This window comes from Dactylosporangium sp. NPDC050588 (assembly GCF_040654975.1).
Classification (GTDB): domain Bacteria; phylum Actinomycetota; class Actinomycetes; order Mycobacteriales; family Micromonosporaceae; genus Dactylosporangium; species Dactylosporangium maewongense.
Genome location: NZ_JBFAJA010000036.1, coordinates 56,495 through 113,006 on the forward strand (window position 1 = coordinate 56,495; position 56,512 = coordinate 113,006).

Sequence of the window (56,512 nt, forward strand, 5' to 3'; positions counted from 1 at the left end):
GGCGTGTAATAGGTGCGATCCGGATCGTAGGCCGCGGTCGCTACGACCACATCTGGCTCGGGCCGGTTTCGCTTGTCGAGTTGGATCGTCATCTGCGGCTCGACTTCGACGCCTGCTGGCGCCTGGTCGATGAGGGCGCTCACCAACGCATGGATGAGCCGGGCGTGCCACGCCCGCTGCGGCGACATCATGAAGACGAGCGCTCCATCGATCAGCTCGGTGTGTCGCGGCGCTTCGGGAAGGTGATCGAGGTCGTCGGCGAACCACCCCTCGATGCGGGGTGGACGCATCCAGTCGGGCACCGCAGTCATGCTGTCATCGTAGCGTTCAGTGACGGCGGCCCGGCAATTCAGGCAGCGCCGGCGATGATGGTGCGGTAGAGGTCCTCGATGCGGGCGGCCAAGGTGACCTCGCCGGGGGAGAGGTCCGTCATGCCCGGGACGCGCAGGCGGATCTGGGTGCGGCCGTCGAGGCGGCGCACGTCGGGGCGCACCTGGAGCGCGTCGGCGACGATCTTCATGCGCTCGGTCAGTGCCGCATGCTGGGAATCGTCCAAGTGCAGTGTCCGGCGAATCTCTTCGCCGTCGTGCGTCCAGCCTTGCAATAAACCCAGCGCGTCGCTGAGATAGTCACGGTGCTGTTCGCTTCGCCTTGCCCGCATAACGACCTACCCTCCCGCGGCATCGTTGCCGGCTTGTGGCCGTTTCGAAGCCTGCCCGTCATCAACGGTGTCTGCAAGTCTGCTGGGCGACTGGTGGATCTGTCCACGGCCACATTTCCCTCGTCTGGTGAACAACAGGGCAGAGCCCGCAACCGGAACTTCATTTCGATCTGGCACCCTGGTCACCCGTGCAGACCGAACGGTTGATGCCAAGGATCATCGTCGGCGCCGCGATCATCTCCGATGGTCGCGTCCTGGCCTGTGAGCGCGCCCTGCCGCCCGAAATGGCCGGAAAGTGGGAGTTCCCCGGGGGGAAGGTGGATCCGGGGGAGACCGAGGAGCAGGCGCTCGTCCGGGAATGCCAGGAGGAGCTCGGGGTCGACGTCGAGGTCGGCGCGCGGGTCGGCGCCGACATCACGATGCTCGGCGGCGCCGCGATCCTCAAGGTCTACCTCGCCCGGCTGGTGAACGGGGCGACACCCGTGCCACTGGAACACAGCGACCTGCGCTGGCTCGCCGGCGACGAGCTCGACACGGTCCCGTGGCTGCCCGCCGACGCGCCGATCGTGGTGGCGCTGGCCCCGTTGCTACCTTCGACGGCGTGAACGTCACCTACCCCGAGATCGGCGCTACCCGCGAAGGCCCCCTGCCGCCCGGCTACCACCACGTGAACCGCCGGGTGAGGGTGGGACAAGGCCATGAGGCCTTCGCCGCCGCAGCGGCCGCCCTGGCCCGCTGGCAGCCCCAGCGCGGCGCCGGTCTCCGGCTGCGCAGCGACGAGGACCGGGTCACGCTCGGCGGCCGGTTCTCCACCGGGATCGGGATCGGGGCGCTGCGGCTCTGGGTGCCGTGCCTGATCGTGTGGATCGTCGACGAGCCGGAGCGGTTCGGGTTCGGCTTCGGCACGCTGCCCGGGCACGTCGAGACCGGCGAGGAGTCGTTCCTGCTGAGCGTCGGGCCCGGTGGCGAGGTGTGGTTCGAGATCAAGGCGTTCAGCCGCCCGGCGAAGTGGTGGGTCCGCCTCGGCAACCCCGTGGCGAAGCTGGTCCAGTCGCGGGTCACGGACCGCTATGCGAAGGCCATGCAAAAGGCGCCCCTCTGAGCGAGGGGCGCCTTTGACAAAGCGGATCTAGTGGCCGTCGCCGGAGGGCGGCGACGGGTGCTGGTAGCGCAGCTGCTCCGGCGGCAGCGGGAACACCTGGTCGTCGCCGAACGGCGAGCCGGCCGCCGCCCGGTCCAGGGTGAGCTCCGCGACCACGAGCTTGCCGTCGGCGCCGACCGGCGCCTCCTGGGCCACGGGACCCTCCTGGTGCCAGTTGCTGCTGGTGTCGGACACCGGCAGGTCCCCCTTCGCGGTGGTCGTCGTGGCGCGCGCCGGCACGGGCTCGTCCAGCTGGTCACGACGGAAGATCTTGCGTCCGAGCCAGGTCACCGGGTCGTACCTCCGATCGACAACACGTTCCTTCATCGGGATGATCGCATTGTCAGTGATTTTGATGTGCTCGGGGCAGACTTCGGTGCAGCACTTGGTGATGTTGCAGTAGCCCAGGCCCTGCTCGGCCTGCGCCATCTCCTTGCGGTCGTCGCGGGCGTCGAGCGGGTGCATGTCCAGCTCGGCGGCCCGGATGAAGAAGCGCGGCCCGGAGAACGCGGGCTTGTTCTCCTCGTGGTCACGGATGACGTGACACACGTTCTGGCACAGGAAGCACTCGATGCACTTGCGGAACTCCTGCGAGCGCTCCACGTCGACCTGCTGCATCCGGTACTCGCCGGGCTCGACGCCGGCCGGCGGGGCGAACGCGGGCAGCTCGCGGGCCTTCTGGTAGTTGAAGTTGACGTTGGTGACGAGGTCGCGGATCACCGGGAACGTCCGCAGCGGCGTCACCGTGACCGTCTCGGTCTCGTCGAACGTCGACATCCGCGTCATGCAGCCCAGCCGCGGCTTGCCGTTGATCTCCATCGAGCAGGAGCCGCACTTGCCGGCCTTGCAGTTCCACCGCACGGCCAGGTCGGGCGTCTGGGTGGCCTGCAGCCGGTGGATGACGTCGAGCACGACCTCACCCTCGTTGACCTCGACCTGGAAGTCCTCCAGCGAGCCGCCGGTGTCGTCGCCGCGCCAGACGCGGAAGTGGCGTTTGGTGCCCATCACAGCTCCTCGTCGGTCATGTACTTGGCGAGCTCGCTCCGGTCGAACAGGCCCTGCAGCTCAGGGCGCATGACCGGCAGCGGCTTGTGCTCCAGCCGGACGTCCTCGCCGTCGAGCGAGCAGACCAGGTTCACCTGGCGCCACTTCGGGTCCATCTTCGGGAAGTCCTCGCGGGTGTGCCCGCCGCGCGACTCGGTGCGCTCCAGCGCCGCCTTCGCGGTGCACTCCGACACGATGAGCATGTTGCGGAGGTCCAGCGCCAGGTGCCAGCCCGGGTTGTACCGGCGGCCGCCGCTCACCCCGACCTTCTTGACGCGCTCCTTGAGCTCCGCCAGCCGGGTGATCGACTCCCGCAGCTCGCCGTCGCGCCGGATGATGCCGACGAGGACGCCCATGATCTCCTGCAGGTCGTGGTGCAGGGTGTACGGGTTCTCCCCGGCGTCCGCCCGCGCGAGCGGCGCCAGGGCCGTCTCGACGGCCGCGTCGACCGCGGCGGCGGACGGCTTGCGCCGGCCGATCCGCTCGGCGTGCGCGGCCGCGTGCTCACCGGCCCGCTTGCCGAACACCAGCAGGTCCGACAGCGAGTTGCCGCCGAGCCGGTTGGAGCCGTGCATGCCGCCGGACACCTCGCCGGCCGCGAACAGCCCGGCCACCGCGGCGGCGGTCGTGTCCGCGTCGACCTCGACGCCACCCATCACGTAGTGGCAGGTCGGGCCGACCTCCATCGGCTGCTTCGTGATGTCGACGTCCGCCAGCTCCTTGAACTGGTGGTACATCGACGGCAGCCGCTTGCGGACCTGCTCGGCCGGCAGCCGGCTGGCGATGTCGAGCAGCACGCCGCCCGCCTTCGTGCCGCGGCCCGCCTTGACCTCGCTGTTGATCGCCCGGGCGACCTCGTCACGGGGCAGCAGCTCCGGGGGGCGCCGGTTGTTGTCCGGGTCGGAGTACCAGCGGTCGGCCTCCTCCTCGGTGTCCGCGTACTGCTTGCGGAACACGTCCGGCACGTACTCGAACATGAACCGCTTGCCCTCGGTGTTGCGCAGCACGCCACCGTCGCCCCGCACCGACTCGGTCACCAGGATGCCCTTGACCGACGGCGGCCAGACCATGCCGGTCGGATGGAACTGCAGGAACTCCATGTTGATCAGCGTCGCGCCGGTACGCAGCGCCAGCGCGTGCCCGTCGCCGGTGTACTCCCAGGAGTTGGAGGTCACCTTGTACGACTTGCCGACGCCACCCGTCGCGAGCACGATCGCCGAGCTCTCGAACAGCACGAACTCGCCCGACTCGCGGTAGTAGCCGAACGCGCCGGACACCGCGCCGTCCTCGACGAACAGCTCCGTGATCGTGCACTCCTGGAAGACCCGGATCCGGGCCTCGTAGTCGCCGTGCTCGGCGAAGTCCTCCTGCTGCAGCGACACGATCTTCTGCTGCAGCGTGCGGATCAGCTCCAGGCCCGTCCGGTCACCGACGTGCGCCAGCCGCGGGTACTCGTGGCCGCCGAAGTTCCGCTGGCTGATCTTGCCGTCCTTCGTGCGGTCGAACAGCGCGCCGTAGGTCTCCAGCTCCCAGATCCGGTCCGGGGCCTCCTTGGCGTGCAGCTCCGCCATCCGGAAGTTGTTGAGGAACTTCCCGCCGCGCATCGTGTCGCGGAAGTGGACCTGCCAGTTGTCCCGCGAGTTGACGTTGCCCATCGCCGCGGCCGCGCCGCCCTCGGCCATGACGGTGTGCGCCTTGCCGAACAGCGACTTGGAGATGATGGCGGTCTTCTTGCCGGCGAGCCGAGCCTCGATCGCCGCCCGCAGCCCGGCGCCGCCGGCGCCGATGACCACGACGTCGTACGTGTGTCGCTCGATGTTCGTCATTGGGTCGTGTCCCTAGTTGATGCTCAGTTGAAGAACCGGAAGTCGGTGATCCAGCCGGCCGAGACCGCCATCACGTACGCGTCGGCGATGATCACCGAGAACAGCGATGCCCAGGCGTACTGCTGGTGCTTGGCGTTCAGCTTCGAGACGAGCCCCCAGGCGCGGTACCGCACCGGGTGCTTCGAGAAGTGCTTGAGCCGCCCGCCGATGATGTTCCGGCACGAGTGGCAGCCCAGCGTGTACGCCCAGATCAGCACCGCGTTGACCGCCAGGATCAGCGTGCCGAGCCCCATGCCGACGCCGCCGTCCTTGCCGTGCCAGGCGATGACCGCGTCGTACGTCAGGACCGAGCCGACCAGGATCGCGGCGTAGAAGAAGTACCGGTGGATGTTCTGGAAGATCAGCGGGAAGCGGGTCTCACCGGAGTAGGTCTTGTGACCGTCCGGGACCGCGCACGCCGGCGGCGACAGCCAGAACGAGCGGTAGTACGCCTTGCGGTAGTAGTAGCAGGTCAGCCGGAACCCACCGGGCAGCACCAGAATGATCATCGCCGGCGACATCCACGACGGCAGCTGCGGGATCGGCTGGCCGAGGAAGTGGCTCGACCCCTCCACGCAGCTCTGCGTCAGGCAGGGCGAATAGAACGGCGCGAGGTAGTGCTCGGCATCCGCCCAGTAGTACTTGTTCATGATGGCGCGGACCAGGCCGTAGACCACGAAGGCCCCGAGACCGAGGAACACCAGCAGCGGCTGCAGCCACCACCTGTCCGTCCGCAACGTTTTCTCGCTGATCGCTGCGCGGGGCCCCGCGCCCGAGGCTGACCGAAGCCTGGCCGGCGTGGTCGTCATGGTGGTTGCTCCCTGGACGGGCCGATGTACCGATCTGTGGTCGGTGCACACGTTACGCCGGAACGCATCCGGCCTTGTGATCGCCCTCACCCACGGGCCTAACCACCGATTTTCCAGCCCGCACCCCGCCACTTACGAGCACCCGCCCGCCACCTTCACCCGCCCTTCACCCCTGCGCACCCCAACCCGCCGCAGCAACGCCCCGCCCACCCGCCCCCACCCTTTCGCAACCGCATCGTCCCAGCTCAAGGCCCAATCAAGTGGCCGCCCTCACTGAACCGGCCGATGCTCAGCCGCCCCGCCCACCGCCGCCGCGTTCCTGACCGCCCTCATCCAGACACCCACCGAACCGCTCCCTGTCTTCCACCCCTCCGGGACCGCCGGCACCGCCCACCCGCACCCCGCCGCCAGCAGTGGCATTTTCCACACCGAGCCCACCCGCCCACCAAGATCACCCGGCCGCGCCACCCACCAGCCCGCCCTTCAGTAACGCGCCACTCGAAGGACCGCCCCACTCACGGCACCGACCGGACTCGGCCCGTCAGGCAGGCCGCGTCCACGTCGGAGCCGCGCGAGGCGTTCACCTGCGGACGTGGTCGTCAGCCTCACTCCGCGGCTCGTCTGCAGGCTGCCGGGAGGACCGGGCGGTTCGTGCCGGACCTGCACTGGCGTTCACTGTGGACGTGACTGCCAGCGGTTCGTCGCTGGACTCGCCGGCGCGCGGCCCGTCCTGACGCTGCGGCCCGCCCGCTGGCCACCGGCACGTCAGACAGGCCGCGCCCACGCCGGAGCCGCACGGGGCGTTCATCCCCGGACGTGGTTGCCGGCAGTCCCACGCTGGGCTCGGTGGCGCGAGGAACTTCCCGACTCCGCATGGGTCCGATCGAGGCCGGCCTGCCGAGGCGTCGCGGCTGGTCGAGGGCGTGCAGCGCCCGCCCGGCCCGCCGCCGCTTCGAGAGGCGCCGTTCCCGGGGATGCGCTCTGCGGACGTGGTTGCCGGCTGTCCCACGCTGGGCTCGGTGGCGCGAGGAACTTCCCGACTCCGCATGGGTCCGATCGAGGCCGGCCTGCCGAGGTGTCGCGGCTGGTCGAGGGCGTGCAGCGCCCGCCCGGCCCGCCGCCGCTTCGAGATGCGCCGTTCCCGGGGATGCGCTCTGCGGACGTGGTTGCCGGCAGTCCCACGCTGGGCTCGGTGGCGCGAGGAACCTCCCGACTCCGCACGGGACCGATCGACGCCGGTCTGCCTGACGCTGCGGTGCGTCGAGGGCCTGCAGCGCCCGTCCGGCCCGCCGCCGCTTCGAGGGCATGCCGTCCTCAGCCATACGCCCAACGGCGTTTGCGTCCGGGCGGCGTTGCGTCTGACGGCGGTGCGTCCGGTGGCGTCATTCGGCAGCGTTGTTGCCCTGGTCCGGATGACGGCGAGGGTCTGCGGCAGGACGTCGCTGTCCGGCGGCGGTGCGTCTGGCGGCGGTGCGTCTGACGGCGGTGCGTCCGGGCGGCGGTGCGGAGTCGGGGGTGCGAGGGGGCGAGGTCTGAGGGCGTCAGCCAGAGGCGCCGCCGGTGTAGTTCCACGAAGCGAGGCGCAGCGCCGGGGCGGACGCGCCCGACTCCGACCAGGCGCCCGGCAGCTCGACGGCGCGTGGGCCGACGCCCAGCACGGCGCCGGGGGCCAGGGCCTGCGGGTAGGACTGGGTGAAGCGGAAGTTGCGCACCGGGGTGGTCACCACGCCGTCCTCGATGAGCCAGACGCCATTGCGCGTCAGGCCGGTGACGACCAGGGTGCGCGGGTCCAGGACGCGGGTGTAGTGGTTGTCGGTCACCAGGAGGCCGCGCTCCACGCCGGCGACCAGGCCCGCCACGCCCGAGTCGGCGGCCGGGCCGTCGACCTCGACCGGTGCGGGTCCGTCGTGCGCGAGCAGCCGCAGGCTCGAAGGCACCGCGCCGAAGCTGGCGCCGCCCGGGATCGCGTGGCCCGTCGAGGTCGCGCCCGCGCCCGCCTTCGCGGCCGTGCGCCGGTCGTGCACGAGGGCGGTCGACACGCCCGCGTCGACCAGGACGACCCGCTGCCGCGGGGTGCCCTCCACGTCGAACGGCAGCACCGTCGAGCCGGCCGCCGTCGCGTCCTCGACCAGCGTCACCGCGGGGTCGAACTGGGCCGCGCCCAGCTCCAGGAACGACTGGCGGTCCTGCACCATCTTGGCGTTGAAGCCATACATCGCGAGGAACTGCAGCACGTCGGCGACGGCCGTCGGCTCCAGCACCACCTCATACCGCCCCGGCGGCAGCTCCACGGGATCGACGCCGGCCCTGGCCTTCGCCGCCGCCCTGGCCCCCAGGACCGCGCCGTCGAGGTCGGCGAGGCGCACCGACGCGAGCCGGGCCAGGCCGTCCGACGTCGAGGTCCGCGCGATGCCGTCCATCGCCGCGCCCGTCCTGCCGCCCGTGACGTGCTGGCCGGCGGAGTTGGCGTAGACGACCCGGGTCGACGACGTGCGGCAATACCCCGCCGCCTCCAGCCCGGCCGCCTCGTCGACGAACGCCCGCACCCTCGCCGCCCGGTCGTCCGGCGACGCCGCCGCGGTCGCCTCGTCGACGTTGCCACCGAAGGCGACGGGTGCCGGCGGGGCCAGGCCCGGCCAGGTCGGGTCGGCCGGCGCGAGCCGCATCCCGGCCACCGTGCGCTGGACGAAGTCCTCGATGCCGTCGACGACCGTGCTGGTCGCCGTCGCGGTCCGCCCGTCGGCGTGCAGCCTGAGCCGCACCTCCGTGGTCTCGTCGGCGACGTTCTGATGGATGTACGAATTGGCGAACCTGGTCAGCGCCACCGCCGACCGCCCCACCAGCACCTCGGCGTCGATGCCGTCGCCGACCAACTTCAGGATCCGCTCGGCGAGATCGGTCTCGCTCATGCCGCCACCTCCGCTGCGCTGCGGCGTCGGCCTGAGCCGAACCTGTCACATGATGAGCGGCCCGAGCCGCTCCGCTGGCCGCTCATGCCGCCACCTCCGCTGCGCTGCGGCGTCGGCCTGAGCCGAACCTGTCACATGATGAGCGGCCCGAGCCGCTCCGCTGGCCGCTCATCCCCTGACCCCCACCCGCACGTTTTGGAACCGGGCCGCCGAGGCCGGATGGCCCGTGTGCCCGATCTGGCCCGGCTGGCCCTTGCCACAGTTGGGCGTGCCCCACGCCGTCGTCTCCGAGCCCAGCATGTCCATCGAGCCCCAGAACTTCGGCCCGATGCCCGTGTAGGTCGGGTTGCGCAGCATCCGCCCGAGCTTGCCGTCCTTGATCTCCCAGCCGACCTCGCAGCCGAACTGGAAGTTGAGCCGCTTGTCGTCGATCGACCAGGACCGGTTGAGGTCCATCAGCACGCCGTCGGCGGTCTCGGCGATCATCTCCTCGAGGGTGTGCGGCCCGGGGGTCAGCCCGACATTCGTCATGCGCACCATCGGCAGCCGCGCCCAGCCGTCGGCCCGCACGCTGCCCGCATAGTCCAGGCCCGCGACCGCCGCCGACTCCCGGCCGGCCAGGGTGCCCACCCAGATCCCGTCGCGGACCGCGTGCCGCGGCTGCGCCGGCGTCCCCTCGTCGTCATAGCCGAACGAGCCGAGCGCGCCCGGGATCGTCGGGTCGATCGTGATGTTCATGAGCTCGGAGCCATAGCGCAGCCGGCCGAGCTGCGCCAGGTCGAGCCAGCTCGTCCCCGCGAACGCCGCCTCCCACCCCAGGATCCGGTCCAGCTCGATCGCGTGCCCCACCGACTCGTGGATCTGCAACGCCATCTGCTCGCTGCCCAGGATCAGGGTCGTCTCGCCGGCCGGGCACTGCGGCGCCGACAGCAGCGCCCGCGCCTCGTCGGCGATCCGGGCGGCGTGCGCCGTCAGGTCGAGCTCGTCGACCAGCTCCCAGCCCCTCGTCCCATACTGCCCGCGATACGACGGATAGGACCTGCGCTGCGTCTCCCCGTCGCCGATCACCGTCGCGGAGATGCCCGCCCCCGCTTCGCGGATGTGCTGGTCGATGCGGTGCCCCTGCGACGACACGAACCACTTGCGCGTGTCCCAGATCTGATACAGCCCCTCGGCGATGTCGGCGCCACCCTTGTGCGCCTCCGCCGTCGCGCCCGTCAGCAGGTCGCCCTTCGTCGACAGCGCCACGCCCAGCGGGTCGACCTCGCACGCGCTCGCCCACGAGTCGGTGCGGGCCTCGATCTCCACCAGGTCCACGGGCGGCCCGGGCACCGAGGCCGACGCCCGCGCGATCGCCGTGGCCCGCTCACCCGCCCGCCGCGCGGCGTCGCGCCCCAGGTCGGGCAGGGCGAAGAACCCCCAGCTCGACCCGACCAGCGCCCGCACGCCGACGCCGGCGTCCTCGGACTGGCTCAGGTCCTCGATCGCGCCGTTGCGCGCGCTCATCGACTCGGACCGCCGGTGCATCACCCGCGCGTCGGCATACCGAGCCCCGGCCGCGAGGGCCGCTTCAACCGCCGCACTTGCCACGTCGAAGTGGGTCATGGTTGGACACTACCGACCCGCTACGACATTTTTCGGGCCCGGAACGAAAGCGCCTATCCGATCAGGTCGTTGATCTGGCCGGCGAGGGCGATGTCCCTACTGGTCACGCCGCCTTCGCTGTGGGTGACCAGGCGGAAGGTCACGGTCCGCCAACGGATGTCGATGTCGGGGTGGTGGTCGGCCTGCTCGGCCACGTGGGCCACCTCGGCCACCAGCCGGATGCCGTCGAGGAACGTCCCGGCCTTCACCGAGCGTTCGATGCCGGATGTGTCGCCGGCCCAGCCGTCGAGGTTGGCGAGGGCAGCGGTCACCTCGTCGCTGCCGAGAAGCGCGGTCATGCCGGAAACGCTACGCCTGCCGTAGAAAGAGAGCATGTCGATCGCCGGTGTCACCCGCGAATTGCTCGTGCGCTACCTCGACCTCTGGGTGCCGGGGGCGGTGCACTCGCCGCACGGCGCGACGTTCCTGCACGGCTCCGCGACGGAGCTGGACGGTGACATCGCGGAGGCGGCCCTGAGGGCCTGCGCCGAGTTCGGAGACCGGTTGTCCAGAAAGCGGCTGACACTGCTGTACGTCACGGCGGCGAAGGGACTCGAGCAACGGCTCAGCGCCGTACAACGTGAGCTGCAGACACCGGCTGAGCTGTCGGTGCACGTCATGTCCGGCGACGTGGCGGTGCTGCTGAAGGCGCTCGGCGCGAGGTCCGGCCCGCTGCTGTCCATGATCGAGGGGATCGACCCGGCGGTCGTCGCCGACGCCAGGCCCGCCGAGGTGATCGCCGTCGATGTGCCGCGGGACCGGTTGCGGGACTTCGAGCTCACCACCGCGGTGACGCTGGTCGGACCGCAGGCGGAGCGGACGATCGGCTTCGGCACGCGGTCGGCGAAGAGCCTCGAGGCGTTCAAGAACGAGATGTGGGCCCTCGACGAGTACGCCGGCGTCCGGTACCGCGACCCCAATGACCCAGAAGGTCACCTCATGGACATCACCCTCGACCCGAACCCGGGCGCGCTGCGGCGCGAGCTCCTGACCTACCTGCGCGGCGGCGACAGGTCCGTCACCGAGCTGAAGCGGTTCGCCCTCACGGAGACGGTGTACCGCGCCGCCGACGCCGTCAAGGTGGTCACCGCGCTGCTGCAGAGCGGCGCGGTGACCAGGGAACCGAAGGAGGGCCGCCTCGGCGGCGACGTCAGGATACGGATCGCCGGATGAAGTCCAGCTCGATGCGCAGCAGCTTCTCCGCCAGCCCGCCCGCGGCCATGTGCGTCGCGCCGGTCAGCGGGATCATCGAGTGCGGCCGGCCCGCGGCGAGCAGCGCCGCCGACAGGCGCAGCGTGTGCGCGGCGACCACGTTGTCGTCGACGAGGCCGTGCACGAGCAGCATCGGCCGGGCGTCCTCCGGGCGCACCGGCGGCTCGGCGGCCAGCTCGATCAGCGAGTTGTGGCTGTACACCTCCGGCGCGTCCGCGGGCAGCCCCAGGTAACGCTCCGTGTATGCGGTGTCGTACAGCGCCCAGTCGGTGACCGGCGCGCCGACGACCGCGCAGTGGTAGACGTCCGGGCGGCGCAGCACCGCCAGCGCGGACAGCCAGCCGCCGAACGACCAGCCGCGGATCGCGACCCGGTCCAGGTCCAGGTCGGGGTGCTTCTCCGAGAGCGCCTGCAGGGCGTCGGCCTGGTCGGTGAGGATGACGTCGGAGAAGCGCCGGTGGATCGCCTTCTCGAATGTCGGCGACACGCCGGGGGTGCCCCGGTTGTCGATCGTGACGACCGCGAACCCGGCGTCGGCCCACCACTGCTTCTCCAGCCATCGGGCCCGCGCCGCGACGACCTCCTGGTGGCCCGGCCCGCCGTAGATCGCCACGAGGACCGGCAGCTTCCGCCCGGCGACGTGCCCTCGCGGGTAGAGCACGGCGGTGGGCAGCCTCCGGTCGGTGACCCGCTCCAGCACCGGCCTCGGGGCGAAGGGCGGTGTCGCGGCGAGCGACGCGATGGTGCCGATCTCTGCGTCGTCATGGCGGATGGTGTACTGCCAACCGGCGTGCTCCAGCGTCTGCGACCCGATCACCACCGTGCGGGCGGCCGCGTGCGCGACGTGCCAGCCCGGCTCGGAGGTGAGCCGCTGCGCCTGCGCGCCGGCGTGCGAGACGGGGACGCGGAACACGTGCTGCTCGCTCGGCTCGCCCTCGCTGGCCTCGACGACGAGGTCGCCGGCGAGACGGCCGGCGACGCGCCGCACGTACAGGTCGGGCGGCGTCAGCAGGCTGCCGTCGGCGAACAGGCAGCGCGCGTCGTAGCCGTCGTGCGCGAGCTCGCCGCCGACGAGGACCCGGCCGTCGGCCAGGTGCTGCGGGGTGCCGGGGACCGGCTCGACCCAGCGCGGGTCGGCGAGCTCGGCGTGCACCTGCGTCTCACCGGTCCGCGGGTCGACCGCGATCACCAGGCCGTGCTGCTGCAGGCGGCGCAGCACCGTGAGCAGCGGGCCGCCCTGCTCGGTCCACGAGGCCTCCACCAGGTACGGGTACGTCTCCCGGTCCCAGTGCACGTCCACCCAGCCGCCGTCCAGGTCCAGCACGTGCAGGGTGACCTTCGCGTTGGTCGCGCCGGCGTGCGGGTACGCCACCGTCGTCGGCGGCTGGTCCGGCTGCGACGGGTCATGCAGGTGCCAGCGCGGCACCCGCGACTCGTCGACCCGGGCGGTCAGGATGCTGCGGCCGTCCGGCGACCACCAGTAGCCCCGGAAGCGATGGAACTCCTCCGCGCCGATGAACTCCGCGAGGCCCCAGGTCACGCCCTCCTCGCCGGCCAGCACCGCGTCGGTCCCGTCGGGCTCGATCACACGGAGTGCGCCGCCCGTCACGTACGCCACCCGCTGCCCCGCCGGATCCGGTCGCGGATCGACGGCGGGCCCGGCCGTGCGCAGCTCCGTGAGGTCCCCGGTCAGCAGGTCCACCCGGAAGAGGCGCCCCCCGAGCGGGAAGACGGCCATCACGCCGGCGCTGTCCATGGCGTACGAGCCGATGCCGCCCGCCGACAGCCGCAGCCGCTCGCGCAGGGCCCGCTCCGCGGGCGGAAGGTCGGCTTCGACGCTCAGGAGGACGGCGGGGTCGGCGAGGAGCCGCTCCGCCCTGTCAGCCACGTCGAACACCCACAGGGCGTCGCGGCTGTCCTCGGGGCCTGACGAGCGCAGGAACACCACCCGCGCCCCGTCCGAGGTCACCGTCACGGCGCGCGGAGCGCCATAGGAGAAGCGTCGGGTGCGCGCGGCCAACTCCGGATAGTCCACCCCGGAATGTTTACCCGAAGCGGCCCGATTGTCATGCTCCACCGGCGCCGCGCCGCGGGGGAAGTGTCATACGCACGTCGTAGAGTTGGCGCTGTGAGTGCTCGGAGCATCCTTTTCGTCCATGCGCACCCCGACGACGAGTCGATGGGGACCGGCGCGACGATGGCCCACTATGCGGCCGCCGGCGCGCACGTCACCCTGATCACCTGCACGCTTGGTGAGGAGGGCGAGATCCACCGGCCCGAGCTCGCCGGGCTCGCCGCGGGTGCGGCCGACCAGCTCGGCGGCTATCGCATCGCGGAGCTGGAGGAGGCGTGCCGCCGGCTCGGGGTCACCGACCACCGGTTCCTCGGCGGCGCGGGGCGCTATCGCGACTCCGGGATGATGGGCACCCCGCAGAATGAGCACCCCCGCGCGTTCTGGGGCGCCGACCTCGACGCGGCCGCGACCGAGCTGCTGGAGGTGATCCGCGAGGTCCGCCCGCAGGTCGCCGTCACCTATGACCCCAATGGCTTCTATGGCCACCCCGACCACATCCAGGCGCACCGGGTGCTGATGCGGGCCGTCGAGCTGGCCGACGCCGAGGGCATCGCGCCCGCGAAGGTCTACTGGACCGCGGTCCCGCGCAGCGTCCTGGAGGCCGGCATGCGGGAGTTCCGCGACTCGTCGGACAACCCGTTCGCCGACGTGGAGAAGCCCGAGGACCTGCCCTTCGGCACCGCCGACCACGAGATCGCGGCCCGCCTCGACGGGCACGAGTTCGCCGAGGAGAAGACCGCCGCGCTGCGCGCCCACGCGACGCAGATCCCGCCGACGTCGTGGCTGTTCGCGATCGCCGGCAATTTCGGCGCCGAGTTCATGGGCGTGGAGTATTACCAGCTCGCCCGTGGCGTGAAGGGCCCCGGCGTGGGGCCGCACGGCTGGGAAGAGGACCTGTTCGCGGGCCTGGACATCGAGGCGCCCGCCCCGCAGCTGGAGACCGCGGCGTCGTGACGAAGCGGAAGGCGGTGACCGCACCGCGCGCCGGCCAGTCCGGCGCCGCGCGGGCAGACCTGTCCAAGCCGGCGAGCGCCGACGCCATCGCGGCGGGCGCCAGCGCTGTCGCGGCCGGGAGCGGCCCGGCGGGAGACGGTGCTCCGGCGAATGGGAGCGGCTCGGCGGAGGGCGGCCCGGTGGTCGGGGACGGTCCGGCGGTCGGTGGCGGACCCGTGCTCGGCAAGAGTCCAGCGGCGGGCGGCGCCAGTCCTGCCGGGGGCGGTCCAGCCGGCGCCACCGCGGGCGGTCCGGCGGGTGCCACCCCGGGCGGGAGCGACCCTGCGGTCGGTGGCGGACCCGTGCTCAGGAAGGGGCCGGCGGCGGGCGATGTCAGCGCTCCCGCGGGCGGGGACGACCCCGCGGTTCGTGGGGACGGTCCGGGCGGCAGGGTGGAGCCCTATGCGCCCGACAGTGGGTTCGACGTGCCCGGTGGCGAAGAGGCGCCGAAGCCCGAGGTGGCCGGCGGGTCGCTCGACATCGTGATCACGATCGGCGGGCTGGTCGTCGCGGTGCTGCTGGCGGTGGCGCTGGCGGTGTTCGAGGCGTTCCTGGCGCCGTTGCGGCTGTCCGACCTCGGGCTGTCCGGCCCCGGGAAGAGCAACATGCGGATCCCGCTCGCGTTGGTGCTGGCGCTGGTGACGAATCCGATGCTCGGGTGGTTCGCGTTCACGACGACGGGCCGGCGGTTCGCGGCGCTGCTGCCGGCGGGTGCCTGGTGCGTTGTGTGGATCTTAGCGGCGGGCCGCACCACCGAGGGTGACCTGCTCATCACCAACGACAACTGGGTGGGGCTGCTGACGCTGTTCGCGGGGCCGCTGGCGTTCGCGATCGGCATCTACGTCACGGCGCTGCGGCAGCGGGTCGCGGGCTCAGCGAACTCGAAGGCAACGCCCCTTGCGCCACAGAGCGTGGGAAAGGTAGACACGTTCCCGCACCGTCCGTGACCCTCGGCGGCGCACGGGGAGCGAACATCAGCGGAGGCTTGTGATGAAGGAGCGTTGGCTGCCTGTCGGCCTCATCGCCGGGGGACTCTTCCTCGTCAACGTCGTCGCGCGGCTGGTCGTGCGGTTCGCCGCCGGCACCGACGACGACAAGCAGGTCACGATCGGCCTGTGGGCGCTGTTCGCCGTCGGTGCCGTGATGATTCCTGTCGCGTTCTGGTACGGGCGCCGCCACCCCATGCTCCGCCTCGTGGCCGACCTGGGCATCGCCGTGGTGTCCGCGTGCGTGCTCGCGGTGCTGGTGGGGCCGTTCGTGTCGGGCGCCACGCCGTTCGGCGACGGCGTCGGGCTCGTCTTCCGCCAGTTCTTCTACTTCGTCGGCCTCTCCGCCATCGGCGCGGTCCTGGGCGTGCTCGCGCTGATGACGCTCGGCTGGGACTACCGGTCGCAGTCGTGGAAGCGGTACATCGACCGCGCCGGCACCAAGCCCCGCCGCATCGTCCGCCGCTAGCCGGCCCGCCCTCGCCCTGCCCGGCGACGTGGCCGGCGGGTTGCGGCCCGCAAAAGCCGGCGCGGGTTACGGCCCGCAAAGCCGGCGTGGGTTTGCGGCCTGCAATGCCGGCGCGGGTCGCGGACCGCAAAAGCCGACGTGGGTTGCGGACCGCAAAGCCGGCGCGGGTCGCGGCCTGCAATGCCGGCGCGGGTCGCGGACCGCAGAAGCCGGCGGCTCCGGTGCCCGTCGCCGACCGTCTGTGAGGCCGTCGTGGGACGGCGCGGTGGCGGGCCCGGTAGCTCGCGTAGCTCGCCCGCACGCCGTCCGGCTCCGCTGCCTGGATCAAGATCGAAGGACGACGGCTTCGATCAGGGACGTCGTGACCAGTCAGCCGGTGGGCAGGACCCGTGTCTGGTAGACGTGGTGCGTGGTGAAGCCGAGCTTCTCGTACAGGGCGACCGCTCCCGTGTTGCGCTGCTCCACCTGCAGGTAGGCGTCGGTGGCGCCGGCTTCCACGGCCCACGCGGTCAGGGTGCCGAGGACGCGCCGGGCGAGGCCCTGGCGCCGGGCGCGTTCGTCGGTGCCGATCAGGGACAGGCCCAGCCAGCGGCCGTCGGGGTCGGCGACGCAGCCCCGGCCGGTGGCCAGCAGGACCCCGGCGGGGTCGCGCAGCGAGGCGAACCGGACGGCCGCCACGCCGGTGAGGACGCCGCGGGCGGAGGGGGGCAGCGGGCCCTTCCGGCCGGCGACGGCGGTCAGCCACTCGTCCGACGGCGAGGCGTCGAGCGTCACCTGCGGATCGGCGGTGGCCGGAAGGTCTGCGAGGCGGGCGGTCATGAGCAGCGTCAGCGGCATCGGGGTCCAGCCCCGGCGGTCGAGCTCGTCGTCGATGCGCTGGAAGAGCGGCAGCGGGACGCTCATCGCCGGCGGGAGGGCGCGCTGCTCGTACCAGCGCGAAACCGCGTCGACGGCATCGGGCAGCGGCAGGTCGGGGTCGCCGACCGGGAGGGCCGAGTTGCCGCGCATGGTCCAGCCGTCGGTGGCGCGCAGGAGCCAGTCGCCGAGCTGGTCGCGCTCGCCCGCGGGCCAGCCGGCCGCGGCGGCGACCTCCAGGGACTCGGTGGGCGTGAGGCGGCGCCGGTCGGGCACGGGCTTGGCCCTGTGGATCTCAGCGATTGGAACGCGGACGGCGCCGGTCCGCCCACGCACTGTGAGATGCGTCTCGGTGATCTCGACGAGTCGGCCCAGAATGTCCGAGTAGAGGGGTCGATCGCCGCGCTGTCCCACGATGCGGCGCACGACGACCCGACTTCCCACATGCTGTGGACCGAGCACGCTGCACCTCCAGAACGGCGGGATACTAGGCTCGTACCGCCGCGGTAGGGATGCGGCGGGGTTCGCCAACCACGTTGGCAGCCTCAGGTGCGAAAGAGGGCGACCCGTGACATACATCATCGCCGAACCTTGCGTGGACCTGCTCGACAAGGCGTGCATCGAGGAGTGCCCTGTCGACTGCATCTACGAGGGCAACCGCATGCTCTACATCCACCCGGATGAGTGCGTCGACTGTGGTGCCTGCGAGCCGGTGTGCCCGGTCGAGGCGATCTTCTACGAGGACGACGTCCCGGAGAAGTGGAAGGACTTCGTCGGCGCGAACTACTCGTTCTTCGACGAGCTGGGCTCGCCCGGCGGCGCGTCGAAGGTCGGGAAGGTCGAGAAGGACGCGACGTTCGTCGCCGGCCTGCCGCCGCAGGAGCACGACCACTGACCGGCAACGTCTCGCACACGGGAAGTCCCGCCGCCCGGCGCTCGCTCGCCGCCGGGCTTCCGGACTTCCCGTGGGACCGCCTGGAGCCGGCGAAGGCCAGAGCCGCAGAGCACCCCGGGGGGCTGATCGACCTGTCGATCGGCACGCCCGTCGATCCGGTGCCCGCGGCGATCCGTGCTGCCCTGGCGGCGGCGTCGGACTCGCCCGGCTATCCGCTGACCGCCGGCACCCCGCAGCTGCGGGCCGCGATCCGCGCCTGGGTGACCCAGTGGTGTGCGCCGGCCGGCGACGGCTTCGGCGTGCTGCCGACGATCGGCTCGAAGGAGCTGGTCGCGTGGCTGCCGACGCTGCTCGGGCTCGGTCCCGGCGACACCGTGGTCATCCCATCGGTCTGCTACCCGACGTATGAGGCCGGAGTGCAGCTCACCGGCGCGACCGTGGTGCGGTCCGACTCGCTGACGGCGCTCGGCCCGGCGCGGGTCCGCCTCGTGTGGGTCAACTCGCCGTCCAACCCGACCGGTCGCGTGCTGCCAGCCGCCCACCTGCGCAAGGTCGTCGACTGGGCCCGCGAGCGCGGCGCCGTCGTGGCCAGCGACGAGTGTTACCTGCCGCTGCCGTGGGACGCCGAGCCGGTCTCGATCCTGTCGGTCTGCGACGGCCGCTTCGACAACGTCCTCGCGGTGCACTCGCTGTCGAAGCGCTCCAACCTGGCCGGGTATCGCGCGGGCTTCGTCGCCGGCGACCCCGCCCTGGTCGGCGAGCTGCTCGCCGTCCGCAAGCACGCCGGCATGATCGTCCCGGCCCCGGTCCAGGCGGCGATGGTGGCGGCCCTCGGCGACGAGGCGCACGTCCAGGAGCAACGCGACCGCTATGCCGGCCGCCGTGCGGCCCTGCGCGAGGCGTTCACCGCGGCGGGGTTCACCGTCGAGCACTCCGAGGCCGGCCTGTACCTGTGGCTGACCCGCGACGAGGACTCCTGGGACACGGTGGCCTGGCTGGCGGAGCGCGGCATCCTGACCGCGCCCGGCGCGTTCTACGGCCCGGAGGGCAGCCGGCACGTCCGGGCCGCCCTGACCGCGACCGACGAGCGCATCACCGAAGCGGCGAAGCGCCTGCGGTAAGGCCGAATCCCATGATCCGGTAGAGATGTTGTCGCCAGAGCGGCGATTTCTCTACCGGATCATGGGGAAGCCGGCGTCAGTTGGCGTGCAGCGCGGCGTTCAGCTCGATGCCGCGGCCCGCCCGCTCGCGGACCTCGAGACGGCCCGAGACCGAGTTGCGGATGAACAGCAGGTTGGACATGCCGGACAGCTCGCGCGCCTTCACCACCCGGTCGTCGGGCAGGGTGAGCTTCGAGCCGGCGGTGATGTAGCAGCCCGCCTCGACGACGCAGTCGTCGCCGAGCGAGATGCCGATGCCCGCGTTGGCGCCCAGCAGGCAGCGCTCGCCCAGCCGGATCACCTCTTTGCCGCCACCGGAGAGCGTGCCCATGATCGAGGAGCCGCCGCCGACGTCGGTGCCGTCGCCGACCACGACGCCCGCGGAGATGCGGCCCTCCACCATCGAGGTGCCCAGGGTGCCCGCGTTGAAGTTGACGAAGCCCTCGTGCATGACGGTCGTGCCGGGGGCCAGGTGGGCGCCCAGGCGCACCCGGTCCGCGTCGGCGATGCGGACGCCGGACGGCGTGACGTAGTCGACCATGCGCGGGAACTTGTCGATGCCGAAGACGTTGAGCCGGCGCCCCGCGAGACGCTCGGCCAGCCGCAGCTCGTCGACCTGGTCGGGCAGGCACGGGCCGGCGGAGGTCCACGCGACGTTGGCGAGCAGCCCGAACTGCCCGTCGAGGTTGGCCTGGTGCGGCTGGATGAGCCGGTGCGAGAGCAGGTGCAGCCGCAGGTAGGCGTCGGCGGTGGAGGCCGGTGCGTCGCCCAGGGAGCCGATCTCGACCCGGACCACCTCGACGGACAGCGACGGCAGCGGCGCCGCGCCGGCCGGGGCGAGCGCCGGCACCTCGGCCGGAAGCGCGCCGAGGCCGAGGTGACCGGTGGGGAACCAGGCGTCCAGGACCTGACCCGAGGAGGCCACGGTGGCCAGGCCAAGTCCCCAGGCGGGGGAGTCGATGTAGGCGGTCGTCACGTGACCGAACGCTACCGCATCTAGGGTATGGGCATGCTGACGCGTGACGTGCTCGAAGACCCGGTGGCCCTGACCCGAGCCCTCGTCGACATCGAGTCGGTGTCCGGCGACGAGGCGGAGATCGCCGACCAGGTCCAGCACGCACTCGGCGGCACGGGGCTGAAGGTGGAGCGCTTCGGGCACACGATCGTCGCGCGCACCGAGCTGGGCCGGCCGGAGCGCGTCGTGCTCGCCGGGCACCTCGACACGGTCCCGCTCAACGACAACTGGCCGTCACGCACCGAGGGCGGCCTCATGCACGGCTGCGGCACGTCGGACATGAAGTCGGGCACGGCGATCGCGCTGCACCTCGCGGTCACCGAGCAGGCGCCTCGCCACGACGTCACCTACGTCTTCTACGAGTGCGAGGAGGTCGACTCGGCGCGCAACGGGCTGAAGATCCTCACCGACAAGCGGCCGGAGCTGCTGACCGACGCGTCGTTCGCGCTGCTGCTGGAGCCGACGCACGGCCTCGTCGAGGCGGGCTGCCAGGGCACGCTGCGGGTCCTCGCCCGCACCACCGGCCGGCGCGCGCACTCGGCCCGTTCCTGGCTCGGCGACAACGCGATCCACAAGGCCGCGCCGATTCTGCGGAGCCTTCAGGTGTACGAGCCGCGCACGGTCGTCATCGACGGCTGCGAGTTCCGCGAGGGACTGAACGCGGTCCGGATCGGCGGCGGCGTCGCGGGCAACGTGATCCCCGACGAGTGCGTGGTCGAGGTCAACTTCCGGTTCGCGCCCGACCGCTCCGAGGAGCAGGCCGCCGCTCATGTACAGGAGGTGCTCGCCGGCTTCGAGCTGGAGATCGTCGACTCGGCGCCGGGCGCGCTGCCGGGCCTGGACGCGCCGGCGGCCCGGGAGTTCCTCGCCGCGATCGGGCAGCCGCCGCGGGCGAAGCTCGGCTGGACCGACGTGGCCAGATTCGCGACCCTCGGCGTCCCGGCGCTCAACTACGGCCCCGGTGACCCGAACCTCGCCCACAAGCAGGACGAGCACGTCGAGCTCGACAAGATCGTCGAGGGCGCCGATGTGGTGCGGCGCTGGCTGACGGCAGGCGAATAAGGCCGCGCGGGACGCCGTAACCGGCCTCAGCGCTCGTGCGTTGAGGGATCCGGGGGTTCGACCTGCGGGCCCAGGGCGGCCAGCAGGCGGCGCACCGCGAGCACCTCGCGGATCCGCCGGTTCATCTGCCGCCTGCGACGGTCGTGCTCCGCACGTGTCATGCCGGTCACCCCCTACACCTTGCCGTCCGGTATATCGGGAATGACGCGATGAAACCGGCGAACGTTGCCCTCTGCTCCCGATTTCTCACCGATGGCCGACGAACGACCTGATCACCGCGGTGCGGGCGGTCCCGTCACAAACGTCCTGCCGTCCGGGTACGGCCACGGGTTCCGCTCGCATCCCTCGAGACCGAACGTCTGCCGCGCCATCACCGGCGCCGGCGCGCCCTTGCGCGGGCAGACCGCGTGGCCGTTGCCGAGGAAGTGACCGACCTCGTGGTTGACGACCATGTCCCGGTAGTCGCCGAGCACCGGATACCAGGGGACGCCGAGCCGCCACCGTTTCAGGTTGATGATCACGTCGCGCCCGCCGCGGCAGGAGACCTCGCCGCGGGTGCGCACGCCCCGCCTCGCGCACATCGAGTCGGTCGTGGCGGGGGTCGCCAGGTGCACGGTCAGCTCGCTCGGCTGCCCGCCGGGCACCCGCTGGAAGGAGACCCGGCCACCGGCGATCCAGCTTCTCGGATCTCCCAGCGTCGCGTGTACCGCCACCGCGAACTCCTCCGGATCGACCCCTGAACCCTGTTCGGTTGCGACCGTGTACCGCACCAGCCGTCCGGCCCCACCGGTCCGCTCGCCCGCGACGGCGCTGTAGTCGAACTTCCCGGTGCCGCTCGCCGGGACCGCGGTGACCACCGGCGAGGGCGTCGGCGACGGCTCCGGCGACGGCGACGGCGAACGGGACGGCGAAGGGGACGGTGAGTCCGAAGGAGACGGCTGGGCTGCGATCGTGCCGTCCGGCACCGCCGCCGTGCCCAACCCGTACCAGACCGCGCCGACACCGGCGGTGACCGCGACCGCCAGTGCGACGACCAGTCCCCGCCGACGCCCCATGGCTGCATTGCATCACGACATCCACGTACGGTGGGGACCATGACCGAGGGTAGGACCAGTCAGCCGCGCGAGCGGCACCGCGGACCGGTGACGCTGCGCCGCGACTCGATTCCGCCGAGCACCGCCGACCAGCGGCTGCTCGACTCGCACCTGCGCGGCGAGTGGAAGACGAAGGACGCGTGGCGGGCGCTGCGGATCCTCAGCGAGTTCGTCGAGGGCTTCGACACCCTCGCCGACCTGCCACCGTCCGTGAGCGTCTTCGGGTCGGCCCGCAGCAAGCCCGGCAGCCCCGAGTATCAGCTCGGCGAGGAGCTCGGCGCGGCGCTCGCCCGGGTGAACTACGCGGTCATCACCGGCGGCGGCCCCGGCGTCATGGAGGCGGCCAACAAGGGCGCCACGGAGGCCGGCGGGCTGTCGGTGGGCCTGGGCATCGAGCTGCCGTTCGAGCAGGGCCTCAACGAGTGGGTCGACCTCGGCATCGACTTCCGCTACTTCTTCGCCCGCAAGACGATGTTCGTCAAGTACGCGCAGGCGTTCGTCGTGCTGCCCGGCGGCTTCGGCACCCTCGACGAGCTGTTCGAGGCGGTGACGCTCGTGCAGACGAAGAAGGTCACCCGCTTCCCGGTGGTGCTGATGGGCACCAGCTACTGGCAGGGGCTGGTCGACTGGCTCCGCGACACCATGCAGGCCGACGGCAAGATCGGTCCCGAGGACCTGGGCCTGCTGTACCTGACCGACGACGTCGACCAGGCCGTCCAGTACATCGTGGACGCCGGATCCGAGGAGATCGAGGCGGCCTCCGCCCGCCGGACCGCGCGGGAGACGAGCGGCTGATGGCGGCGATCGGTGTGTTCTGCGCCTCGTCGCAGCGGCTCGACCAGCGCTGGCTCGACCTCGCCCACCAGCTCGGCGTCGAGATCGGCCGGCGCGGTCACGAGCTGGTCTCCGGCGGTGGCTGCGTCGGCATGATGGGTGCCGTCGCCGACGGCACCCGCGACGGCGGCGGCCGCACCTACGGTGTCATCCCCCAGTCCCTCGTGGACCTGGAGGTCGCCGACACGAAGTCCGACGAGCTCGTCGTCACCGACGGCATGGCGTCGCGCAAGACGATGATGATCGAGAAGGCGGACGCGTTCGTGGTCCTGCCCGGCGGCCTCGGCACCCTCGACGAGCTGTTCGAGGTGTGGACGACCGCCATGCTCGACCTGCACCGCAAGCCGGTGCTGCTGTTCGACGCCGACGGCTTCTACGCCGGCCTGCTCGAGTGGCTGCGCGGCCTCGCCGCCCAGGAGTTCGTCCGCCCGTCGGCGATGACGATGCTGCTGATCTCCCGGGACGTGCCGGAGTCACTCGACCTGCTGGAGGCGAGCCTCCTCGGAGGAATTGTCGGACGGTCGTGATTGCATAGCGGCGTGACCGCGACCGCTGCCCCCCGCCGTGCCTTCCGTCTGGTGCGGCGCCCCGCCCCGGCGGCGGTCGCGATCGAGGCCGACCCGTGGCAGCGGCTCGTCGTGGAGCACACGGCCGGGCCGCTGCTCGTCGTCGGCGGCCCCGGCACCGGCAAGACGACCACGCTCGTCGAGGCCGTCGCCGCGCGGGTCGCCGAAGGGGTCGAGCCCGACAGGATCCTGGTGCTGACGTTCGGCCGGCGCGGCGCCGTGCGGCTGCGGGACACGATCGAGGCGCGGCTGGGCCGCGCGGCGGGCCTGCGGACCACCGCCGAGCCGATGGTCCGCACGTTCCACGGCTATGCGTTCGGGCTGCTGCGCCGCGCCGCCGTCGAGCGCGGCGAGCCGTCGCCGCGGCTGCTCACCGGCCCCGAGCAGGACCTCGTCATCCGCGAGCTGCTGCAGGACTCGCGGGCGCCGTGGCCCGAGGCGCTGCGCGGCGCGCTCGGCACCCGCGCGTTCGCGACCGAGCTGCGCGACCTGCTGCTGCGCGCCGTCGAGCGTGGCGTCGGCCCGCAGGGGCTGGCCCGGCTCGCGGTCGTGCACCAGCGCCCCGACTGGACCGCCGCGGCCGCGTTCTTCGAGGAGTATCTGCAGGTCCTCGCCCTGCGTGACGCGGCCGGCCGGGGCGCCGTCGCCTATGACTACGCGGAGCTGGTGCGGGCCGCGGCGGGGCTGCTGGCCGACCAGCCCGACCTCCTCGCCGCCGAGCGGCGCAGGATCGAGTGCGTCTACCTCGACGAGCTGCCCGACACCGACCCCGCCCAGATCGAGCTGCTCGACCTGATCGCCGGCTCGGGCGCGCACCTCGTCGCGTTCGCCGACCCCGACTCCTCGACGTTCGCGTTCCGCGGCGCCGACCCGGGGATCGTCGCCGACTTCCCCGACCGGTTCCGCACCGCCGGCGGGCGGCCCGCGCCGCAGGTGATCCTGCCCGGCTCGCGCCGGCTCGGCGACGGGCTGCTCGCGCCGACCCGGCGGGTCGCGTCGCGGCTGCGCGGCCCGTCCCGGCACCGGCAGCTGGAGGCGTCCCGACCCGGCGGCACGGTGGAGACCGCGACGTTCGGCTCGGAGACGACGGAGGCGGCGTTCCTGGCGCACCGGCTCCGCGAGGCGCACCTGCTGCGCGGCGTGCCGTGGTCGCGGATGGCGGTCGTGGTGCGCTCCACCGCCCGGCAGCTCGCGCCGCTGCAGCGGGCCCTGCACTCGGCGGGCGTGCCGACCGTCACCGAGGCCGAGGACCTGCCGCTGCACCTGCAGCCGGCGATCGCGCCGCTGCTGCTGCTCCTGCGCTGCGCCCTGGACGCCGACCGGCTCGACGAGGACGCCGCGATCGCGCTGCTGCACTCGCCGCTCGGCGGCGCCGACCCGCTCGCCGAGCGGCGCCTCCGGCAGGGGCTGCGCGCCCTCGCGCTCGCCGCCGGCGACCGCCGCCCGTCCGGGGTCCTGCTCCTGCGGGCGCTGCGCGACCCGGGCGAGCTCGCCGAGGTCGAGCGGCGGTGGGCGGCACCGGCCCGCACCGTCGGGCAGCTGCTGCGGGCCGTCCGCGACGCCGCGGCCCGGCCCGGCGCCACCGCCGAGGAGGTGCTGTGGACCGCCTGGCAGGGCAGCGGCCTCGCCGACCGGTGGACGGCGCTGAGCTCCCGCGGCGGCCACCGCGGCGCCGCCGCCGACCGTGACCTCGACGCCGTCGTGTCGCTCTTCGACGCCGCGGCCCGCTTCACCGACCGGCTCCCCGGCGCAGGCATCGCCGTCTTCCTCGACCACGTCGAGGGGCAGGACCTGCCCGCCGACTCGCTCGCCCCGTCCGCCGACCGCGGCGACGCCGTCCGGATCCTGACCGCGCACGCCGCGAAGGGCCTCGAGTGGGACGTCGTCGCCGTCGCCGGCGTGCAGGAGGGCGTCTGGCCCGACCTGCGGCTGCGCGGCAGCGTGCTCGGCTCGGAGCTGCTCGTCGAGGTCCTCGCCGGCCGCACCATGGAGACGATCGGCCGGCTGTCGGCGCTGCTCGACGAGGAGCGCCGCCTCTTCTACGTCGCCGTCAGCAGGGCCCGCGAGCAGGTCCTCGTCACCGCGGTCGCCTCCGGCGACGGCGAGGAGCAGCCGAGCCGCTTCCTGCTGGAGCTGGCCGGTCTCGACCCGGATGCCGACGCCGGCGGCGGCGCCGTGTTCGAGCCGCCCCGCGCGCTGACCCTGCCGACGCTCGTCGCCGAGCTGCGGGTGGCCCTGATCGACCCCGACGCCTCCGCCGGCCGCCGCGCCGCGGCCGCCGCGATCCTCGCCCGGCTCGCCGCCGAAGGGGTGCCCGGCGCCGACCCCGACAGCTGGTGGGGCCTGCCGCCGCTGTCCGACGACCGCCCCCTCGTCGACGCCGGCGAGCCGGTGACCGTCACCCCGTCGACCGTGGAGAGCGTCGACCGGTGCAGCCTGCGCTGGCTCCTGGAGCGGCACGGCGGGAAGCTGGCCCCGTCGCCCGAGCAGTCGATCGGCAACCTCGTGCACGCCGCCGCGATGCTCGCCTCCGACGCCACCGCCGACCGGGCCCAGCTCGTCGCCTATGTCGCCGACCGGTTCGACGCGATCGAGCTCTCCGCGCGCTGGCTCGCCGGCCGCGAGCGCGACCGCGCCGAGACCATGCTCGACAAGCTCATCGGCTGGCTCGCCGGCAACCCGCGCCGCCTCGTCGCGATCGAGCAGGACTTCCTCGTCGAGCTCGCCGACCCCGACGGCCCCGTCGAGATCAAGGGCCGCGTCGACCGGCTCGAGCTCGACGAGCAGGGCCGTCTCGTCGTCGTCGACCTCAAGACCGGCAAGTCCATCCCCGCCAACGCCAACCTCGCCGAGCACCCGCAGCTCGCGGCCTACCAGGCGGCGATCGAGCTGGGCGCCTTCGAGGAGTCCACCGTCTCCGGCGGCGCCTCCCTGGTCCAGCTCGGCGGCGAGACCAATGCCGCCCGCGAGCAGGTCCAGGCCCCGCTCGGCGAGTCCGGCGACCCCAACTGGGCGCAGGCGCTGGTCCGCAAGACCGCCCAGACCATGGCGGCCTCCACCTTCAACGCGGTCGTCAACAACAAGTGCCGCGTCTGCCCGGTCAAGACCTCCTGCCCCGTCTCGGGCAAAGGCCGGCACGTCACATGACCCAGACCGAGCACCAGAGCACCGGCGCCGCGCGGGTGAGCTTCCCGCCGGTCGAGCTGGCGAAGCTGCTCCGGCAGCCGGCGCCGACCGCCCAGCAGGCGGCGGTGATCGCGGCGCCGGTGGAGCCGCTGCTCGTCGTGGCGGGCGCCGGGTCGGGCAAGACGGAGACGATGGCGGCGCGGGTGGTGTGGCTCGTCGCCAACGGGCACGTGCGCCCCGAGCAGATCCTGGGGCTCACGTTCACCAGGAAGGCGGCCGGCGAGCTGTCGCACCGGATCCGGCAGCGGCTCGGGCAGCTGGTGCGGCGGCTCGGGCGCGACGACCTGATCGCGGGGGAGCCGACCGTCGCCACCTACCACTCGTATGCGGCGAGGGTGGTCCGCGAGCACGGTGTCCGGGCCGGCTTCGAGCCGAGCACGCGGCTGCTCACCGAGGCCGCGTGCTGGCAGCTCGCCGACGCCGTCGTCCGCGGGTATGACGGCGACATGACGGCGGTCGCGTCGGCGCCGTCGACCGTGGTGGACGCGGTGCTGCACCTGGCCGGGGACCTCGCCGAGCACCTGCGGGAGCCGGAGGACGTCGCCGCGTGGACCGGGCGGTTCTTCGCCGAGGTGAGCGGCAAGACCGGCAAGATGGCCAAGCCGGTCCGTGACGTGCTGTCCCGGCAGCAGGCCCGGCTGCAGCTGTTGCCGCTGATCCGGCAGTACCAGGAGAAGAAGGCGCTGCTGGAGGCGATGGACTTCGGCGACCAGCTGTCCAGGGCGGCCCGGGTCGCGCTCGCGCATCCCGAGGTCGGCGCCGTCGAGCGGGACCGTTTCCGGGTGGTGCTGCTCGACGAATACCAGGACACCAGCCACGCGCAGGTGGTGCTGCTGCGGTCGCTGTTCGGCGGCGGCCACCCGGTGACCGCCGTCGGCGACCCCTGCCAGTCGATCTACGGCTGGCGGGGCGCGTCCGCGGGCACCCTGGAGCGGTTCCCGACCGAGTTCCCGACCGTGGCCGGCGACCCCGCCGGCGAGCTGACGCTGACCACCAGCTGGCGCAACCGGCCCGAGATCCTCGACGTCGCCAACACGATCTCCGCGCCGCTGCGGGCGCACGGGGCCCGCGTCGCCGAGCTCGCCCCGGCCGACGTGCTCGCCGAGCCGGCGTCGACCGCGACCGTCCACTGCGCGCTGCTCGACACGTATGCCGGCGAGGCCGCCTGGGTCGCCGACCGGATCGTCGCGTCGTGGCGGCTCGCGGCGAAGGTCGCGCCCGACACGTTCCCGCTCGACATCCCGGTCGACGACCGGCCGACGACGGCGGTGCTGGTCCGCACCCGCGCGCAGATCCCCGCGCTGGAAAACGCGCTGCGCTCCCGCGGCCTGCCGGTCGAGGTCGTCGGGCTCGGCGGGCTGCTCGACACGCCCGAGGTCCGTGACGTCGTCAGCGTCCTGCGGGTCCTCGCCGACCCTGCCGAGGGCGCGGCGCTGCTGCGCATCCTGACCGGCCCGCGGTGGCGGATCGGGCCGCGTGACCTCGTCGCCCTGTACCGCCGGGCCCGCGCCATCGCCGCCGCCCGCCGGGCCGGGCCGGAGGACGAGGAGCCGGCCCTCGCCGACCGGCTCGACGAGGCGGTCCTGGTGGAGGCCCTCGACGATCTCGGCGACGCGGCCGCGTATTCGGAGCCCGGGTTCGCCCGCTTCGCGGCGCTCGGCGCGGAGCTGCGCCGCCTGCGCCGGCGGCTCGACCAGCCGCTGCCGGACCTCGTCGCCGACATCGAGCGGGCCACCGGCCTCGACGTCGAGGTCGCCGCCCGGCCCGGCGACGCCGGCCTGGCCCGCGGGCACCTCGACGCGTTCAGCAACATCGCGGCCCGCTTCGCCGGCGAGTCGGAGGGCGCGACCCTCGGCGCGTTCCTGGCGTTCCTCGCCGCCGCGGAGAACGAGGAGCGCGGCCTCGCGCCCGGCGAGGTCGAGGTCGTCTCCGGCGCGGTGCAGATCCTGACCGCGCACGCCGCCAAGGGCCTCGAGTGGGACGTGGTGTCGGTCGCCGGCCTCTGCGCCGACGTGTTCCCCGGCCCGAGCAACGCCGGCGACCACTGGCTGCGCGGCCTGGGCGTGCTGCCCTTCCCGCTGCGCGGCGACAGCGGGGGGCTGCCGGTCCTGGACCTGTCGGCGGCCGCCGACATCAAGGGGGTCGTGCGCCGGCTGGAGGCGTTCACCGAGGACTGGCGCCACCACGACGTGCGCGAGGAGCGGCGCCTGGCCTATGTGGCGGTCACCCGCCCCCGCCGGCTGCTGCTGGCCAGCGGCTACTGGTGGGGCGACGGCGTCAAGCGGGCCCGCGGGCCGTCAGTCTTCCTCGACGAGATCCGGGAGCGGTGTGCGTCCGGCGCCGGCATGGTCGACGCCTGGGCCGACGCTCCCGCCCCCGACGCGCAGAACCCGACGGCCGAGCAGGTGCCGAGCGCCAGTTGGCCCGCCGACCCCCTCGGCGCCCGCCGGCCTCTTCTCGAAGCGGCGGCGGCGATGGTACGGGCAGCGACCGCCGCTCTCACCGCGCCACCTTCGCCGCCACCAGCGGAGACGGCCACCGTGCCGGTCGTCGCGGAGGCAGGGGCGTCCACCGGGCCGGTCGGGACGCTCGCCGTGGAGGACGAGTTGGCTTCCGCGGCGGTCGGGACGGTCGCCGCTGAGGACGAGTTGGCTCCCGCGGGGGTCGGGACGCTCGCCGCTGAGGACGAGTTGGCTTCCGCGGCGGTCGGTACGGTCGCCGCTGAGGACGGGGTGGCTTCCGTGCAGGTGCCGGCGGCACCGTCCTTCGCGTCGGACGTGGACGACCCGCGCCCGGTCGGGACGGCCGCTGCGGACGAAGGAGACGTCTCCGCGCCGGGCGGGACGGACGTTGCGGACGGAGAGGGCGTTTCCGCGCCGGTCGGGACGGACGTTGCGGACGAAGGAGACGTTTCCGCGCTGGTCGGGACGGACGTTGCGGACGGAGGGGGCGTTTCCGCGCCAGGCCCGTCGGCTGCGCGGGGTGTCGCGTCGGATGCGGACGATTCGAGCCCGGTCGTGGCCGGTAAGGGCGTCGGGGTGGCGCCAGTCGTACATATGCCGCAAACGTCGAAAGTGGACTGGCCGGACGAGGTCCTGGCGGACGGGTCGGGGCAGCGCTGGGCGGCGGAGGCGGACCTGTTGCTGGCGGAGCGGGCCCGGATCACGCCGCAGCTCAACGCTCCGGTCGAGGTCGTGCTGCCCGGGCACCTGTCGGTGTCGCAGCTGGTGGCGCTGCGCCGCGACCCGCAGCGGCTGGCTCGGACGCTGCGCAGGCCGCTGCCGTCGCGCCCGGACCCGTACGCGCGCCGGGGGACCGCGTTCCACCACTGGCTGGAGCAGCGGTTCAAGGCGGAGCGGCTGCTCGACCTCGACGAGCTGCCCGGCGCCGCCGACGAGGGTGCCGCGCCCGACGAGGCCCTCGCCGAGCTGCAGGCCAGGTTCCTGGCGGGGGAGTGGGCCGACCGGGTGCCGCTGGACGTGGAGGTGCCGTTCGCCTCCGTCGTCGCCGGGGTGGTGGTCCGCGGGCGGATGGACGCGGTCTACGCGTATCCCGACGGCCGCTTCGACGTCGTGGACTGGAAGACGGGCGCCCAGCCCACCGGCGCCGACGCGACCGCCGCGGCGGTGCAGCTCGCCGCGTACCGGCTGGCCTGGTCGGAGCTGCGCGGCGTGCCGCTGGAGCAGGTCGGCGCCGCGTTCTTCTACGTCCGAGACGGGGTGACGGTCCGCCCGGCCGACCTGCTCGACGAGGACGGGCTGCTGGCCTTGATCGCGGCCCTGCCCGCGTCCGGTCTCTAACGAACTGCCGTCAAGCTTCCGACACCTCGCTGTCCAGGGAACCTCGGCGTCCTCGAAGCTGTCCAAGGGGCATGCGGACGGGCATGCGAGGGGAAGTGCGCACGATGCAGGCATCGCACACGCGCGAGGTGGCACTGGTGGTCGGGGTGGCGACCGCTGGGGTGCTGACCGCCGCCCTGATCGTCCTCGGCCCGGTCGCCGCCGCCGACACGCCCAGATACCCGCAGGTCACCGATGTGCGCACGCCGGTGCAGCCGCAGCCGTAGCCGCTTTTGGCAGACTGGCACCGGGCTGCGACACTTGCTGGTGAGATGACCGAGCAGCATTCACCGTGGGCTCAGCCGGACACGCAGGTCGTGCTGGCGCCCGTCGGGCCGGCGCCGACGATTCAGCGCGCGGCCGAGCCGCCGCGCGCGGCGCCGGGTTATCAGTCCGGCCGGGTCTCGGGTCTCGGCGTGCCGCCGATCGTCCCACCGCCGTCGTGGGGCACCGGCGGTGGCGGTGGCGACGACGATGACGACCCGGTCAAGCGCAACAAGCGCATCCTGAAGCTGCTCACCGGCGGCGCGGTCGCGGTCGTCGCGATCGGCCTGGTCGTCGTCCTGGTCTCGCTGATGACCGGCAACGCGACGACCCCCGGCGGCCTCTTCGACCGCCGCGCCGAGGGGCCCAGCGACACCCGCCCCGAGCTGGCCCGCCGCTGCCCGCCGCCGACCATCCCACCCGAGCTCCCACCCGGTGGTGACCCGGCGCCCGCCGGCCCGCGGACCGTCGACGAGGAGTCGGGGATCTCCTACAAGGAGTACGGCGCCCCGTGGGGGCCGTGGGACAACGTCTGGGCCGACCAGGGCGAGCTGAAGGTCACCTACCGGACCGGCCAGCACTTCGTCACCGAGCCCGACTACAACGGCGGCAGCGACTATCACGCCACGATCCTCTCCGGCCACGTCCCGGCCGCGGTCAACGACGGCATGGTCCTGGACCTCAGGTGCGTGGGCGACCAGATCGCCGCCGACGTGCGGATCAGCTTCTACCCCAAGGGCAACCAGCTGGAGCAGATCTCCGCGAAGGACCTCACCCTCGGCGGGCGGCCCGGCCGGCTGATCAAGTTCCGCCTGCACTTCTCCCAGCCGGGCCTGCGCGCGAAGAGTGAGCTGGTCTCGATCGCCCTCGTCGACCTGGGCAAACCCGAGGCCGCCATCCTGTATGTCTCGATCCCCGACACCCACCGCCAGTTCGACTACATCGCCGACGAAGCACCCGAATCGGTACGCCCCACATAGCGACGGACGGCCGACTGGCGCGGGTTGCGTCGATCCGTCACGCTGGCGCGGTGAAAAAGGCCGCAGTGGTTGCAGGGGTCGTGCTCGCGCTCGTTCCGGTGAGCCCGGCGCACGCGGACGGCATCCGTGACGATCAGTGGCACCTGCAATGGCTGCGGGTGAGCGAAGCCAACGAGAAGACCCGCGGCGAGGGCGTCACGGTCGCGATCGTGGACAACGGCGTCGACCGCAACCACATCGACCTGACCGCCAGCGTGCTGCCGGCGATCTACACCAACGGCTCGCCCACCCCGCCCGGTGACCCCGACGGGCACGGCACGGCGCTCGCCGGGCTGATCGCGGGGCAGGGGCACGGCGCCAACCGGCAGAACGGGGTGCTCGGCATCGCGCCCGGCGCCGACATCCTGCCGGTGGTCCTCGGCAGCCCGGCCACCCCCGACCCGACCGGCGCCCGCACCGTCACCCCGGACCAGCTGGCCGAGGGGATCGAGTTGGCCACCGTCCGCGGCGCGAAGGTCATCGTCGTCGGCTACTCCGTCGGTGGGAGCGAGCGCCTGCAGCAGGCGGTCCGCGAGGCGCAGGCCGCCGACGCGATCGTCGTCGCCGCCGACGGCAACCGGGCCGGCGAGGCGTTCGAGCCCTACCCGGCGGCGTACGACGGGGTCCTCGCCGCGGTGCCGCTGTCGCGCGCCGGCGACGTGCTCGTCGCGTCGGACAGCGGCCGGAAGCTCGGGTTCGGCGTGCCCGGCGAGGAGATCATGACCACGAACACCGGCGGCGGCTACCGCGTCGACGCCGGGAACATGGCGGCCGGCGAGCTGGCCGCGGTGGTGGCGCTGGTCCGGGCGGCGTACCCGAAGCTGCCCGCCGACGAGATCGTGCACCGCCTGACGGTCACCGCCGTCGACGCCGGCGACAAGGGCGTCGACCCGCAGTTCGGCGTCGGCCGGGTCGACCTGGTGCCCGCGCTGACCAGGACGATCCCGCTCGCGAAGCCGCCGGCGCCGTCGGTCGCGCCGTCCCCGTCGGCCACCGCGTCGGCGCCCGCCGCCGGGCAGCCGGTCGCGGAGCCGCTCCCCGCCCGGTCCCGGGGGCCGCTGGGGTGGCTGCTCAGCCTGCCGCTGGTCGCCTTCATCGGGGTGCTGCTCTGGTACGCGCTGCGGGCCGAGCTCCGCCTCCGGCGCGCCGCCGCCACGGGTGAGCCGGCACCCGCCCGCGACGACGAGGCGATGGTGTGAACGCGACGGAACGGGACGAGTCGGCGGTCGGCGACGGCGGATCGCGCGGGAGGGGATAGATTCGACGGGTGCCTCGTCGTAGTCCCGCTGTGCGGATTCCCGCGTCCAAGTATCCGGTCGAGCGCCTCACCCTCCCCAACGGCCTGCGGGTGGTGCTCACGCCCGACCGGGCCGCGCCCGTCGTCGGCGTAGCGGTCGTCTACGACGTCGGCATCCGGTCGGAGCCGCAGGGCCGCACCGGCTTCGCGCACCTGTTCGAGCACCTGATGTTCCAAGGCTCCGAGAGCCTGGAGAAGCTGGCCCACTTCCGCTACGTGCAGGGCTCGGGCGGCACCTTCAACGGGTCGACCCACTTCGACTACACCGACTACTTCGAGACGCTGCCGTCCAACGCGTTGGAGCGGGCGCTGTTCCTCGAGGCGGACCGGATGCGCTCGCCCCGCCTGACCGAGGAGAACCTGCGCAACCAGGTCGACGTGGTCAAGGAGGAGATCCGGGTCAACGTGCTCAACCGGCCGTATGGCGGGTTCCCGTGGCTGCGGCTGCCCCCGGTCATGTTCGACACGTTCGCCAACGCGCACGACGGCTACGGGTCGTTCGACGACCTGGAGTCCGCGACCGTCGCGGACGCCGCCGACTTCTTCGACCGCTACTACGCGTGCGGCAATGCGGTGCTCGCGGTGTCCGGTGACTTCGACGTGGCGACCGCGACCGCGCTGATCGAGCGGCACTTCGGTGACGTGCCGGCGCGCCCGGCCCCGGCCCGCCCCGACTTCGCCGAGCCCGACCTGACGAGCGAGCGCCGCGACTCGTACGAGGACCGGCTGGCCCCGCTGCCGGCGGTCGCCGCGGCGTGGCGGGTGCCGGACCCGATCAACGATCTCGAGGGGTACCTGCCGTACGTGGTCCTCGCCGAGGTGCTCACCGACGGTGACGCGTCCCGGCTGGTGGAGCGCCTCGTGCTGCGCGACCGGACGGTGACCAGTGTCGGCGGGTATGTCGGCTTCATGGGCGAGCCGTTCGCGGTGCGCGACCCCACCGCGCTCGTCCTGCAGGCGCACCTGCCCCCGGGCGGCGACGTCGACAAGGTGCTGCGCACGGTCGAGGAGGAGTGCCAGCGCATCGCGACCGACGGCCTCGCGCCCGACGAGCTCAGCCGCACTCAGGCCCGCATGGCCACGCACCTGTTGCGCGACACCGACGCGGTGCTCGGCCGGGCGCTGCAGATGGCGGTGCTGGAGCAGCAGCGCGGCGAGCCCGAGCTGCTCAACCAGCTCCACACGCTGATCGGTGGCGTCACCGAGGAGCAGATCATCGCCGCGGCGGCCGAGCTGGTCCCGTCGCGCCGCGCCGCGGTCGAGGTCATTGCCGGAGGAGCCAAGTGACTGCCGAAACCCTGCTCCGCACCGTGCCGGTGCTCGGGCCCAACCGCCCGCTGAAGCTGCCGAAGACCGTCGAGCGGACCCTCGACAACGGACTGACCGTGATCGCGCTGCGCCGCCCGTCGGTGCCGCTGGTCGAGGTGCGGCTGCGGGTGCCGTTCGCGAAGGCGCACCTGGCCCGCGCCGCGCTGCTGACGCAGACGGTGCTGTCGGGCACGACCGCGATGTCGACCGTCGACATCGCCGCGGAGCTGCAGAAGGTCGGCGGCGGGCTGTCCGCCGGCGCCGACCCCGACCGGCTGCTGATCTCCGGCAACGCCCTCGTCAGCGGGCTGGACCGGCTGCTCGACCTGCTCGCCGAGGTGCTCACCGACGCCAACTACCCGGCGGAGGAGGTCAGCACCGAGCGGGCCCGCCTGGTCGACCGGATTCGGGTCGCGCAGAGCCAGCCGAGCCACCTCGCGCGGGCCGCGCTGCTGAAGCGGATGTATGGCAAGCACCCCTATGCGGTGCAGACCCCGGCGCCGGAGCACGTCGAGGCGGTCACCCCTGGCACGCTGCGCACGCTGCACGCCGAGCGGCTGCACCCGGCCGGCGCGACCCTCGTCATCGTCGGCGACATCGCGCCCGACAAGGCGATCGCCGCCGCCGAGCGGATGCTGGCGAAGTGGGACGGCGCGGGCGCGACCGTGGAGCTGCCGCCGACCCCGGAGCTGAAGCCGGGGCCGCTGACGCTCGTCGACCGGCCCGGGTCCGTGCAGTCGTCGCTGCGCCTGGCGCTGCCCGCGGTGTCCCGCCGGCACCCCGACCACGCGGCGCTCCAGCTGGCGAACCTCGTCTTCGGCGGCTACTTCTCCTCCCGCTGGGTGGAGAACATCCGCGAGGACAAGGGGTACACGTACGGCCCGCACTCCCTCGTCGAGCACGCCGTCGCCGGGTCGGCGCTGGTCGTCGCCGCCGAGGTCGCGACCGAGGTGACCGGCCCTGCGCTGCTGGAGACGCTGTACGAGCTGGGCCGGCTGGCCAGCATCCCGCCGAAGGAGGACGAGCTGGAGCAGGCCCGCCAGTACGCGCTCGGCACCCTCCAGCTGGGCATGTCGACGCAGGCGGGGCTGGCCGGACTGGTCTCCACGTATGCCGGCTTCGGGCTGCGGCTGGACTACCTGGCCGAGCACGCCGCCCGGCTCGCCCGCGTCAGCCGCGAGGACGTGGCGGCCGCGGCCGCGCAGTACCTGGCGCCGTCGCGGATCGCGGCGGTCGTCCTCGGCGACGCGGAGAAGATCGAGCAGCCCCTGGCCGCGCTGACGGCGGTCACCCGAGCCGCATCATGAGCTCACTGCCACGTGCCGCCGGCCCGGGCATGACGGAGGCGGGGGCATGACGGAGCTGGCGACGCCGGCGTCCGAGCTCGGTGCCGGCGGTGGCGTGCCCGAGCCCGTCGCCGCCCGGCCCGGGCCGCCGCTCGCGAGGGGCGTGCTCGACCGGGCGGCGCATCGCCGTTCCGACCCGGAATGGCTGAAAGAGGCCTGGTCGCGGGCCCGTGTGGTGGTCGTCGACGACGGGCACATGCTGGTCCGCGGCGACGACCCGCCCGAGCTCGTGTTCGTGGATCCGGCCGACGCGCCGCCGGGCGAGCGGTTCTTCCTGGGCGAGGACACCGACGGCACCGTGTACTTCGCGGTCGCCGCCGACGTGACGACGCTTCCCGGCACCCGGCGGGTGTCGCTGCGCCAGGTGGGCCACGCGCTGCCGGACCTGCCGGCCGGGCTGTTCATCACCGCCGTCGGGCTGGCCAACTGGCACTCACGGCACCCGTACAGCCCTCTCAGCGGCAAGCTGACGGTCCCGGCGCAGGGTGGATGGGTCCGCACCACCGAGGACGGCGCGGAGACGCTGTGGCCGCGCACCGACCCCGCGGTCATCATGCTGGTCCACGACGGGGTCGACGGCCCTGACGGGCGGTGCCTGCTGGGCTGCAACGCGCAGTGGGCGCAGGCCGGCGGGGTCCGGCGCTACTCGACGCTCGCCGGGTTCGTCGAGCCGGGGGAGTCCGCCGAGATGGCGGTCGCCCGCGAGGTGCTCGAGGAGGTCGGCGTCGTCGTCGGCGGCGTCACCTACGTGGCGAGCCAGCCGTGGCCGTTCCCGGGGTCGCTGATGCTGGGCTTCCACGCCACCGCGCCCGTCGGGGCACCCGTCGTCGTCGACGAGGAGGAGATCCTCGAGGGGCGATGGTTCACCCGTTCCGAGATCGGCGCGGTACTGGACGGCAGCTCGCGAGCCTTCGGCCTGCCGTTCCCCGCGTCGATCGCGCACTACCTGATCACGGAGTGGCTCGGCCTTTCCTGAGCGGTCACGGAGTGGCTCGGCTTCTTCTGAGCGCGTCGCGGTGCCACTGCGCGCACCAGCGGTCGAGGACCCCGGCGGCGTGCGCCGGGGTCACCTCGCGGATGTCATAGTCGATCTTGTGTGAGCCGAACGCCTGCGTCGGGTGCCAGGCCAGGTCGCGCCACAGCGCCTCCTCCGCCACCTGCCCGGCGGGGTCGACGACCCGGCGCAGCAGCGACAGCGGCGCCTCGGGCGTCGTCTCGCCGTCGAGCCGGACGAAGTACGTGATCAGCGGTCGCGGGGCCACCGGCGGGCCGGCCCGCCACGCCCGCAGCGCGTCGTCGGTCAACCGCGGGCCCGGCTCCGGCTCGGGCGCGCGGTAGTCCTGCCGCACCATGTGCCGCAGGAGGTCCGGCTCGGGGGCGAGCCCGTCGTCGAGGACCTCGGCGACGAACCGCTCCGGCCAGACCCACACGCCGTCGGTGTGCAGCACACCCTGCCCACGGCCGATCGTGGCGCCGCCGGACAGGTAACCGGCGATGCGCCGCCGGAGCCCCGGGTCGGCCACCCTCGGCCGCTCGGGCGCCATGACGGCACCCAGTGCGTAGTCGCGAGCAACCCGCATGCCGGCCACCGTAGTGAGCCGGCTGCGCGCCGTGAAGGCCTTGGTGCGGTTTGTCCGTCAGCCGCTGATCGCGTTGGCCAGCTGTGCCTTCACCTGGACGATGGTCGGGTTGGTCAACGCCGTGCCGTCGTCGAACTTCAGCGTCGGCACGGTCTGGTTGCCGCCGTTGACGCTCTCGACGAACTTCGCCGCCGCCGGGTCCCGCTCGATGTCGACGACCTGGTACTGGATGCCCTCGCGATCCATCTGCGACTTCAAGCGGTGGCAGTAGCCACACCACGTGGTCGAGTACATGGTCAGCATCCGGTGGTCTCCTCCGTCGAGTCTCGGTAGGTACTTCGGCGGAAACGTCATACCCGGCTGGAATGATGCCTACCTGTGGCGGACTCCTCAAACCCACTCGCAGGTCTTGACCCGGAGCAGGCTGCCGTGGTCACTGCCCCGGCCGGCCCGCTGTGCGTCCTCGCGGGCGCCGGCACGGGCAAGACCAGGGCGATCACCCACCGCATCGCCCACCGGGTCCGCTCCGGGCACGTCCGTGCCCAGCACGTCCTCGCCGTCACGTTCACCGCCCGGGCCGCCGCCGAGATGCGCGCCCGCCTCGGCCAGCTCGGCGCCGGCGGCGTCCAGGCCCGCACGTTTCACGCCGCCGCGCTGCGCCAGGTCCGCTATTTCGCCCCGCGGCTCTTCTCCGGCCGCGAGATGCCCGAGCTGCTGGACAGCAAGGCCCGCCTGGTCGGCCTCGCCGCCACCCGCGCCGGCGTCAAGATCGACGGCACCGGCGCCCGCGACCTCGCCAGCGAGATCGAGTGGGCCAAGTCGTCGCTGATTGAGCCCGCCGACTATGCCGTCGCCGCGGGCAAGGCGCTGCGCGAGCCGCCGTTCGACGCGGCCAAGGTCGGCGAGGTCTATGCCGCCTATGAGCGGGTCAAGCGCGCCCACGGCGTGATCGACTTCGAGGACATGATCCGGGCCGCGATCTGGGCCATGGAGGAGCACGAGGACGTCGCGGAGCAGATCCGCTCGCAATACCGGCACTTCGTCGTCGACGAATACCAGGACGTCAACCCGATGCAGCAGCGGCTGCTGGAGTCGTGGCTCGGCGACCGTGAGGACCTCACCGTCGTCGGCGACGCCAGCCAGACGATCTACTCGTTCACCGGCGCCAGCGCGTCCTATCTCGTCGACTTCAAGCGCCGCCACCCCGACGCCACCGTCATCCGGCTCGTCCGTGACTACCGGTCCACCCCGCAGGTCGTCGCCCTGGCCAACTCGGTCATCGGCCAGGCCCGCGGCGAGCTCGCCCGGCTGCGCCTGGAGCTGATCGGGCAGCGCCCGCCGGGCGCCGAGCCGGTCCTGCGCTCGTTCACCGACGAGCCGCAGGAGGCCGCCGCCGTCGCCGCCCGCTGCGGCGAGATCATCGCCTCCGGCACGCCGGCCGAGGAGGTCGCCGTGCTGTTCCGGGTCAACGCGCAGTCCGAGGTCTACCAGGAGGCCCTCGCCGAGGCCGGGGTGCCCTATGTGGTGCACGGCGCCGAGCGGTTCTTCGAGCGTGCCGAGGTCCGCCAGGCGATGATCGCGCTGCGCGCCGCGACCCGGTCGCTCGACCCCGACGCGCCCCTGACCGAGTCGGTCACCAAAGCTCTGGAGGGCGTCGGCTGGCGCGCCGGCCAGATCCCCGCCGGCGGGGCCTCCCGCGAGCGGTGGGAGGCGGTGTCGGCGCTTGTCACGCTCGCCGAGAGCATGCCGGCGCTCGGCCTCGAGGCGTTCAACGAGGAGCTCGCCCGCCGCGCCGCCCTGCAGCACGTGCCGACGGTCGCCGGGGTCACGCTGTCGTCGCTGCACTCGGCGAAGGGCCTGGAGTGGGATGCCGTGTTCCTCGTCGGCCTCGCCGAGGGCACGATGCCCGTCATCCACGCCCGCACCCCCGACGCGGTCGAGGAGGAGCGCCGGCTGCTCTATGTCGGCGTCACCCGCGCACGCCACACCCTCTGGCTGTCCTACGCCGGCGCCCGCACGCCCGGCGGCCGTCCCCGGCGTGCCACCCGCTTCCTGCCGGCGCTGGAGCCGGGGCGCGCGTCCGGTGCCGGCTCCGGCTCCGGTTCGTTCGCGAGGAGCGCGCCGGGGATCGGCAAGAGCGAGGTGGCCGCCCGGGTGAAGCGCGCCGTCGCCGTCTCGTGCCGGGTCTGCGGCGCCGGGCTGCTCAGCGGGCCGGAGCGCAAGCTCGGCCGCTGCGCCGGCTGCCCGTCCGACCGCGACGAGGAGCTGCTGGCCAGGCTGCTCGACTGGCGGGCCCGGCTCGCCGCCGTGCAGAAGGTCCCGGCCTTCGTTGTATTCACAGATGTCACTCTCGCCGCGATCGCTGAGCGCCGCCCGGGCCGTCGCGAGGAGCTCGCCGTCATCGCCGGCATCGGCCCCCGGAAGCTCGGTCTGTACGGCGACGACGTGCTCGCGCTGGTGTCCGGCCGCACCGTCGAGGACCTCGTGGGGAGCGACTGATGTCGATGGGCGGAAAACTGACAAGAAGTTTTCCCGGAAATTCGATTGCCCTACCCTGAAGAGGCGACATAGCCTGCGAACACGAACGCCGGAGCCCCGGCGGCCGAGCCCTGACGAGTGTGGAGAGAAGGTGCGACCCGTGAAGCTCTATATCTCAGCCGAGCTGCAGCCGGTGTTGCATGCCCTCTGCGCCCCGTCCCTGGCGTCGGCCTCCGCCCTGTGGCAGGAGTCTGCCGTCAGAGGCTCCTCCGCTTCGGCCTTCCCGGCCCCGACCGTTGCCTCCGCTCCGGCCGCTGCCCCGATCGCGTCCTTCGCGGTCACGGGTGGCGCCGCGGCCCTGGGCGGCGTCTCGGTTCCGGGCGGCGTCGAAGTCCAGGGCAGCAGGGTCTCCGCGACCGATCTGGGCGGCGTTTCGGTCCAGGGCGTTTCGGTTCTGGGCGTTTCGGTTCTGGGCCGCGAGGCCGGCCGAGGCACCACCGGCACCACCAGCACCATCGAGCGCGACCGCACCGTTGAGCAGATGCCCGCCGTTGGCGTCCAGCTGCTCGACCGGCGGGGAGTCCAGGTTCAGGGGACCAGTGGGCTCACCGCGAACGACAAGCACGACCTGACGGCTCCGAAGCCCAACGGCGGAGTCCGCGGCACACCACCTCGAGGCAGGCCGGTCTAACAGACCGACTTACCGGCTCACCTCGAGGCCGCGGAACCCGACACCGGGATCCGCGGCCTCAGTCTTTTGCACCGACGATCACCACCAAACGATCGAGAAACAGAAAGGGGTGACCGGGATGAGCCTGGCCTTGGCATCGCGCGATGTGCGCGTCGAGAGCGCCGACGAGCGTCTCCTTGTCGCTGCTCGGGGCGTGAAGTCCGACCTGCCGTGCCGCACCTTCGACCCGGACCTGTGGTTCGCCGACTCGCCGGCGGAGCTCGAGCTGGCCAAGTCGCTCTGCGTGGAGTGCCCTCTGCGCGTCGAGTGCCTGGCCGGTGCCATCGAGCGCGCCGAGCCCTGGGGTGTCTGGGGTGGCGAGATCTTCGAGCGCGGTGCGGTCGTCCCGCGGAAGCGTCCGCGTGGCCGTCCGCGCAAGGAGGACGTCGCTCGCGACGCCGTCCTGCGGGTCGAGGTCGCAGCTCGCACCGCGGCCGTGGCCGCGAGCGTGGCGGCCTGACATGAGTGCACATCCGTTGCCAGCCAGCCGAGGCCTGCGCGCCGCGCAGCCGACCCGGCTTCAAACCACCGACATCCGCACCATCTCCCTGAGGAGCTTGACCGTGTCTTTGCAACTACTCCACGAAGCGCTCTCCCGAGCTCGAATGCGTCAGCCTCAGGCTGTCCGTCACTCTGAGGCTTCTTCGTCCGCCCGTCAGATCGCGATGCGCGCCCGCCGTGAGCAGGAGCGTCAGCTGAGCCGACACTGATCCGACCGCAACACACAGAGCGGGCCTCCCGGTGCCACCGTGGGGCCCGCTCTGCCTTGCTTCGACCGACCGCCGGCGCCGCCACTCACCGTCGTGGTGGCGGGCGTCGTGATCGATGTCGTCTGGTGGCTGCCCGGGCGGCCAAGGGTGTCCTTCGATCATGGTGGCTGGGCGCTTTGCCGAGGGGTTCGGGCAATGCGGGTTGGCTGTCCCGGCCGCCGTCCTCATGTGGTCCAGCGCCGTCGAGGGCGTCACTCGGTGCTTCCACGCCGTCGTCGGCGTTCACAACCCATCCACATCCCACCGACCGCCGGCGCCGCGCTCGCCGCCGTGGCTCACAACCTGCGCTGCGATCGCCGAACTCGCGCGGGCGGTCTTGGTCACCCGCGGGGCGATCGTGGTCGTGGGCGTCGTGATTGATGTCGTCTGGTGGCTGTCCGGGCGGCCAGGGTCGTCCTTCGATCATGGTGGTGGTTGGGTTTCGGTTGAGGATCCGCCTGCGGGTCGGCTGACGTCGCGTTGCTGTCCGCGTGCCGTCGTTGGTTTCGCGACCCAGTGCACGTCACATCGACCTTCGACCCAGCCCGCGTCGACGCCGGCTTCGCAATCAGCGCAACGCGGCGGACCCCGTACATCCGCGGCCGCTGATGCGCGATCAGCTCGGCCACTTCTGTCTGTGGATCAACCGCCCCGGGGCTACTCCGACTTGCGGCGGCGGGTGGTCTTCTTCGGTTCGGCGAAGCCGGGCAGCCAGCGTTCGATGATCTCGCGGTACGGGGCCTCGGCCTCCAGCTGGCACAGCACGCCGATCGAGCCGAGCGTCACCCGGTGCGTGAGCATGTACGAGGGTGGGAGGTTGAGCTGGCGGCTCATCGCGTACGCGGGGCTCTTCGGGTTGGCGAGCCGGCCCGCCTCGGCGCGCAGCCACGCGCGGCTGAAGCGGAACCTCGGCTCCGCGACCGGGTCCAGCATCGGCCTGATGTAGCTCAGCACCGCCGCCGCGTCGATCTTCGCGTCGCGCTTCACGAAGCCCTCGTCCTGCAGGCCGGACAGGACCGCCTCGGCGTCGCCGGCGAGGGCGAGGCGGGTCAGGCGGCCGATCACCTCGGGGTGGCCGCCGGGCAGGCGGGCCACCGCGCCGAAGTCGAGGACCCCGAGGCGGCCGTCGGGCAGCATGCGGAAGTTGCCGGGGTGCGGGTCGGCGTGCAGCAGCTCAGCCCTGGCGGGGGCGGAGAAGTGCAGCAGCGCCATCCGGGTGCCCGCCGCGTCGCGCTCCTCGACGGTGCCGGACGCGATGATCGTCGACAGCGGCACGCCCTCGATCCACTCGGTGACGAGGACCCGGGGGGACGACGCGAGGACCTGCGGCACGCAGATGTCGGGGTCGCCGTCGAACGCCGCCGCGAACGCTCGCTGTGACGCCGCCTCCAGCTCGTAGTCCAGCTCCTCGGTGACCCGGTCGCGGATCTCCTGCACGAGCGGCTTCACGTCGAGCCCCGGCTGGATCGCCTTGAACAGCCCGGCGAACCTGGCCAACTGGTTCAGGTCCGCCCGCAGCGCCTCGCCGGCGCCCGGGTACTGCACCTTCACGGCCACGTCGCGCCCGTCGGCCCACACGGCCTTGTGGACCTGCCCGATGCTGGCCGCGGCGGCCGGCTTGTCGTCGAAGTCCTTGAACAGCTCCCGCCAGTCCTCGCCCAGCGACTCGCGCAGCACGGCGTGGACGCTGGCGGCCGGCAGCGGCGGAGCGGCCTCCTGCAGCTTCGTCAGCGCCGCCCGGTACGGCCCGGCGAGGTCCTCCGGCAGCGCCGCCTCGAACACGGACAGCGCCTGCCCCATCTTCATCGCACCGCCCTTGAGCTGCCCGAGGACGCTGAACAGGTGCTCGGCGGTGCGTCGCTGGACGTCGGCGGACACCACGTCGGCGGCCATACCGGTCACTCGCTTGCCCAGGCCGAGCGCGGCCCGCCCGGCCAGCCCGAGAGGAAGCGACGCCAGTCGTGCGGTGCGGGCGACTGCGCCCCTAGGGATCTCGGTCACACGTCATTCTTACCCGTTCTGCGCTGCACGACGACGGCGACGGCAGTCACAGCGCGGATGGGCCACCCATTCCCGGCGTCTCAGCTCGCCGGCGCGGGGGATCTCGACGATCGCCGCCTCGGTCCGCGACGCCTCCCCGTCGAGGAACGCGAGCACCTCGTCGGCGGCGAACGCCACCCCCGCGAGCGCCGTCGCCGACGTGCACGGCTCCCCGTCGCCGGGCGGCGCCGTGGCGAGCTGTGCGGCGAGGACCGGCCAGATCGGGTCGCGATCCCGCCGGTGCAGGTCCAGGCAGGCACGGCAGGGGGAGGCGGCAGGTCGTACCAGCGGACCGACGAGCACGGTGCCGAGCCGGACGGTCAGCTCCAGCCGCGCGAGGCTCGCCAGCCGTAGCCCCCGGCCGGCGAGCGCGGGAGGATGGCGGTCACCGACCCGCACCACGAGGTCGACGTGGTCCGTCCGGGCCGCGGACAGGTCCACCCCTGGCGCGTACCTGGCGACGGCGCCGCCGGTCGCGACCGCCCGTGAAACTCCCACCTCGTCGGCGAGCAGGCCGCCGACCAGGACGTCGCCGATCCCGGTGACGCCGTCGACGACCGGGTCGACGTGCCCGACCCCGCTGGCCGCGAGCAGCGCCGCGAGCGGTGCCAGCAGCGGGCCGTCACCTGCGATGACGACGCGGGAGGCGTACCGGCGGCGAAGCACCTCGGCGGGCGCGGTCCGTTCGGGTTTCCGTCGCGTGCCATCTTTGTGCCCCGGTGTCCCGGTCGCGGCGCTGGGTGTCGCGTGGGGTGGCGGGGCCTGCTGGCGCAGACGGAGGGCGATCGCGGCGGCCTCGACGCTCAGCCGGCGGTGCACCGGCGCGGGCAGGCCGGCCGGGACGAGTGCGTGCGCGGCGACGACCAGCCCCTCGTCGCGCAGCGTCTGTACCAGGCTGAGCACCTCCGCCGAGGTCAGGCCGAGCGCCTCCCCGGCCGCGACGACCGCGGCCTCGGTGTGCGCGCCGTCGAGCAGGTCCAGCACCCGGGCCAGCTCCGGCCGGCACAGGCGCAGCACGACGGCGCCGGCGGGGTCGGTGCCGAGTTGGACGGTCTGCCTGTCACGCCACAGGCGGCGGAGGTTCGGCAGGAGTGTCGGTCGCATGACCGGGAGACTGCCACCGGCGCAGGCTCCGGCCGGGGTGGTTGTCCACAGGGATATCCACCGCCGGCCGGACTTGTCCACAGCCAGCCGCCGAGTTGTCCACAGGGAAAGGCGCAAACGCTGTAAAGCGCGCGGGCCAACCTTGCTGCTCTAGCGCGACGATCTCGGGGCTCACGCGCCGGGCGGGGGCGGCGAGGAGCCGATGTGTACGGCCCGCCGACGGCGGCCGTGTGTGTTTGCGTCTCAGGCCTTACCGAGGATCCGGTTGACCGTGGTGCCGCAGACCGGGCAGGCACCCTTGGCCATCTTCATGCCCGTCTTCGAGATCGCGATCTCGCCCTCGAAGTCCCGCTTCTCCTTGCACTTGACGCAGTAGCCGTTGTACGTCTCGGCCACGATGCCCTCCTCATCTCGGTCCGGTGCACGCACCGGTGTTGACCAGCTAGGTCGACGTGGTGAGTGTGCCTTGTCGGACACTCGGGGAAAGTGCGGTAAGACGGGACACGCCGAGCGTAATCGGAAGATCTTCCTCTAACCGCACGCTACACACTATGCACAGGCTGGGGATAACTGTGTGGGCAACGGTGTGGGTTGCTGTGGATGAATTGCCGCCGAGCGGCCTCACCAGGCCGACGACCGGTGGAATCTTTCCGGCGAGCCGCCACGAATGGGTGACATACGGGCGCCCTCCACAAGATTGGCCCTTGCGGAGGGATGGCCGTTTCCGGCTAGCGTTCCTCCGTGAGCGGTACCCTGAGGGGGCCGGCATGACACGTAAGCCGGTCATCGAGGTGCGGCGCAGCAAGCGCCGCCGACGTACGGTGTCTGCCTACCGTGATGGTGAGCGGGTCGTCGTGCTGATCCCCGCGCAGTTCTCCCGGGCGGAGGAGCGCGAGTGGGTCGATCGAATGCTGGAGCGACTGGCCGTCCGCGAGCAGCGGGCCAGGCGCACCGACACTGAGCTGACGGCGCGCGCGCAGCGACTCGCCACCCGCTACCTGCCCGACCACCCCAACGCCGCCCGCCCGACCAGCGTGCGCTGGGTGCAGAACCAGAACGGGCGCTGGGGCTCGTGCACGCCGGCAGACGGTACCATCCGGATCTCGCACCGAGTTCAGGAGATGCCCGACTGGGTGATCGACTACGTGCTGCTGCACGAGCTGTCACACCTGGTCATCGCCAACCACAGCGCCGCCTTCTGGGCGCTGGTCGGCCGCTACCCGAAGTCCGAACGGGCACGGGGGTATCTTGAGGGGGTGTCGGCGGCAGCGGGTCTCGGGATCACTGAATGACCGGCCCGCTCTCCTCTCCGGCGGTCCCGGGCGTCTCGGCCGCCGTCATCGTCCTCCTCGTGCCCACCCCGTGGTCGCCACCGGGCGTGGACCCGTCCTCGTGGCGCGCCGCCCTGGCCGAGGACGTCGTCGACCTGATCGCCCCGCTGCCACTCGTCCAGCCGGCGATCGCCGCGCTGCCCGCCGACCTGTCTCTGGCCTCGAAGATCGCGTGGCCGAGCATGCCGCAGTACGAGCTGCCGACCCTGTCGATCCGCGCCGCCCTCTCCGCCGCCGAAGCCGACGGCCACGAACGCGCCGTCGTGCTCATGGCCGACGCCCCCGACCTGCCGGCCATGCTGATCGGCAAGATGATCCGCCCCCTGTCGACCCGGACGGTCGCGGTCGCCCCCGCCGCGGGCGGCGGCCTGCTCGGCCTGGCGTGCCGCCTGCCGGTCCCCTCCTGGCTGCCTGACCTGGACCCCGAGACCGCGGACGTGGCGACCGCCCGCCGCCCCGCCCCCGAGCCGACGATGGTGGCCGCCGCCCCCGGCTGGCACCGCCTCCGCACCCCCGACGACCTCCGCCACCTCGACCTGGGCCTGGACGGCTGGGACGCCACCCGTTCCCTGCTCTCCTGACCCCCCACGCCAGCCCTTGGCGGCAGGTGCGTGAGGTTCGGACTGCGGAGAGTGAGACCGCCCAGATCAATTAGGTGACCTGAGGTACGGTGTGATTGACCGGTCAGCGCCGTTCGAACCTGGTCGCGTAACTCTCTTCGACGAGCGCCGCGGGCCGCACTCAACGCTTGGCCGCTCCCTGGGGGACGTCGCTGTCCTCCGGCCCGTCACTGCGGTCGCCCGCCCGAAGGGTCGCCTGCGCGTTGGGTTCGCCCTCCCGCGTTGGGCGCGTTGGGTTCGCCCGTCCGCGCGTTGGGCTCGCCCTCCCGCGTCGGGCGCGTTGGGTTCGCCCGTCCGCGCGTTGGGTTCGCCCGCCCGCGTTGGGCCGCCCGTCGCTGCGGTCGCGTCGCTGCGGTCGCCACCGTTCGAGTTGTGCTCCGGTTGCTCGGGTCGTGCTGGTCGCCCCTTCCCGCCGGCCGGCCGCAGGGTCCGATGTCGGTTGCGGGTCTGCCCGCCGCGAGGGACCGGGCGGCTTGGTGCGGAAGCTGTTCGGCGCAGCGAGGATCGTCGGCGGCGATGATCCGCGGCCGCGCGCCGGATCGGCGGTAGCGAGGACCGCTGCTTGGCCAACTCGTCGCCCCTCTCTGCCAGCTCGTCGCCCTCGCCGCCGGCCGGCGGCAAGAGGTGGTCCCCTCGGCGCTCCGCCCGCCGGCAGCAGCAAGGGGTGGTCGCCTCGGCGCCCCGCCCGCCGGCAGCAAGAGGTCACCTCAACGCCCTTGCAGCTCCGGCCGGCAGTAGCTGGCAACACGAGGTCAGCTGGCCGTGCTTGCCGCTCTCGCCGCGCTGCCGGCAACAGGGGATCTGCTGGTCGTCGGGGCCGCCGCGGTGGCATCGCGGTCACGACACCGGCCTGGCGGGTGCCCGGTGGCTACAATGCAGCGGCCCCGCTCAGACTGACCGCGCGGCGTCCCCCGACGGCTGCCAGGGTCGGGTGCGGCTGCGAGGGTCGGGTGGCTGCGTCCCCCGACGGCTGCGAGGGTCGGGGAACTGCGCTGCGGCCCCGGCGGCGGCTGCGAGGGGGCGCCGGTCGCGAGAGAGCGTTCGAGCCGGGCTGCAGGTCGCGTGTGGAGCAGCGCACTACCCGTCGGGCGGCGAGGGCCGGCCGACGGTGGCGAGGGACCGTGGGGTCGCGTGGAGCGGCGCGGGGCCCGTCGGGCGTGAGGGTTGGGCCGGCGGTGAGGGGCCGTGAAGGACGCTCGGGTCGTGCCGGAGGGTGGAAGATCGGCACGCGGTCCTGGCGGCGGCGAAGGATCGGTGGCTAGAAGGGGCGCTCGGGTAATGGCGCGAGGCGTGGATCGGCACACGGGCCGCAGGCCACGCCACGAAGGCACGCCCTGCCCACCCAGGCCCGCCCTGGCCACCCAGGCCCGCCCTGGCCACCCAGGCCCGCCCTGGCCACCCAGGCCGCGCCCGGGCCGCGAAGGGCCGCCAGCCATGAAAGCCTGCTGACCTGGGAAGGGCCGCCGACCTGCGGATGTCCGCTGGCTGCGAGGGGTCGCCAGTCAGGAAGGCCCGCTGCCGCGAGAGGCCGCCAGTCATGAAGGCTCGCCCGGCTGTGAGGGAGCCGCCGGGTTGCGAGGGGCCGGTAGTCGCGCGGGTCTGGGAGTGTTCGAGCCGTGGGCGGGGTCGGGAGCGGGAGATCCAAGGGCTGTTGCCCGTCTTGGTGGATCTCCCGCGGTCGCCTCGCCTGTGATCAGGGCTTGGGCTCGTCGCCCGGCTCGCTGGGGCCGGGGTCGTTGTCCGGTGGGGTGTTGCCGGCCGCGGGGTCCGAGGTGTCCTTCGACGGCTTCTCGTCGGTGAGGCCGAGGCTGCTGAGGTCGTCGGCGAAGCCGAGGTCGCTCAGGTCCAGCTGGGTCCGGGCGAACAGGTCCGGGTCCGCGAACGCCTCCTCGTCGGGCAGCAGGTCGGGGTGGTCCCAGAGCGCGTCGCGGCCCGCGACGCCGCGGTGCTCGGCCAGGGCTGCCCACAGGGCCGTGGCCTCGCGGAGGCGGCGGGGGCGCAGCTCCAGGCCGACCAGGGCGGCGAACGTCTGCTCGGCCGGGCCGCCGGCGGCGCGGCGGCGGCGGAAGGCCTCGGAGAGGCGGACCACGTCAGGGAGGCGGTCGCCGGCGGCGCGGTCCACGACGTGGCAGACCCAGCCTTCGATGAGGGCGAGCGCGGTCTCCAGCCGGGCGAGCGCGGCGCGCTGCTGCGGCGTGTCCTCGGGGGTGAAGATGCCCTCCAGGACGAGCTCCTGCGGGTCGCTGCCGAGGGTGGAGGGGTCGATGCGGCTCATCGCCTCCTCGATCGCCTCGCGGTCGACGTGGATGCCTGCCGCGTACGCCTCGACGGCGGCGAACACGTGGCCGCGCAGCCACGGGACGTGGCCGAAGAGTCGCTGGTGGGCGGCCTCGCGGAGGGCGACGTACAGGCGCACCTGGTCGTCGGGGATCTCCAGGCCACGCCCGTATTCGGCGATGTTGGCCGGGATGAGCGCGGCCGAGCCGGCGGGTCCGAGGGGCAGGCCGATGTCGCCGGCGGAGAGGACCTCGGCGGCGAGGGAGCCCAGGGCGGTGCCCAGCTGGCCGCCCAGCAGGGCGCTGCCGAGCGACGCGACCATCGAGGTCATGGGGCCCATCTGGGCGCGCATCTCCTCGGGGACCAGCTCCGTCATCGCCGACACCATCCTGGCGGCGACGGGGTCGCAGAGCTTGCGCCAGACGGGCAGGGTCGTGTTGAGCCACTCGCCCCGGCTCCACGCGGCGGTGGCGCGCACGCCGGACGGCAGGGCGGACTCGGGGTCGATCCACAGGTCGGCCAGGCGCAGCGCCTCGATGACCGCGGCGCGCTCCGCCGGCGTCACGGAAGGGTCACCGACCGGCTTCGCGGCGTCAGGATCGGCCGTGTTCGCTGGTGGCGTAACCGCGGTGCCGGGCATGGCGAAGCCGACGGGGAACTGGGCGAGGCCGCCGGCGGGTCCGCCGCCGGTGAGGTGGGCCTGCGCCAGCTGGCGTGCCAGATCCCAGTTGACCGGGCCGCCGCCGGGCGTGGCGAACAGTTGCTGCAGCTGGCTGAGGAATTGCTGCATCTGGCGCGGATCGTTGGGATCCGGCACCTCGCCGCCGGGCGGACCGAAGCCGAACGGGATGTCTGCGGGCATGTTCCAAAGGTACTCGCTTCCGATGTCAGAAATCGGAGAGCGCTAGGCTCGCCGCCATGAGACGTCGTGGCGTGACCGTGTTGGTCGGCGCGTTGCTGCTGCTGTTGCTGTCCTGGCAGACGACCGTGTTGAAGGTGCCTTACGTCGAGATGGGCCCCGGACCGACGTACAACACGCTCGGCGCCGGCGACGACGGCAAGCCGATCATCAATGTCAGTGGGGCGGCGGTCACGAAGTCGGCCGGGCAGCTGCGGATGACGACGGTGTCGGTGCAGCCGCAGATGACGTTGCTCGAGGCCATGATCGGCTGGTGGCAGAAGGACCGCGCGGTCGTGCCGCGTGAGCTGATCTACCCGCCGAACCGCACGGAGCAGCAGGTCAACGAGGACAACAAGAAGGACTTCCAGGCGTCGCAGTCCTCGGCGGAGACGGTCGCGCTGCGCGAGCTCGGCTATCCGGTCCTGGTCGCCGTCGACGAGGTGTCGGAGGGCTATCCGGCGGTGGGCCAGCTGCAGAAGGGCGACGTGATCACCGCCATCGACGGCACCCCGGTGACGTCCCTGGCGAAGCTCACGGAGCTCATCCGGGCGAAGCCGGCCGGCACGACGCGGCAGGTGGAGTACACCCGCGGCGGCAGCAAGGCGACGGCGAGCATCGCGACGAAAGCCGGCGACGACGGCAACCCGCGACTCGGGGTCGTGGCCAAGACGTCCCAGCCGCACCCGTTCGAGCTGTCGATCCAGCTGGACCGCATCGGCGGGCCGTCGGCCGGGCTGATGTTCACGCTCGGCATCATCGACACGATCAAGGAAGAGGACCTGACCGGCGGGATCATCATCGCCGGCACGGGCACCATCGACGACGAGGGCAACGTCGGGCCGATCGGCGGCATCCCGCAGAAGCTGGTCGCGGCGAAGGCGGCGAAGGCCAAGGTCTTCCTCACCCCGGCGGCCAACTGCGAGGAGGCCGTCGCCAATGCCCAGCCGGGCCTGCCATTGATCAAGGTCAGCACCGCCGACGAGGCGCTCGCCGCGCTCGAGCAGTTGCGGGCCGGTCGTACACCAGCGTTGTGTGGTCCATGACTACGCTGAACGAGTTTCCATACGCGAACGGGCGGAGCCGACCGTGGTAATGCGTAATCCGATGACCAGGGTGAGCCGACGTGGTCGGGTCACGATCGTCGTGCTGGCGATCGTCTTCCTGCTCTTCACCCTCTTCGACCGGATCGTCGGTGCCTGGACCGACTATCTGTGGTTCTCCGAGGTCAAATACACGGGCGTCTTCTCGACCGTACTGACGACCCGCCTGTGGATGTTCCTGATCTTCGGCGTGTCGGTCGGGCTGGTCATCGCCGGCAACCTCTACCTGGCGTACCGGACCCGCCCGCTGCTGCGGCCGCACTCCGCCGAGCAGCACGCGCTGGACCGCTACCGCCTCTTCCTGCTGCCGCACATGACGATCTGGGTCGTCGCGGTCGCCGGGCTGATCGGCCTGTTCTCGGGCCTGTCGGCGCAGGGGCACTGGCAGGACTGGCTGCTGTTCAGCAACAGCACGCCGTTCGGGCAGACCGACAAGCAGTTCGGCGTGGACCTGAGCTTCTACGTCTTCGAATACCCGTTCTGGCGGTACGTGCTGGGCGTCGCCTTCACCGCGGTGGTCTTCTCGCTGCTGGGCGCGCTCGCGCTGCACTACCTGTTCGGCGGGGTGCGGCTGCAGGGCGCCGGCGAGCGCATGACGACCGCGGCACGCGCCCACCTGACCGCGCTGGTCGCCGCGTTCGTGCTGCTCAAGGCCGCCGCGTACTACCTGGACCGGCGCGGCCTGCTGCTGGACAAGTTCCCGACCCAGGACCTGTACGGCGCCGGCTACACCAACATCAACGCGCTGCTGCCGGCGAAGGAGATCCTCGCCTGGATCTCGATCGTCGTGGCGATCGCGATCCTGGTGTTCTCCAACGCGTTCATGCGCAACCTCGTGTGGCCCGGCCTGGCGCTGGGTCTGCTGGCGCTGTCGGCGGTCGCGGTCGGCGGGATCTACCCGGCCGCGGTGCAGTCGTTCACGGTGAAGCCGAGCCAGCTGCAGAAGGAGGCGCAGTACTTCCAGCGCAGCATCGACGCCACGAGGCTGGCGTACGGGCTGAACACGGTCGACGTCAAACCGTACGCGTCGCGGAACCAGGAGCCGCCGACGAACCTGCCGTCGTACGACGAGACGGTCACCAACATCCGCCTGCTCGACCCGACCGTCGTCGGCGAGACGTACACGCAGCAGCAGCAGGTCCGCGGCTTCTACGAGTTCAACCCGAAGCTGGACATCGACCGGTACACGATCAACGGCAAGACCCAGGACTACGTGGTCGGCGTCCGTGAGATCAACTACAACCAGCTGCAGCAGAACAACTGGCAGAACCGGCACTCGGTGTACACGCACGGCTACGGGTTCGTCGCCGCGCCGGCCAACCAGGTCGTCTGCAACGGTCTGCCGTTCTACGTGTCGGGCTTCCTCGGCGAGCAGACCAAGCCGGTCGGCGACCAGGGCCAGCAGTGCGCGTCGCAGCAGGACCTGATCCCGGTGAAGGAGCCGCGGATCTACTACGGCGAGCAGATGGGTGACGTCTACGCGATCACCGGCCGGGCGCCCGGCACCACCAGCGGCGCCGAGTTCGACCGGCCGACCGCCAACGCCGGCGACCAGTACTCCACCTACGACGGCGCCGGTGGCGTCTCGGTCGGCTCGTACTGGCGGCGGCTGCTCTACGCGGCGGAGTTCCGCGAGACGAACTTCCTGCTCTCGGGCGTGTTCAACGCGAACTCGAAGGTGCTCTACGTGCGTAACCCGGAGGACCGGGTCCGCAAGATCGCGCCGTTCCTGACGCTGGACAGCGACCCGTACCCGGCGGTCGTCGACGGCAGGATCCAGTGGATCGTCGACGGGTACACCACCTCGGCGACGTACCCGTACTCGCAGCGTATCGACTGGAACACCGCGATCCAGGACTCGTCGACCGGCAGCCGGATGTTCCCCGAGCCGCGGCAGGACGTCTCGTACCTGCGCAACTCGGTGAAGGCGACCGTCGACGCGTACAGCGGTGAGGTCACCCTGTATGCGTTCGACGAGAGCGACCCGATCCTGAAGGCGTGGAACAAGGCCTTCGGCAACAAGCTGGTCAAGCCGCGTTCGGCGATCTCGCAGTCGCTGCAGGACCACCTGCGCTACCCGGAGGACCAGTTCAAGGTCCAGCGTGACCTGCTCAGCCGCTTCCACGTCACCACGCCGAACGGGTTCTTCTCCGGCCAGGACTTCTGGGAGGTGCCGAAGAACCCGGCGAACCCGACCGCGGACCAGCCGCCGTACTACATCGTGGCCAAGCTGCCGAACCAGGACAAATCCCGGTTCCAGCTCACGACGGCGCTCGCCCCGCGCAGCCGGGGCAACCTGGCCGCGCTGATGTCGGCGTCCTACGTGGACGGCAAGCCGGTGTTCGAGATCCTGGAGCTGCCGCCGGACACGAACATCCAGGGTCCGGCGCAGATGCACAGCACGATGACCGGTATCGGTGACGCCAGACGGGAGCTGACCCAGTTCAGCTCCCAGAACTCCGAGGTCATGTACGGCAACCTGCTCACCCTGCCGGTCGCCGAGGGCATGCTGTACGTCGAGCCGATCTACACGCGGACGAAGAGCGACAAGACGTACCCGACGCTCCAGCGGGTCCTGGTCGCGTACGGCCCGAACTACAAGGCCTACGCCAACAACCTGGCCGACGGCCTCGCCGAGCTGGTGAAACAGGCGACCGGTCAGGCGCCCGTCCCCGGCAGCGGCGAGAACGGCGAGCCGACCGTGCCGACGACGGGCAACCAGAGCGGGTCTCCGCAGGTACAGACGGCGATCAACGACATGAACAAGGCGATCGCCGATCTCAAGGCGGCCCAGGTCGCCGGCGACTTCGAGGGGTACGGCCGGGCGCTCAAGGCGCTGCAGGACGCGATCGGCCGCTACGAGGCCGCGGTGAAGGCGGCGACCCCGTCGGCGAGCCCGTCGGTGGGGGCGTCACCGAGCGTCTCGGCCGGCGCGAGCCCGTCGGGTTCGGTCTCGCCGGCGCCGTCAGGCTGAGCGACGTCGAGCATCGAGGGGCCGTCGCATTCCGGTGCGGCGGCCCCTCGTGACGCCGGACACGGTCACCCGTAAGCGATTTGGAAGACGCGACAGCCGTGCGCTAATCTGGACAAGCCGACGCGGGGTGGAGCAGCTCGGTAGCTCGCTGGGCTCATAACCCAGAGGTCGCAGGTTCAAATCCTGTCCCCGCTACAACCGCGACGCCCCCTGCTCACGCCGGGGGCGTTTCGCATTGGCGGTCTCCGCATCCCCGCGCGAGCGGAGCTCGCTCCCCACAGGGGGAGCTTCGCTCCACCCTCGCCCCCTCAAAACCGGCGCGTGAGCGACGGATCTGCCAGCCTTTGGCGGTCTCCGCATTCCCCGCGCGAGCGGAGCTCGCTCCCCGCGCCTCGCAGCACATGGTCGGGGTCCGGGAGAAGATCGCCGGCGAGATCGCGTCCGGTGCGTACATGGGCAAGGACGAGGAGGGCAACGACCGGTTCGGCACCGGCCGGGCCGACTTCGACCTCCCGGACGGCGACGGGGCCAAGGGCAGGATCCTCAAGGACATGACCTCGTGGCTGCGGGACCTCCGCGACGGCAACATCGAGGAGATGGCCGAGGCCTACGTGGGCTCGTTCGATCTTGACATGAGGTCATGGCCGTCGATCCTGACTCCGGCAAGGCGGTGGTCACCTTCCATGCGTCCAACCAGACCAATGTGAAGTCGATGTCGCGCAACCCGCTCGTGCCGAAGCAGGAGGGCGGCGGCACCGGCCCGGCGTCCGGGCCGTGGTCGGCGACGACCCAGGACTTCTACTGGACCGAGGTGATCACCTTCCCGGTGGCGCCGAAGACCGAGAAGTAGTCCGATCGTGAGAGGGAATCGATGAACATCCGGCGATGGGTGGCACCGTGGGTGCTCGTGGCGCTGGCCGCGTGCGGCACGGGTCAGGCGGGCTTCCAGCCCGCCGAGCGGTCGCAGGTGCTGGGGGAGTGGTGCGGCGCCGACGGCGACCGTCTCCAGCTCGGCGACGACGGCAAGGCGGCCATCACCGGGATGTCGCAGAAGCTCGGGCAGCGGCTGATCGGCCAGTACGATCAGCCGGTCACCCCGGCGCTCGACGGCAGCTGAGGCTGGAAGACCGACGACAAGTCCTACGTGACCCTGACGTTCGCGCCGGTGCCCCCGGCGACGAGCTCCTGGGTCGAGCGGCTCCGGGTCGCCAACGACGGCGAGAAGATCAGGCTCCTGGCCTACTTCGGCGACTTCGACTCCGGCTACGACTACTCGTTCGACCGCTGCGCCTGATCCGCGCCGCGACAGCGTGACGCATGGCCGTCGTCCCGGACCACGGGGCGGCGGCCATGTCGCGTGTGCTGCGAAAACGGGAAACCGTACAGCGGCACGTGTTAGTGTCGACTCCTGCTGTGACGGCGAGGAGCGTCGGAATTGTTCGGATCGGCGACGCTCGACGAGCGCGGGGTGCGGCCGGGGACGATGGCCGCCGGGCAGGTGCATCTCGGCGGCGCCCGGGAGGACCTCGCCGTCGACGGGGTGACCGTGACGCTGATGACGGTGGTCAGCGGGGTCGAGGTCGACGTCCTGCGGTGCGACGTGTCGGCTGGGTTCACCCTGGCCGCCGGCCGGAGCCGGGCGATCCCGTTCGAGCAGCCGCTGCCGTGGGAGACGCCGTTCACGCACTTCGCGGGCGAGCACCTGCCGGCCGTGTCGGTGCGGCTGCGGACCACGGTCACCGTCGCGGGGAAGCCCGTCGACGTCGGCGTGACGCCCGTGACGGTGCACCCGACGGGCGGGCAGTGGCTGGTGCTCGACACGCTGCGGCGGCAGGGATGGACGTTTCCGCGCTGCGAGGTGCGGCAGGGGACGGTGCCCGGGGTGCGGCAGACCGACCCGTTCCTGCAGTGGTTCGAGTGCGAGGGCCCGGACGCGGGCGGCCCGCTGCGGCTGACGTTCGTCGCCAACCCGGTCGGCGTCGACGTCCTGCTCGCCCCCGCCGGGACCGACGGCGGCCCGGACGGGCAGCGCGGGCTCGCGGTGCGCCACGACGATGACGCGCTCGACGTCCTCGCGCTGCTCGAAGACCTTTTCCGCCCGGTGCCCGCCCGCCGCTGAGGAGCGGCAAGACGGTCAGCGCGGGGCGGGCCGAGGTGCGGGGGCGGTGCCGCCGACCCGCACCGCGACGGCCAGGAGCAGGGTGACCCCGGCGAGCCAGGTGGCCGGCACCGCCACCGGGCCGGGCCAGCGCGGCAGTGGCAAGGGCGGCAGGTCCTCGCCGAACATCGGCAGCGCCCAGCCGGTCAGTCGCCACGCGGCGAGGGCCGTGACCAGGCCGAGCGTTGCGGCTGTCAGGACCAGCGCCGGATAGGTCCAACGGTTGGCGAGGCGCACCGCGGGGCCGTCGACGCCCTGGGCGCGGAGTGCGGCCCGGTCGGCGGCCCGGGCGGGACGGTCGACGGCGACGATCATGCTCAGCCCGACGGCGCCGAGCAGCAGCGCGAGGGCCCCCGCCAGGAGATGGAACCACAGGCCGATGGCGGGGCCCTGGGCGTCGAGCCGGTCGCGGGCGGTCGCGATGGACACGTCGCCGGTCACGACGAGACCCGTGCGGGCGAGGCGGGCGAGCACGTCGTCGGGAGCGTCGGCGCCCAGCCACACCTCGGGGCGCAGCGCGGTGCCGCCGTCGGTGGCGGCCCGGTCGGCGTATTCGAGGTCGACGAGCGTGCCGGCGGTGCCGAGGCGGGGCAGCGCGGCCGCCCGGCCGGCGGTGAACACCTGCACCTGCCGCTCGTCCAGGCCGGTGAGCCGTCCACCGTCCGGCGGCCCGCCGGTCCCGACGACCGGCAGCGGGTACGGCGTGTCGACCGGCTGCAACCAGCCGCCGCCGGCCAGGTCGGGTGAGAGGGTGAACCGTAGCCCGGCGCCGGTCGCGGTGACGCTTCCCCCGGTCGCCCGCCAGCGGGTCGCATCGGCGAGCCCGGCGCCCGGCACCGGAGAAGCCCCGCCAGGCCCGGCGCCCGGCGCAGGGGAAGCCCCGCCAGGCCCGGCGCCCGGCGCAGGGGAAGCCCCGCCAGCGG

The 56,512-nt window shown here is 72.6% G+C and carries 50 protein-coding genes, 1 tRNA gene and 1 pseudogene (1 of these 52 only partly in view); 32 read left to right on the forward strand and 20 right to left on the reverse strand.

Going from position 1 to position 56,512, the window contains the following annotated elements:
- Together AB0I21_RS25120 and AB0I21_RS25125 are read right to left on the reverse strand one after the other, a co-directional pair.
- On the reverse strand, positions 1-311 hold the 5' portion of the coding sequence (locus AB0I21_RS25120) for a Uma2 family endonuclease (protein WP_360564631.1). 277 nt of this gene lie to the left of the window's left edge; the window shows 311 of its 588 coding nt (coding positions 1-311); the start codon lies at positions 309-311; its stop codon lies off the left edge, out of view.
- 38 nt (positions 312-349) lie between these two features.
- Positions 350-661: a 4a-hydroxytetrahydrobiopterin dehydratase gene (locus AB0I21_RS25125; RefSeq protein WP_344503756.1), complete on the reverse strand. Its 312-nt coding sequence runs from the start codon at positions 659-661 to the stop codon at positions 350-352.
- Positions 662-867: 206 nt separating this feature from the next.
- On the opposite strand from AB0I21_RS25125, the gene AB0I21_RS25130 reads away from it, so the two are divergent.
- Positions 868-1,266 carry a (deoxy)nucleoside triphosphate pyrophosphohydrolase gene (locus AB0I21_RS25130; RefSeq protein WP_360564633.1) on the forward strand — a complete coding sequence of 133 codons (399 nt, stop codon included), beginning with the start codon at positions 868-870 and terminating at the stop codon, positions 1,264-1,266.
- Positions 1,263-1,763: a DUF1990 domain-containing protein gene (locus tag AB0I21_RS25135; RefSeq protein WP_360564635.1), complete on the forward strand. Its 501-nt coding sequence runs from the start codon at positions 1,263-1,265 to the stop codon at positions 1,761-1,763. Before AB0I21_RS25130 ends, AB0I21_RS25135 begins: the two co-directional genes overlap by 4 nt.
- A gap of 27 nt (positions 1,764-1,790) precedes the next feature.
- On the opposite strand, the gene AB0I21_RS25140 is transcribed toward AB0I21_RS25135, so the two are convergent.
- The 6 genes from AB0I21_RS25140 to AB0I21_RS25165 all read right to left on the reverse strand — a co-directional run bounded on the left by AB0I21_RS25140 (position 1,791) and on the right by AB0I21_RS25165 (position 10,372).
- Positions 1,791-2,807, reverse strand: a complete 1,017-nt coding sequence (locus AB0I21_RS25140) for a succinate dehydrogenase/fumarate reductase iron-sulfur subunit (RefSeq protein ID WP_360564637.1) — start codon at positions 2,805-2,807, stop codon at positions 1,791-1,793.
- A complete protein-coding gene (locus tag AB0I21_RS25145) occupies positions 2,807-4,672 on the reverse strand; it encodes a fumarate reductase/succinate dehydrogenase flavoprotein subunit (RefSeq protein WP_360564638.1) in 1,866 nt (621 codons plus the stop codon). The genes AB0I21_RS25140 and AB0I21_RS25145 overlap by 1 nt, the downstream gene beginning before the upstream one ends.
- Positions 4,673-4,695: 23 nt before the next feature.
- Positions 4,696-5,520 (reverse strand): hypothetical protein, encoded by an 825-nt coding sequence (locus tag AB0I21_RS25150; RefSeq protein ID WP_360564640.1) that lies wholly within the window; start codon positions 5,518-5,520, stop codon positions 4,696-4,698.
- A gap of 1,541 nt (positions 5,521-7,061) precedes the next feature.
- Positions 7,062-8,429: a metallopeptidase TldD-related protein gene (locus AB0I21_RS25155; protein WP_360564641.1), complete on the reverse strand. Its 1,368-nt coding sequence runs from the start codon at positions 8,427-8,429 to the stop codon at positions 7,062-7,064.
- A 168-nt stretch (positions 8,430-8,597) separates the two neighbouring features.
- A complete protein-coding gene (locus AB0I21_RS25160) occupies positions 8,598-10,034 on the reverse strand; it encodes a TldD/PmbA family protein (RefSeq protein WP_360564643.1) in 1,437 nt (478 codons plus the stop codon).
- Between the two features lie 53 nt (positions 10,035-10,087).
- A complete protein-coding gene (locus tag AB0I21_RS25165; RefSeq protein ID WP_360564645.1) occupies positions 10,088-10,372 on the reverse strand; it encodes a 4a-hydroxytetrahydrobiopterin dehydratase in 285 nt (94 codons plus the stop codon).
- 34 nt (positions 10,373-10,406) lie between these two features.
- Here AB0I21_RS25165 and AB0I21_RS25170 point away from each other — a divergent pair, with 34 nt between their 5' ends.
- A complete protein-coding gene (locus AB0I21_RS25170) occupies positions 10,407-11,246 on the forward strand; it encodes a hypothetical protein (protein ID WP_360564647.1) in 840 nt (279 codons plus the stop codon).
- Here the strand turns inward: AB0I21_RS25170 and AB0I21_RS25175 are convergent.
- Complete coding sequence (locus tag AB0I21_RS25175; protein ID WP_360564648.1) at positions 11,224-13,320, reverse strand: prolyl oligopeptidase family serine peptidase; 2,097 nt, start codon at positions 13,318-13,320, stop codon at positions 11,224-11,226. The genes AB0I21_RS25170 and AB0I21_RS25175 overlap by 23 nt on opposite strands.
- A gap of 93 nt (positions 13,321-13,413) precedes the next feature.
- Between AB0I21_RS25175 and mshB the strand changes: the two genes are divergently transcribed.
- The 3 genes from mshB to AB0I21_RS25190 all read left to right on the forward strand — a co-directional run bounded on the left by mshB (position 13,414) and on the right by AB0I21_RS25190 (position 15,807).
- The gene (gene mshB, locus AB0I21_RS25180) at positions 13,414-14,313 is read left to right on the forward strand and encodes an N-acetyl-1-D-myo-inositol-2-amino-2-deoxy-alpha-D-glucopyranoside deacetylase (RefSeq protein ID WP_360564650.1); all 900 of its coding nucleotides are present in this window, start codon (positions 13,414-13,416) and stop codon (positions 14,311-14,313) included.
- Positions 14,314-14,744: 431 nt separating this feature from the next.
- Positions 14,745-15,299 (forward strand): hypothetical protein, encoded by a 555-nt coding sequence (locus tag AB0I21_RS25185; RefSeq protein ID WP_360564651.1) that lies wholly within the window; start codon positions 14,745-14,747, stop codon positions 15,297-15,299.
- Between the two features lie 43 nt (positions 15,300-15,342).
- Positions 15,343-15,807 carry a hypothetical protein gene (locus tag AB0I21_RS25190; RefSeq protein WP_360564652.1) on the forward strand — a complete coding sequence of 155 codons (465 nt, stop codon included), beginning with the start codon at positions 15,343-15,345 and terminating at the stop codon, positions 15,805-15,807.
- A 369-nt stretch (positions 15,808-16,176) separates the two neighbouring features.
- Here AB0I21_RS25190 and AB0I21_RS25195 read toward each other — a convergent pair whose 3' ends face one another.
- On the reverse strand, positions 16,177-17,124 hold the full coding sequence (locus AB0I21_RS25195) for a GNAT family N-acetyltransferase (protein WP_360564654.1): 948 nt from the start codon (positions 17,122-17,124) through the stop codon (positions 16,177-16,179).
- A gap of 106 nt (positions 17,125-17,230) precedes the next feature.
- On the opposite strand from AB0I21_RS25195, the gene fdxA reads away from it, so the two are divergent.
- Positions 17,231-17,557: a ferredoxin gene (gene fdxA / locus AB0I21_RS25200; RefSeq protein ID WP_344503740.1), complete on the forward strand. Its 327-nt coding sequence runs from the start codon at positions 17,231-17,233 to the stop codon at positions 17,555-17,557.
- On the forward strand, positions 17,554-18,678 hold the full coding sequence (gene dapC / locus AB0I21_RS25205) for a succinyldiaminopimelate transaminase (RefSeq protein ID WP_360564700.1): 1,125 nt from the start codon (positions 17,554-17,556) through the stop codon (positions 18,676-18,678). The genes fdxA and dapC overlap by 4 nt, the downstream gene beginning before the upstream one ends.
- Positions 18,679-18,754: 76 nt before the next feature.
- On the opposite strand, the gene dapD is transcribed toward dapC, so the two are convergent.
- Entirely contained in the window at positions 18,755-19,693 is a 939-nt protein-coding gene (dapD, locus tag AB0I21_RS25210) for a 2,3,4,5-tetrahydropyridine-2,6-dicarboxylate N-succinyltransferase (RefSeq protein ID WP_360564656.1), read from the reverse strand.
- A gap of 33 nt (positions 19,694-19,726) precedes the next feature.
- On the opposite strand from dapD, the gene dapE reads away from it, so the two are divergent.
- Positions 19,727-20,794 carry a succinyl-diaminopimelate desuccinylase gene (gene dapE / locus AB0I21_RS25215; protein WP_360564658.1) on the forward strand — a complete coding sequence of 356 codons (1,068 nt, stop codon included), beginning with the start codon at positions 19,727-19,729 and terminating at the stop codon, positions 20,792-20,794.
- Between the two features lie 26 nt (positions 20,795-20,820).
- Here dapE and AB0I21_RS25220 read toward each other — a convergent pair whose 3' ends face one another.
- Positions 20,821-20,955 carry a hypothetical protein gene (locus AB0I21_RS25220; protein WP_344503737.1) on the reverse strand — a complete coding sequence of 45 codons (135 nt, stop codon included), beginning with the start codon at positions 20,953-20,955 and terminating at the stop codon, positions 20,821-20,823.
- A 111-nt stretch (positions 20,956-21,066) separates the two neighbouring features.
- A complete protein-coding gene (locus AB0I21_RS25225; protein ID WP_360564660.1) occupies positions 21,067-21,849 on the reverse strand; it encodes a DUF3152 domain-containing protein in 783 nt (260 codons plus the stop codon).
- Positions 21,850-21,888: 39 nt separating this feature from the next.
- Between AB0I21_RS25225 and AB0I21_RS25230 the strand changes: the two genes are divergently transcribed.
- The 10 genes from AB0I21_RS25230 (at position 21,889) to nudC (ending at position 36,523) form a co-directional block, all read left to right on the forward strand.
- Positions 21,889-22,683 carry a TIGR00730 family Rossman fold protein gene (locus AB0I21_RS25230; protein WP_360564662.1) on the forward strand — a complete coding sequence of 265 codons (795 nt, stop codon included), beginning with the start codon at positions 21,889-21,891 and terminating at the stop codon, positions 22,681-22,683.
- The gene (locus AB0I21_RS25235; RefSeq protein ID WP_360564664.1) at positions 22,683-23,249 is read left to right on the forward strand and encodes a TIGR00730 family Rossman fold protein; all 567 of its coding nucleotides are present in this window, start codon (positions 22,683-22,685) and stop codon (positions 23,247-23,249) included. The genes AB0I21_RS25230 and AB0I21_RS25235 overlap by 1 nt, the downstream gene beginning before the upstream one ends.
- Before the next feature lie 51 nt (positions 23,250-23,300).
- A complete protein-coding gene (locus tag AB0I21_RS25240; RefSeq protein ID WP_360564701.1) occupies positions 23,301-26,435 on the forward strand; it encodes an ATP-dependent DNA helicase in 3,135 nt (1,044 codons plus the stop codon).
- The gene (locus AB0I21_RS25245; RefSeq protein WP_360564666.1) at positions 26,432-30,274 is read left to right on the forward strand and encodes a UvrD-helicase domain-containing protein; all 3,843 of its coding nucleotides are present in this window, start codon (positions 26,432-26,434) and stop codon (positions 30,272-30,274) included. The genes AB0I21_RS25240 and AB0I21_RS25245 overlap by 4 nt, the downstream gene beginning before the upstream one ends.
- A 104-nt stretch (positions 30,275-30,378) precedes the next feature.
- Entirely contained in the window at positions 30,379-30,540 is a 162-nt protein-coding gene (locus AB0I21_RS25250) for a hypothetical protein (protein WP_360564668.1), read from the forward strand.
- A 45-nt stretch (positions 30,541-30,585) separates the two neighbouring features.
- On the forward strand, positions 30,586-31,557 hold the full coding sequence (locus AB0I21_RS25255; protein ID WP_360564669.1) for a hypothetical protein: 972 nt from the start codon (positions 30,586-30,588) through the stop codon (positions 31,555-31,557).
- A 50-nt stretch (positions 31,558-31,607) separates the two neighbouring features.
- Positions 31,608-32,795, forward strand: a complete 1,188-nt coding sequence (locus AB0I21_RS25260; RefSeq protein ID WP_360564671.1) for a S8 family serine peptidase — start codon at positions 31,608-31,610, stop codon at positions 32,793-32,795.
- Between the two features lie 89 nt (positions 32,796-32,884).
- Positions 32,885-34,180, forward strand: coding sequence for a pitrilysin family protein (locus AB0I21_RS25265; protein WP_344504017.1), 1,296 nt, complete (start codon positions 32,885-32,887; stop codon positions 34,178-34,180).
- Positions 34,177-35,508: a pitrilysin family protein gene (locus AB0I21_RS25270; protein WP_360564672.1), complete on the forward strand. Its 1,332-nt coding sequence runs from the start codon at positions 34,177-34,179 to the stop codon at positions 35,506-35,508. Before AB0I21_RS25265 ends, AB0I21_RS25270 begins: the two co-directional genes overlap by 4 nt.
- A 46-nt stretch (positions 35,509-35,554) precedes the next feature.
- Entirely contained in the window at positions 35,555-36,523 is a 969-nt protein-coding gene (gene nudC, locus AB0I21_RS25275) for an NAD(+) diphosphatase (protein WP_360564673.1), read from the forward strand.
- A 4-nt stretch (positions 36,524-36,527) separates the two neighbouring features.
- Here nudC and AB0I21_RS25280 read toward each other — a convergent pair whose 3' ends face one another.
- Positions 36,528-37,127, reverse strand: coding sequence for a hypothetical protein (locus AB0I21_RS25280; RefSeq protein ID WP_344503727.1), 600 nt, complete (start codon positions 37,125-37,127; stop codon positions 36,528-36,530).
- A gap of 57 nt (positions 37,128-37,184) precedes the next feature.
- Positions 37,185-37,430: a mycoredoxin gene (locus AB0I21_RS25285; protein WP_344503726.1), complete on the reverse strand. Its 246-nt coding sequence runs from the start codon at positions 37,428-37,430 to the stop codon at positions 37,185-37,187.
- Positions 37,431-37,505: 75 nt separating this feature from the next.
- Between AB0I21_RS25285 and AB0I21_RS25290 the strand changes: the two genes are divergently transcribed.
- The 3 genes from AB0I21_RS25290 (at position 37,506) to AB0I21_RS25300 (ending at position 40,795) form a co-directional block, all read left to right on the forward strand.
- Positions 37,506-39,626 carry an ATP-dependent DNA helicase UvrD2 gene (locus AB0I21_RS25290; protein ID WP_360564674.1) on the forward strand — a complete coding sequence of 707 codons (2,121 nt, stop codon included), beginning with the start codon at positions 37,506-37,508 and terminating at the stop codon, positions 39,624-39,626.
- A gap of 139 nt (positions 39,627-39,765) precedes the next feature.
- Positions 39,766-40,296, forward strand: a complete 531-nt coding sequence (locus AB0I21_RS25295) for a hypothetical protein (protein WP_360564675.1) — start codon at positions 39,766-39,768, stop codon at positions 40,294-40,296.
- Between the two features lie 118 nt (positions 40,297-40,414).
- The gene (locus tag AB0I21_RS25300; RefSeq protein WP_344504016.1) at positions 40,415-40,795 is read left to right on the forward strand and encodes a WhiB family transcriptional regulator; all 381 of its coding nucleotides are present in this window, start codon (positions 40,415-40,417) and stop codon (positions 40,793-40,795) included.
- Between the two features lie 946 nt (positions 40,796-41,741).
- On the opposite strand, the gene AB0I21_RS25305 is transcribed toward AB0I21_RS25300, so the two are convergent.
- From AB0I21_RS25305 to AB0I21_RS25315, 3 genes are all read right to left on the reverse strand, one after another.
- Entirely contained in the window at positions 41,742-43,085 is a 1,344-nt protein-coding gene (locus tag AB0I21_RS25305; RefSeq protein ID WP_360564677.1) for an AarF/ABC1/UbiB kinase family protein, read from the reverse strand.
- Between the two features lie 9 nt (positions 43,086-43,094).
- Positions 43,095-44,228, reverse strand: a complete 1,134-nt coding sequence (locus AB0I21_RS25310; protein ID WP_360564679.1) for a TOMM precursor leader peptide-binding protein — start codon at positions 44,226-44,228, stop codon at positions 43,095-43,097.
- A gap of 243 nt (positions 44,229-44,471) precedes the next feature.
- Positions 44,472-44,624: a DUF5679 domain-containing protein gene (locus AB0I21_RS25315; protein ID WP_190251171.1), complete on the reverse strand. Its 153-nt coding sequence runs from the start codon at positions 44,622-44,624 to the stop codon at positions 44,472-44,474.
- 371 nt (positions 44,625-44,995) lie between these two features.
- Between AB0I21_RS25315 and AB0I21_RS25320 the strand changes: the two genes are divergently transcribed.
- Positions 44,996-45,520, forward strand: a complete 525-nt coding sequence (locus AB0I21_RS25320; RefSeq protein ID WP_344503721.1) for a M48 family metallopeptidase — start codon at positions 44,996-44,998, stop codon at positions 45,518-45,520.
- Positions 45,517-46,140 carry a hypothetical protein gene (locus AB0I21_RS25325; RefSeq protein ID WP_360564681.1) on the forward strand — a complete coding sequence of 208 codons (624 nt, stop codon included), beginning with the start codon at positions 45,517-45,519 and terminating at the stop codon, positions 46,138-46,140. Before AB0I21_RS25320 ends, AB0I21_RS25325 begins: the two co-directional genes overlap by 4 nt.
- A 1,732-nt stretch (positions 46,141-47,872) precedes the next feature.
- Here the strand turns inward: AB0I21_RS25325 and AB0I21_RS25330 are convergent.
- Positions 47,873-49,318, reverse strand: a complete 1,446-nt coding sequence (locus AB0I21_RS25330; protein WP_360564682.1) for a zinc-dependent metalloprotease — start codon at positions 49,316-49,318, stop codon at positions 47,873-47,875.
- A gap of 56 nt (positions 49,319-49,374) precedes the next feature.
- Here AB0I21_RS25330 and AB0I21_RS25335 point away from each other — a divergent pair, with 56 nt between their 5' ends.
- The 8 genes from AB0I21_RS25335 to AB0I21_RS25370 all read left to right on the forward strand — a co-directional run bounded on the left by AB0I21_RS25335 (position 49,375) and on the right by AB0I21_RS25370 (position 55,550).
- Positions 49,375-50,400: a PDZ domain-containing protein gene (locus tag AB0I21_RS25335; protein ID WP_360564683.1), complete on the forward strand. Its 1,026-nt coding sequence runs from the start codon at positions 49,375-49,377 to the stop codon at positions 50,398-50,400.
- 61 nt (positions 50,401-50,461) lie between these two features.
- On the forward strand, positions 50,462-53,431 hold the full coding sequence (locus AB0I21_RS25340) for a UPF0182 family protein (RefSeq protein ID WP_360564685.1): 2,970 nt from the start codon (positions 50,462-50,464) through the stop codon (positions 53,429-53,431).
- 121 nt (positions 53,432-53,552) lie between these two features.
- A tRNA-Met gene (locus AB0I21_RS25345) sits at positions 53,553-53,626 on the forward strand.
- Between the two features lie 149 nt (positions 53,627-53,775).
- Positions 53,776-54,138: a hypothetical protein gene (locus tag AB0I21_RS25350; RefSeq protein ID WP_360564687.1), complete on the forward strand. Its 363-nt coding sequence runs from the start codon at positions 53,776-53,778 to the stop codon at positions 54,136-54,138.
- A 5-nt stretch (positions 54,139-54,143) separates the two neighbouring features.
- Positions 54,144-54,281, forward strand: coding sequence for a hypothetical protein (locus AB0I21_RS25355; protein WP_360564689.1), 138 nt, complete (start codon positions 54,144-54,146; stop codon positions 54,279-54,281).
- A 21-nt stretch (positions 54,282-54,302) separates the two neighbouring features.
- Positions 54,303-54,548 carry a hypothetical protein gene (locus tag AB0I21_RS25360; RefSeq protein WP_360564691.1) on the forward strand — a complete coding sequence of 82 codons (246 nt, stop codon included), beginning with the start codon at positions 54,303-54,305 and terminating at the stop codon, positions 54,546-54,548.
- Positions 54,549-54,575: 27 nt separating this feature from the next.
- On the forward strand, positions 54,576-54,725 hold the full coding sequence (locus AB0I21_RS25365; protein WP_360564692.1) for a hypothetical protein: 150 nt from the start codon (positions 54,576-54,578) through the stop codon (positions 54,723-54,725).
- A gap of 141 nt (positions 54,726-54,866) precedes the next feature.
- Positions 54,867-55,550, forward strand: a complete 684-nt coding sequence (locus AB0I21_RS25370; RefSeq protein ID WP_360564694.1) for a sporulation protein — start codon at positions 54,867-54,869, stop codon at positions 55,548-55,550.
- Between the two features lie 15 nt (positions 55,551-55,565).
- Here the strand turns inward: AB0I21_RS25370 and AB0I21_RS25375 are convergent.
- Positions 55,566-56,512 (reverse strand): annotated as a pseudogene (locus AB0I21_RS25375) (ABC transporter permease); the annotation flags it as partial.

Excerpts from the sequence above, each read along its gene's own strand:
- AB0I21_RS25220 (WP_344503737.1), bottom strand. The coding sequence starts at position 20,955 with ATGACACGTGCGGAGCACGACCGTCGCAGGCGGCAGATGAACCGGCGG.
- AB0I21_RS25320 (WP_344503721.1), top strand. The coding sequence starts at position 44,996 with ATGACACGTAAGCCGGTCATCGAGGTGCGGCGCAGCAAGCGCCGCCGA.
- AB0I21_RS25140 (WP_360564637.1), bottom strand. The coding sequence starts at position 2,807 with ATGGGCACCAAACGCCACTTCCGCGTCTGGCGCGGCGACGACACCGGC.
- AB0I21_RS25170 (WP_360564647.1), top strand. The coding sequence starts at position 10,407 with ATGTCGATCGCCGGTGTCACCCGCGAATTGCTCGTGCGCTACCTCGAC.
- nudC (WP_360564673.1), top strand. The coding sequence starts at position 35,555 with ATGACGGAGCTGGCGACGCCGGCGTCCGAGCTCGGTGCCGGCGGTGGC.
- AB0I21_RS25360 (WP_360564691.1), top strand. The coding sequence starts at position 54,303 with ATGAACATCCGGCGATGGGTGGCACCGTGGGTGCTCGTGGCGCTGGCC.
- AB0I21_RS25355 (WP_360564689.1), top strand. The coding sequence starts at position 54,144 with ATGTCGCGCAACCCGCTCGTGCCGAAGCAGGAGGGCGGCGGCACCGGC.
- AB0I21_RS25285 (WP_344503726.1), bottom strand. The coding sequence starts at position 37,430 with ATGCTGACCATGTACTCGACCACGTGGTGTGGCTACTGCCACCGCTTG.
- AB0I21_RS25130 (WP_360564633.1), top strand. The coding sequence starts at position 868 with ATGCCAAGGATCATCGTCGGCGCCGCGATCATCTCCGATGGTCGCGTC.
- AB0I21_RS25300 (WP_344504016.1), top strand. The coding sequence starts at position 40,415 with ATGAGCCTGGCCTTGGCATCGCGCGATGTGCGCGTCGAGAGCGCCGAC.
- AB0I21_RS25160 (WP_360564643.1), bottom strand. The coding sequence starts at position 10,034 with ATGACCCACTTCGACGTGGCAAGTGCGGCGGTTGAAGCGGCCCTCGCG.
- AB0I21_RS25150 (WP_360564640.1), bottom strand. The coding sequence starts at position 5,520 with ATGACGACCACGCCGGCCAGGCTTCGGTCAGCCTCGGGCGCGGGGCCC.
- AB0I21_RS25145 (WP_360564638.1), bottom strand. The coding sequence starts at position 4,672 with ATGACGAACATCGAGCGACACACGTACGACGTCGTGGTCATCGGCGCC.
- dapE (WP_360564658.1), top strand. The coding sequence starts at position 19,727 with ATGCTGACGCGTGACGTGCTCGAAGACCCGGTGGCCCTGACCCGAGCC.
- AB0I21_RS25230 (WP_360564662.1), top strand. The coding sequence starts at position 21,889 with ATGACCGAGGGTAGGACCAGTCAGCCGCGCGAGCGGCACCGCGGACCG.
- AB0I21_RS25155 (WP_360564641.1), bottom strand. The coding sequence starts at position 8,429 with ATGAGCGAGACCGATCTCGCCGAGCGGATCCTGAAGTTGGTCGGCGAC.
- AB0I21_RS25235 (WP_360564664.1), top strand. The coding sequence starts at position 22,683 with ATGGCGGCGATCGGTGTGTTCTGCGCCTCGTCGCAGCGGCTCGACCAG.
- AB0I21_RS25310 (WP_360564679.1), bottom strand. The coding sequence starts at position 44,228 with ATGCGACCGACACTCCTGCCGAACCTCCGCCGCCTGTGGCGTGACAGG.
- AB0I21_RS25245 (WP_360564666.1), top strand. The coding sequence starts at position 26,432 with ATGACCCAGACCGAGCACCAGAGCACCGGCGCCGCGCGGGTGAGCTTC.
- AB0I21_RS25190 (WP_360564652.1), top strand. The coding sequence starts at position 15,343 with ATGAAGGAGCGTTGGCTGCCTGTCGGCCTCATCGCCGGGGGACTCTTC.
- AB0I21_RS25340 (WP_360564685.1), top strand. The coding sequence starts at position 50,462 with ATGACCAGGGTGAGCCGACGTGGTCGGGTCACGATCGTCGTGCTGGCG.
- AB0I21_RS25165 (WP_360564645.1), bottom strand. The coding sequence starts at position 10,372 with ATGACCGCGCTTCTCGGCAGCGACGAGGTGACCGCTGCCCTCGCCAAC.
- AB0I21_RS25250 (WP_360564668.1), top strand. The coding sequence starts at position 30,379 with ATGCAGGCATCGCACACGCGCGAGGTGGCACTGGTGGTCGGGGTGGCG.
- AB0I21_RS25225 (WP_360564660.1), bottom strand. The coding sequence starts at position 21,849 with ATGGGGCGTCGGCGGGGACTGGTCGTCGCACTGGCGGTCGCGGTCACC.
- AB0I21_RS25325 (WP_360564681.1), top strand. The coding sequence starts at position 45,517 with ATGACCGGCCCGCTCTCCTCTCCGGCGGTCCCGGGCGTCTCGGCCGCC.
- AB0I21_RS25280 (WP_344503727.1), bottom strand. The coding sequence starts at position 37,127 with ATGCGGGTTGCTCGCGACTACGCACTGGGTGCCGTCATGGCGCCCGAG.
- AB0I21_RS25255 (WP_360564669.1), top strand. The coding sequence starts at position 30,586 with ATGACCGAGCAGCATTCACCGTGGGCTCAGCCGGACACGCAGGTCGTG.
- AB0I21_RS25335 (WP_360564683.1), top strand. The coding sequence starts at position 49,375 with ATGAGACGTCGTGGCGTGACCGTGTTGGTCGGCGCGTTGCTGCTGCTG.
- AB0I21_RS25125 (WP_344503756.1), bottom strand. The coding sequence starts at position 661 with ATGCGGGCAAGGCGAAGCGAACAGCACCGTGACTATCTCAGCGACGCG.
- AB0I21_RS25330 (WP_360564682.1), bottom strand. The coding sequence starts at position 49,318 with ATGCCCGCAGACATCCCGTTCGGCTTCGGTCCGCCCGGCGGCGAGGTG.